54 protein-coding genes and 1 tRNA gene (1 of these 55 running past the window's edge) are annotated in these 47596 nt (G+C 71.5%); 24 read left to right on the plus strand and 31 right to left on the minus strand.

The genetic code is table 11. The features are described from left to right. The 3 genes from ACIBCT_RS20055 to ACIBCT_RS20065 form a co-directional block, all read right to left on the minus strand. Window positions 1-648 carry the 5' portion of a YidC/Oxa1 family membrane protein insertase gene (locus ACIBCT_RS20055; protein ID WP_399190512.1) on the minus strand. Its footprint begins 48 nt before the window's first position, so 648 of the gene's 696 nt are visible here — the first part of the coding sequence; its start codon is at window positions 646-648; its stop codon lies off the left edge, out of view. 298 nt (window positions 649-946) lie between these two features. Continuing rightward, window positions 947-1213 (minus strand): DUF6412 domain-containing protein, encoded by a 267-nt coding sequence (locus ACIBCT_RS20060; protein WP_399190514.1) that lies wholly within the window; start codon window positions 1211-1213, stop codon window positions 947-949. Next, window positions 1210-1377 carry a hypothetical protein gene (locus ACIBCT_RS20065; RefSeq protein WP_399190516.1) on the minus strand — a complete coding sequence of 56 codons (168 nt, stop codon included), beginning with the start codon at window positions 1375-1377 and terminating at the stop codon, window positions 1210-1212. Before ACIBCT_RS20065 ends, ACIBCT_RS20060 begins: the two co-directional genes overlap by 4 nt. 116 nt (window positions 1378-1493) lie before the next feature. Here ACIBCT_RS20065 and ACIBCT_RS20070 point away from each other — a divergent pair, with 116 nt between their 5' ends. Further along, window positions 1494-2189 (plus strand): response regulator transcription factor, encoded by a 696-nt coding sequence (locus ACIBCT_RS20070; RefSeq protein ID WP_399190518.1) that lies wholly within the window; start codon window positions 1494-1496, stop codon window positions 2187-2189. After that, a complete protein-coding gene (locus tag ACIBCT_RS20075) occupies window positions 2186-3313 on the plus strand; it encodes a sensor histidine kinase (protein WP_399190520.1) in 1128 nt (375 codons plus the stop codon). The genes ACIBCT_RS20070 and ACIBCT_RS20075 overlap by 4 nt, the downstream gene beginning before the upstream one ends. 15 nt (window positions 3314-3328) lie before the next feature. On the opposite strand, the gene ACIBCT_RS20080 is transcribed toward ACIBCT_RS20075, so the two are convergent. Beyond that, window positions 3329-4096 carry a hypothetical protein gene (locus ACIBCT_RS20080; RefSeq protein ID WP_399190522.1) on the minus strand — a complete coding sequence of 256 codons (768 nt, stop codon included), beginning with the start codon at window positions 4094-4096 and terminating at the stop codon, window positions 3329-3331. 229 nt (window positions 4097-4325) lie between these two features. On the opposite strand from ACIBCT_RS20080, the gene ACIBCT_RS20085 reads away from it, so the two are divergent. The 3 genes from ACIBCT_RS20085 (at window position 4326) to ACIBCT_RS20095 (ending at window position 7040) form a co-directional block, all read left to right on the plus strand. Beyond that, window positions 4326-4679, plus strand: a complete 354-nt coding sequence (locus ACIBCT_RS20085; RefSeq protein ID WP_399190524.1) for an STAS domain-containing protein — start codon at window positions 4326-4328, stop codon at window positions 4677-4679. A gap of 48 nt (window positions 4680-4727) precedes the next feature. Then, window positions 4728-5408, plus strand: a complete 681-nt coding sequence (locus ACIBCT_RS20090; RefSeq protein ID WP_399190526.1) for a glycosyltransferase family 2 protein — start codon at window positions 4728-4730, stop codon at window positions 5406-5408. A gap of 171 nt (window positions 5409-5579) precedes the next feature. Next, window positions 5580-7040: a hypothetical protein gene (locus ACIBCT_RS20095; protein ID WP_399190528.1), complete on the plus strand. Its 1461-nt coding sequence runs from the start codon at window positions 5580-5582 to the stop codon at window positions 7038-7040. On the opposite strand, the gene ACIBCT_RS20100 is transcribed toward ACIBCT_RS20095, so the two are convergent. Continuing rightward, complete coding sequence (locus ACIBCT_RS20100) at window positions 6922-9213, minus strand: hypothetical protein (RefSeq protein WP_399190530.1); 2292 nt, start codon at window positions 9211-9213, stop codon at window positions 6922-6924. The genes ACIBCT_RS20095 and ACIBCT_RS20100 overlap by 119 nt on opposite strands. Before the next feature lie 65 nt (window positions 9214-9278). On the opposite strand from ACIBCT_RS20100, the gene ACIBCT_RS20105 reads away from it, so the two are divergent. The 3 genes from ACIBCT_RS20105 to serS all read left to right on the plus strand — a co-directional run bounded on the left by ACIBCT_RS20105 (window position 9279) and on the right by serS (window position 13222). Beyond that, complete coding sequence (locus ACIBCT_RS20105; RefSeq protein ID WP_399190532.1) at window positions 9279-10745, plus strand: glycosyltransferase 87 family protein; 1467 nt, start codon at window positions 9279-9281, stop codon at window positions 10743-10745. 102 nt (window positions 10746-10847) lie between these two features. Beyond that, window positions 10848-11768, plus strand: a complete 921-nt coding sequence (gene pheA / locus ACIBCT_RS20110; RefSeq protein ID WP_399190534.1) for a prephenate dehydratase — start codon at window positions 10848-10850, stop codon at window positions 11766-11768. A 191-nt stretch (window positions 11769-11959) separates the two neighbouring features. Continuing rightward, on the plus strand, window positions 11960-13222 hold the full coding sequence (gene serS, locus ACIBCT_RS20115; RefSeq protein WP_399190536.1) for a serine--tRNA ligase: 1263 nt from the start codon (window positions 11960-11962) through the stop codon (window positions 13220-13222). Between the two features lie 218 nt (window positions 13223-13440). On the opposite strand, the gene ACIBCT_RS20120 is transcribed toward serS, so the two are convergent. Further along, window positions 13441-13986, minus strand: coding sequence for a TetR family transcriptional regulator (locus ACIBCT_RS20120; protein WP_399190538.1), 546 nt, complete (start codon window positions 13984-13986; stop codon window positions 13441-13443). Between the two features lie 106 nt (window positions 13987-14092). On the opposite strand from ACIBCT_RS20120, the gene ACIBCT_RS20125 reads away from it, so the two are divergent. Further along, window positions 14093-15235, plus strand: coding sequence for an FAD-dependent oxidoreductase (locus ACIBCT_RS20125; protein ID WP_399190540.1), 1143 nt, complete (start codon window positions 14093-14095; stop codon window positions 15233-15235). A 421-nt stretch (window positions 15236-15656) separates the two neighbouring features. Here ACIBCT_RS20125 and ACIBCT_RS20130 read toward each other — a convergent pair whose 3' ends face one another. Next, window positions 15657-15860, minus strand: coding sequence for a cold-shock protein (locus ACIBCT_RS20130; protein WP_012886943.1), 204 nt, complete (start codon window positions 15858-15860; stop codon window positions 15657-15659). A 236-nt stretch (window positions 15861-16096) separates the two neighbouring features. Between ACIBCT_RS20130 and ACIBCT_RS20135 the strand changes: the two genes are divergently transcribed. Then, window positions 16097-16897, plus strand: coding sequence for an HAD family hydrolase (locus ACIBCT_RS20135; RefSeq protein ID WP_399190542.1), 801 nt, complete (start codon window positions 16097-16099; stop codon window positions 16895-16897). A gap of 86 nt (window positions 16898-16983) precedes the next feature. Here the strand turns inward: ACIBCT_RS20135 and ACIBCT_RS20140 are convergent, their stop codons facing one another. Continuing rightward, window positions 16984-17502 carry a bacterial proteasome activator family protein gene (locus ACIBCT_RS20140; RefSeq protein ID WP_399190544.1) on the minus strand — a complete coding sequence of 173 codons (519 nt, stop codon included), beginning with the start codon at window positions 17500-17502 and terminating at the stop codon, window positions 16984-16986. Between the two features lie 4 nt (window positions 17503-17506). Next, the gene (locus ACIBCT_RS20145; protein ID WP_399190546.1) at window positions 17507-18463 is read right to left on the minus strand and encodes an NAD(P)H-quinone oxidoreductase; all 957 of its coding nucleotides are present in this window, start codon (window positions 18461-18463) and stop codon (window positions 17507-17509) included. Window positions 18464-18579: 116 nt separating this feature from the next. On the opposite strand from ACIBCT_RS20145, the gene ACIBCT_RS20150 reads away from it, so the two are divergent. The 3 genes from ACIBCT_RS20150 to ACIBCT_RS20160 all read left to right on the plus strand — a co-directional run bounded on the left by ACIBCT_RS20150 (window position 18580) and on the right by ACIBCT_RS20160 (window position 22602). Further along, entirely contained in the window at window positions 18580-21081 is a 2502-nt protein-coding gene (locus ACIBCT_RS20150; RefSeq protein WP_399190548.1) for an AAA family ATPase, read from the plus strand. 119 nt (window positions 21082-21200) lie between these two features. Then, window positions 21201-21289: transfer RNA gene (locus ACIBCT_RS20155), tRNA-Ser, on the plus strand. Between the two features lie 581 nt (window positions 21290-21870). Next, a complete protein-coding gene (locus ACIBCT_RS20160) occupies window positions 21871-22602 on the plus strand; it encodes a GAF and ANTAR domain-containing protein (protein WP_399190550.1) in 732 nt (243 codons plus the stop codon). Window positions 22603-22951: 349 nt separating this feature from the next. Here the strand turns inward: ACIBCT_RS20160 and ACIBCT_RS20165 are convergent, their stop codons facing one another. Beyond that, on the minus strand, window positions 22952-23407 hold the full coding sequence (locus ACIBCT_RS20165) for an STAS domain-containing protein (protein WP_399190552.1): 456 nt from the start codon (window positions 23405-23407) through the stop codon (window positions 22952-22954). A gap of 198 nt (window positions 23408-23605) precedes the next feature. Between ACIBCT_RS20165 and ACIBCT_RS20170 the strand changes: the two genes are divergently transcribed. Then, window positions 23606-24349 carry an ANTAR domain-containing protein gene (locus ACIBCT_RS20170; RefSeq protein WP_399190554.1) on the plus strand — a complete coding sequence of 248 codons (744 nt, stop codon included), beginning with the start codon at window positions 23606-23608 and terminating at the stop codon, window positions 24347-24349. A 299-nt stretch (window positions 24350-24648) separates the two neighbouring features. On the opposite strand, the gene ACIBCT_RS20175 is transcribed toward ACIBCT_RS20170, so the two are convergent. From ACIBCT_RS20175 to ACIBCT_RS20215, 9 genes are all read right to left on the minus strand, one after another. After that, entirely contained in the window at window positions 24649-24978 is a 330-nt protein-coding gene (locus tag ACIBCT_RS20175) for a hypothetical protein (RefSeq protein ID WP_399190556.1), read from the minus strand. Then, window positions 24975-25346: a hypothetical protein gene (locus ACIBCT_RS20180; RefSeq protein ID WP_399190558.1), complete on the minus strand. Its 372-nt coding sequence runs from the start codon at window positions 25344-25346 to the stop codon at window positions 24975-24977. Before ACIBCT_RS20180 ends, ACIBCT_RS20175 begins: the two co-directional genes overlap by 4 nt. Then, window positions 25330-25779 (minus strand): hypothetical protein, encoded by a 450-nt coding sequence (locus tag ACIBCT_RS20185; RefSeq protein WP_399190560.1) that lies wholly within the window; start codon window positions 25777-25779, stop codon window positions 25330-25332. Before ACIBCT_RS20185 ends, ACIBCT_RS20180 begins: the two co-directional genes overlap by 17 nt. Then, a complete protein-coding gene (locus tag ACIBCT_RS20190; protein ID WP_399190562.1) occupies window positions 25776-26360 on the minus strand; it encodes a hypothetical protein in 585 nt (194 codons plus the stop codon). The genes ACIBCT_RS20185 and ACIBCT_RS20190 overlap by 4 nt, the downstream gene beginning before the upstream one ends. 244 nt (window positions 26361-26604) lie before the next feature. Then, entirely contained in the window at window positions 26605-27783 is a 1179-nt protein-coding gene (locus ACIBCT_RS20195; RefSeq protein ID WP_399190564.1) for a helix-turn-helix domain-containing protein, read from the minus strand. Next, window positions 27764-28435 carry an HAD family hydrolase gene (locus tag ACIBCT_RS20200; RefSeq protein ID WP_399190566.1) on the minus strand — a complete coding sequence of 224 codons (672 nt, stop codon included), beginning with the start codon at window positions 28433-28435 and terminating at the stop codon, window positions 27764-27766. Before ACIBCT_RS20200 ends, ACIBCT_RS20195 begins: the two co-directional genes overlap by 20 nt. 196 nt (window positions 28436-28631) lie before the next feature. Continuing rightward, window positions 28632-29093 carry a hypothetical protein gene (locus ACIBCT_RS20205; protein WP_399190568.1) on the minus strand — a complete coding sequence of 154 codons (462 nt, stop codon included), beginning with the start codon at window positions 29091-29093 and terminating at the stop codon, window positions 28632-28634. 379 nt (window positions 29094-29472) lie between these two features. Next, complete coding sequence (locus tag ACIBCT_RS20210; protein ID WP_399190570.1) at window positions 29473-30033, minus strand: hypothetical protein; 561 nt, start codon at window positions 30031-30033, stop codon at window positions 29473-29475. 183 nt (window positions 30034-30216) lie between these two features. After that, window positions 30217-30792 (minus strand): hypothetical protein, encoded by a 576-nt coding sequence (locus ACIBCT_RS20215; RefSeq protein ID WP_399190572.1) that lies wholly within the window; start codon window positions 30790-30792, stop codon window positions 30217-30219. Window positions 30793-30999: 207 nt separating this feature from the next. On the opposite strand from ACIBCT_RS20215, the gene ACIBCT_RS20220 reads away from it, so the two are divergent. Further along, window positions 31000-31152, plus strand: a complete 153-nt coding sequence (locus tag ACIBCT_RS20220; protein WP_399190574.1) for a hypothetical protein — start codon at window positions 31000-31002, stop codon at window positions 31150-31152. Window positions 31153-31272: 120 nt separating this feature from the next. On the opposite strand, the gene ACIBCT_RS20225 is transcribed toward ACIBCT_RS20220, so the two are convergent. Continuing rightward, the gene (locus ACIBCT_RS20225) at window positions 31273-31725 is read right to left on the minus strand and encodes a GNAT family N-acetyltransferase (RefSeq protein WP_399190576.1); all 453 of its coding nucleotides are present in this window, start codon (window positions 31723-31725) and stop codon (window positions 31273-31275) included. 63 nt (window positions 31726-31788) lie between these two features. Between ACIBCT_RS20225 and ACIBCT_RS20230 the strand changes: the two genes are divergently transcribed. Beyond that, entirely contained in the window at window positions 31789-32676 is an 888-nt protein-coding gene (locus tag ACIBCT_RS20230; RefSeq protein WP_399190578.1) for a DUF2268 domain-containing protein, read from the plus strand. Between the two features lie 63 nt (window positions 32677-32739). Then, window positions 32740-33498: a MerR family transcriptional regulator gene (locus tag ACIBCT_RS20235; RefSeq protein ID WP_399190580.1), complete on the plus strand. Its 759-nt coding sequence runs from the start codon at window positions 32740-32742 to the stop codon at window positions 33496-33498. Between the two features lie 200 nt (window positions 33499-33698). Here the strand turns inward: ACIBCT_RS20235 and ACIBCT_RS20240 are convergent, their stop codons facing one another. The 4 genes from ACIBCT_RS20240 to ACIBCT_RS20255 form a co-directional block, all read right to left on the minus strand. After that, window positions 33699-34691, minus strand: coding sequence for an SMP-30/gluconolactonase/LRE family protein (locus ACIBCT_RS20240; protein WP_399190582.1), 993 nt, complete (start codon window positions 34689-34691; stop codon window positions 33699-33701). 240 nt (window positions 34692-34931) lie between these two features. Then, window positions 34932-35564 carry a LysE family translocator gene (locus ACIBCT_RS20245; protein ID WP_399190584.1) on the minus strand — a complete coding sequence of 211 codons (633 nt, stop codon included), beginning with the start codon at window positions 35562-35564 and terminating at the stop codon, window positions 34932-34934. 204 nt (window positions 35565-35768) lie between these two features. Then, complete coding sequence (locus ACIBCT_RS20250; RefSeq protein ID WP_399190586.1) at window positions 35769-36518, minus strand: SDR family NAD(P)-dependent oxidoreductase; 750 nt, start codon at window positions 36516-36518, stop codon at window positions 35769-35771. 362 nt (window positions 36519-36880) lie between these two features. After that, window positions 36881-37630: a TetR/AcrR family transcriptional regulator gene (locus tag ACIBCT_RS20255; RefSeq protein WP_399190588.1), complete on the minus strand. Its 750-nt coding sequence runs from the start codon at window positions 37628-37630 to the stop codon at window positions 36881-36883. A gap of 117 nt (window positions 37631-37747) precedes the next feature. Between ACIBCT_RS20255 and ACIBCT_RS20260 the strand changes: the two genes are divergently transcribed. The 5 genes from ACIBCT_RS20260 (at window position 37748) to ACIBCT_RS20280 (ending at window position 40928) form a co-directional block, all read left to right on the plus strand. Further along, window positions 37748-38683 (plus strand): ATP-binding cassette domain-containing protein, encoded by a 936-nt coding sequence (locus ACIBCT_RS20260; protein WP_399190590.1) that lies wholly within the window; start codon window positions 37748-37750, stop codon window positions 38681-38683. A gap of 24 nt (window positions 38684-38707) precedes the next feature. Continuing rightward, on the plus strand, window positions 38708-39493 hold the full coding sequence (locus ACIBCT_RS20265; protein WP_399190592.1) for an ABC transporter permease: 786 nt from the start codon (window positions 38708-38710) through the stop codon (window positions 39491-39493). 170 nt (window positions 39494-39663) lie between these two features. Then, the gene (locus ACIBCT_RS20270; RefSeq protein WP_399190594.1) at window positions 39664-39957 is read left to right on the plus strand and encodes an ArsR/SmtB family transcription factor; all 294 of its coding nucleotides are present in this window, start codon (window positions 39664-39666) and stop codon (window positions 39955-39957) included. Continuing rightward, a complete protein-coding gene (locus ACIBCT_RS20275) occupies window positions 39954-40340 on the plus strand; it encodes a VOC family protein (protein WP_399190596.1) in 387 nt (128 codons plus the stop codon). The genes ACIBCT_RS20270 and ACIBCT_RS20275 overlap by 4 nt, the downstream gene beginning before the upstream one ends. Before the next feature lie 375 nt (window positions 40341-40715). After that, window positions 40716-40928 carry a hypothetical protein gene (locus tag ACIBCT_RS20280; RefSeq protein WP_399190598.1) on the plus strand — a complete coding sequence of 71 codons (213 nt, stop codon included), beginning with the start codon at window positions 40716-40718 and terminating at the stop codon, window positions 40926-40928. A gap of 80 nt (window positions 40929-41008) precedes the next feature. Here ACIBCT_RS20280 and ACIBCT_RS20285 read toward each other — a convergent pair whose 3' ends face one another. The 6 genes from ACIBCT_RS20285 to ACIBCT_RS20310 all read right to left on the minus strand — a co-directional run bounded on the left by ACIBCT_RS20285 (window position 41009) and on the right by ACIBCT_RS20310 (window position 44631). Next, on the minus strand, window positions 41009-41287 hold the full coding sequence (locus ACIBCT_RS20285) for a cell division protein SepF (RefSeq protein ID WP_344891985.1): 279 nt from the start codon (window positions 41285-41287) through the stop codon (window positions 41009-41011). Between the two features lie 186 nt (window positions 41288-41473). Further along, window positions 41474-42364, minus strand: a complete 891-nt coding sequence (locus ACIBCT_RS20290) for a protein phosphatase 2C domain-containing protein (RefSeq protein WP_399190600.1) — start codon at window positions 42362-42364, stop codon at window positions 41474-41476. Between the two features lie 121 nt (window positions 42365-42485). After that, a complete protein-coding gene (locus ACIBCT_RS20295; protein WP_399190602.1) occupies window positions 42486-42722 on the minus strand; it encodes a hypothetical protein in 237 nt (78 codons plus the stop codon). A gap of 88 nt (window positions 42723-42810) precedes the next feature. Next, entirely contained in the window at window positions 42811-43197 is a 387-nt protein-coding gene (locus ACIBCT_RS20300) for a hypothetical protein (RefSeq protein ID WP_399190604.1), read from the minus strand. A gap of 3 nt (window positions 43198-43200) precedes the next feature. After that, window positions 43201-43623: a hypothetical protein gene (locus tag ACIBCT_RS20305; protein ID WP_399190606.1), complete on the minus strand. Its 423-nt coding sequence runs from the start codon at window positions 43621-43623 to the stop codon at window positions 43201-43203. 261 nt (window positions 43624-43884) lie between these two features. Continuing rightward, window positions 43885-44631 carry a hypothetical protein gene (locus tag ACIBCT_RS20310; RefSeq protein WP_399190608.1) on the minus strand — a complete coding sequence of 249 codons (747 nt, stop codon included), beginning with the start codon at window positions 44629-44631 and terminating at the stop codon, window positions 43885-43887. A 216-nt stretch (window positions 44632-44847) separates the two neighbouring features. Between ACIBCT_RS20310 and ACIBCT_RS20315 the strand changes: the two genes are divergently transcribed. Together ACIBCT_RS20315 and ACIBCT_RS20320 are read left to right on the plus strand one after the other, a co-directional pair. Then, the gene (locus ACIBCT_RS20315) at window positions 44848-45423 is read left to right on the plus strand and encodes a cadmium resistance transporter (protein ID WP_399190610.1); all 576 of its coding nucleotides are present in this window, start codon (window positions 44848-44850) and stop codon (window positions 45421-45423) included. A 52-nt stretch (window positions 45424-45475) separates the two neighbouring features. Beyond that, window positions 45476-46300: a PrsW family glutamic-type intramembrane protease gene (locus ACIBCT_RS20320; protein ID WP_399190612.1), complete on the plus strand. Its 825-nt coding sequence runs from the start codon at window positions 45476-45478 to the stop codon at window positions 46298-46300. Window positions 46301-46454: 154 nt separating this feature from the next. On the opposite strand, the gene ACIBCT_RS20325 is transcribed toward ACIBCT_RS20320, so the two are convergent. Beyond that, a complete protein-coding gene (locus tag ACIBCT_RS20325; protein ID WP_399190614.1) occupies window positions 46455-47327 on the minus strand; it encodes a TIGR03943 family putative permease subunit in 873 nt (290 codons plus the stop codon). Window positions 47328-47596 lie beyond the last annotated feature (269 nt).

A 47596-nucleotide genomic window follows, 5' to 3' on the forward strand; every position in this document is an offset into this window, starting at 1 on the left:
CGTCCACGCCGTGCTGACCAGCAGGTAGATCCCGGCCGCGAGCGGCAGCACCATCGCGGCGAGGACGGTTCCGTACGGGAGCAGGGGCATCAGCCGGCGCAGTGCCGCGGGCTGGACGTCCGGGCTCATCGTGCGCCGGATCCTCCGGGAGGTGATCCACGCCACGGCCACGAGCAGCACGAACAGGCCGGCGAAGACCAGGGTCGGGCCGCTGAGCAGCCCGAAACCGGCCACCGTACCGGCGAACTGCTGCCCGAGCGGCACCCCGAGAAGCCCGTGGGTGAGCAGCGCGTTGGCCTGCCCGGCGATCGTCGAGGAGATGAAGACCTGGTAGGTGACCAGCAGGAAGGGCGCCTGGGCCAGGGACGGCAGGCAGCCGGCGAGCGGGGAGGTGCCCTCCTTGGCGTAGAGGGCGGACAGTTCCCTGCGGAGCCGCTCGGGGTCGCGCTCGTGGCGCTTCCTGAGCCGCTGCACCTGCGGTGCGAGGCGGGTCCGGGCCCGCTCCCCCCGCGCCTGCATGACGCTCAGCGGCAGCAGCAGGAGGCGGACGAGGACGGTGAACACGATGATCGCCAGAGGGGTGGAACCCAGCGGCTCGGCGAGCGAGGCGATCAGACCGGCGGTGAACCCGATGACGGGGTCGAACATGACGGAACCCTTCTGAGCGGAGTGGAGACGGCACAGAAGGCGCCCGCGAGCCACGGGGGATCTTTCCGGTACGCGTGCGCGCAGCGCGCCGACGGGGCACGCTCACGGCGCGGTGCTCACATGAGAACGACGGTTCCCGTACGAGACCGGCGGTGCACGTACGAGGACGGTGACGCCCACATGGGGACGACGGCGCTCATGCGACGGCGCTCATACGACGGCGCTCATACGACGGCGACGGCTCGTGCGAGAACGACGGCTCGCGCGGGATCACACGCGTATGCGGAAGGAAGAGGGGTCACGCGGGCGCCGGGCCCGCCGAGGGCGCACGGGGCCGGGGCCTGCCGGCCGCGTCGGGGTCGAGCTGCCGGACGAACATCGTCCGCCTCGCCCGGTCGCGCCGGGACAGCAGCGACCGTGGCCCCGCGTCGGAGGAGACGGGCGCGGGGCGCAGTGCCCAGGCGAGCAGGAGCACGCCCAGCCCGACCACGGCGGCCGCCGCCGGCGCACCGCCTCCGTCGAGCATCCAGACGGCCAGCGTCTGGAGGGCGAGCAGCAGGTTCACCTCGTGAACCTGGCCACCACCGTGACCATGGCGACGACGGCCAGGGCCACCAGCGCCAGCACGAGCGCGAGCTTCAGCAACCCGAACAGGGCGGGCAGCACGAACCCGAACACCACGTAGAGCGCGAGCAGGACGCCCAGAACCGCCATCACGATACGACCCATGCGCTCCACCGTACGTCGGCCGAGCAGGCCGTGAGCGGCTTGATCATAACGATCGGGGCGCGCCTGGACCGGCGGCGGGATCGAGGACCGGTCCCGGCGGGCCTACCGTGGTGGCCATGAGCGCGCGGATTCTGGTGGTCGACGACGATCCGATGGTGGCCGAGGTCGTGGCCCGCTATCTGGAACGTGACGGTCACACGGTCGAGTGCGTCGGCGACGGTGCCGAGGCGCTCAGGCGCGCGCTGGCGGACCCTCCCGACCTGATGGTGCTCGACCTGATGCTCCCCGGGCTGGACGGCCTGCAGGTGTGCAGGAAGCTCAGGGAGCGCCGGCCGGTGCCGGTGATCATGCTGACCGCGCTGGGCGAGGAGATGGACCGGGTCGTCGGCCTGGAGACCGGCGCCGACGACTACGTGACCAAGCCCTTCAGCCCCCGGGAGCTGGCTCTGCGCGTGCAGTCCGTCCTGCGCCGGGCCCGCGGCGCCTCGCTGCCGGCCGGTACCGGGGTGCTCAGGGACGGCGACCTGACCGTCGACGTGGGCGCCCACGAGGTGAGGTTCCGCGGCGAGGAGATCATGCTGACCGCCCGCGAGTTCGACCTGCTGGCCCACCTGATGCGCAACCCCCGGCAGGCCTTCAGCCGTTCCGCCCTGCTCGACCAGGTCTGGGGCTGGTCCTTCGGTGACTCCTCCACGGTGACCGTCCACGTCCGCCGGCTCCGCGAGAAGATCGAACCCGACCCGACCGTGCCGCGGCGGATCGTCACCGTCTGGGGCGTCGGCTACCGCTACGAGCCGCTGGCGGAGTCATGATCAACGAGATGGCGCTGATCGTCGCGGTCACCGCCGGGCTCGGCCTGCTGGTCGCGCTGGCGGGACTGGGCGCGATGTGGCTGCTGCGCGAACGGTCGATCGGCGCCATGCTCACGGTGGTCGCGGTGGTGACCGTCGTGGCGACGCTGGGCGGCGTGGTCGCCATCACCCTGAAAATGATCATCGAGGGTACGCCGAGGGACATCGTGCTCAGCGTGGTCGCGGTGGGCGGCCTGGTCGGGCTGGGCGTCGCGACGGTGCTGGCCCGGCGGGTGGTGGCGGCCAGCCGCAGGCTCGTCGACGCGGTGCACGCGGTACCGGCCTCGGGGGAGTTCACGCCGCCCACCGGCCTGCCCGCCGAGCTCGGCACCATCGCCGTGAGCCTGGACCGCGCCTACCGGCGGCTGCGCCTGGCAGGCGAGCGGGAGCGGGCCCTGGAGAGCGCCCGCCGCGAGCTGGTCGCCTGGGTGAGCCACGACCTGCGCACCCCCCTGGCGGGCATGCGGGCCATGGCCGAGGCCCTGGAGGACGGGGTGGTCTCCGACCCCGGGACGACCGGCCGCTACCACCGACAGATCCGCCTGGAGGTGGACCGGCTGTCGGGCATGGTGGACGACCTGTTCGAGCTGTCCCGGATCCACGCCGGGGCGCTGCGCCTGTCACGCGGCAGGATCGGCCTCGGCGACCTGGTCGCCGACGCCCTGGCCGGGGTGGAGGAGCTGGCCAGGGCCAAGGGGGTACGGCTGACCGGCGAGGTCGACCCGGTGATCCCGGTCCAGGCCGACGCGGCCGAGCTCTCCCGGGCGCTGCGCAACCTGGTGGTCAACGCGATCAGGCACACGCCCGGGGACGGCACCGTCGTGGTCCGCGCCTCGGCCGGGGACGGGGTCGCCCGGCTGTCCGTCACCGACTGCTGCGGCGGCATACCCGCGGACGACCTGCCCCGCGTCTTCGACGTGGCCTTCCGCGGCGAGGCGGCCCGTACCCCCACCGCCGACGGCACCGGGGCGGGGCTCGGCCTGGCGATCGCGCGCGGCATCGTCGAGGCCCACGAGGGAGAGATCGGTGTCGTCAACTCCGGCCCGGGCTGCCGTTTCGAGATCAGGCTGCCCCTGTCGGCGTGAACGTTGCGGTCGTCCTCACGTCCCGCCGGAACCGAAGCCGGTGTCGCTCGCGTCGCCGGACCCGGGACCGTCCACCCCACCGGATCCGCCTCCGGCCTCGGAGCCCGGCCCGCTCCCGAGACCGGACCCGGCCTCGCCGCTCCCGAAGCCGGACCCGGACCCGGCGGACCCGGGCCCGGACACGGACCCGTTCCCGGAGCCCGACCCCGACCCGTTCGTGGACCCCGGCCCCGATCCGAGGCCGAGGGCACCTCGGTCGCCGGTGGCCCCGGATCCGGCCGCGGATCCGGTCCCGTTGGCGGCCGGTGCGGACGTGACCTCGCCGTCGGGCCGTACGGAGACCATGAGGGTCATCTGCGCGCACTCGCCGTCGGTGTCCGGCTCGACGTGCTGGCAGGAGGTCAGCCTTCTGGTGGTGCCGAGGGACTCCACCATCGCCCGGAACGTCGGGCACGGCCACCGCCACATGCAGCTGCGGCAGCGCAGGATCGGATGGGCCGCGTCGCTGGTGATGCCGCCCGCGTCCCGTGGCTGGTGCAGGTCGAGCAGCCGGACGCCCAGCGTGGCGAAGTCCAGGAGCTCCTCGCGGGCCCCTTCGAGGAAGTCGAGGTCCTCGACGGACAGACGGGTCCTGATCGGCACGTGTCCCTCGTGGTTCACCAGGCTGCGCAGCGAACTCGCCGCATCGCGCCACGAGGTGGCCTTGCCGGTACGTGTGATCATGGACTCCAGGTGCTCCTGGAGCCGCTGCCGCTGGAGGTCCTCGGGTAGGTCGGTGTTCATGGGTGGTTCGAGCCCGTTTCTCGTGACTCAACGGCCACCGCTGCGGTAGCGCAGCGGCGATCGGGAGGTGGCGGGTCCCCTCCCTGTTTCCGGCCAAGCCGGTGTCGCGCAGTGTCAAGCTTCGCGCACTCAGGGTTTCCGTGCGGCGGAAACGGGGGACAAAGGGCGGACGACTCGGGTTGTTCAAGAGAACGTGACCCGTGGCTCTCGCGCCGCTAGTGTGCCCGCTGTGGAGCTAAAAGTCTCAAGTCGATCTCATGCCGGGCACACCGTCGTGACCATCATTGGCGAAATCGACCTATATACCGCGCCTCGCCTGCAGGCCGAGTTCACCCGGCTGCTTGGCCAGAACCAGACCATGCTCGTGGTCCTCGACATGTCCGCCGTGGAGTTCTGCGACTCCACCGGCATGAACGTGCTCCTCTCGGCGCTCAAGCGGCTGCGTGAGCGCGGCGGCACGCTGGAGGTGGCGGCGCCCCGCCCTGCCGTGCGTAAGATCCTTCAGGTCACCGGACTGGACTCGGTCTTCGTCGTGCACGAGACCATGCCGGAGAAGCTGCTGAGTTCCGAATCCCAGGGATGACGCCCCGCCCGCGGCCGAGGCCCGGGATCTGCACGCTGGAGGTGCTCGATGACCGGCACGGCGGCGATCATCCCCGCCAAGGACGAGGCCGACCGGATCGGGGCCACGGTGGCCGCGGCCCTGGCGCTGCCCGGCGTCGACCTCGTCGTGGTCGTGGACGACGGCTCGGCCGACCGGACGGGGAGGATCGCCAAGGCGGCCGGGGCCCGGGTCGTGCGGCACAGCCGCAACCGGGGCAAGGCCGCCGCCATGGAGAGCGGTGCCGAGGCCGTCCGCCTGCTCGACGGCCCGCAGCCCCGGCACCTGCTCTTCCTCGACGCCGACCTGGGGGAGACCGCCCGTACGGCCGCGCCGTTGATCGAGCCCGTCGCCTCGGGAGAGGCCGACATGACGATCGCCGTGTTCGTCACGCGCGTGAAGCTCGGCGGGCACGGGTTCGTGGTGAAACTGGCCCGGCAGGGGGTCGAGCGCGCCACCGGCTGGACGCCGGCCCAGCCGCTCAACGGCCAGCGCTGCCTGACCAGGGCGGCCTTCGAGGCGGCCCGGCCGCTGGCCCGCGGTTTCGGCGTGGAGACGGGGCTCACGATCGACCTGCTGCGCAAGGGCTTCCGGGTGCGTGAGGTCCAGGTGGAGATGGCCCACCGGGCCACCGGCACCGACTGGAGGGCCCAGCTCCACCGGGCCAGGCAGTTCCGCGACGTCGCCCGCGCCCTGCTGGCCCGCCGCTGACCCTGTCCCGGCCCTGCGCCGCCTCCCGGCATCCGCGGTCGATCACGCGGCCGTCACGGTGTCCCGTCGCCGCTCGGCGTGCCGTCGCGTGATCGGTGGCGCGGGCGGACCCCGCGGTCGCGGCCGGAGGCGGCACGCCCGGCACCGCTCGGGATGTGGTGGAATTTGCCGGTGACCCGGGACGCGTCGGTCGTCGACGAGAGGCGGAGTCCCGCCGGCGACGCGCCGCGCGGGCCGGACGTCGCCGCGTTCGGCCTCCTGGCGCTCTCGGTGGCGATCACGGTCTCGATCGGCCTGCTGGGCCCGTCCGCGATGGTCCCCGGGCTGCCCGGCCCCTCCTGGCAGCCCCCGTACGCGCTGGACGCCCGTCCCGGCCCCCACCTGGTCATCGCCATGGGCCTCGCCGCGATCGTGCTGGGCGGGCTCGGTCTCGCCGGCGCGCTCCGGTCCCGGTGGAGTCCTCCCGCGCGCCTGCTGCTCGTGGCCGGTTGCGCCGCGGCGGGCCTGATCGCCCTCCTGCCGCCCTCCGGGTCGGCCGACCACCTCAACTACGCCGCCTACGGCCGCCTGGCCGTGCTCGGCCACGACCCCTACGCGATCGCCCCCTCGGCCGTGCCCGGTGACCCGGTCACCGGCGCGGTCGAGGAGTGGGCCGGGGTGACCAGCGTCTACGGCCCGGTGGCCACCGCCGTGCAGGCGCTGGCGAGCCTGGTGGGCGGCGACTCGGTCAGGCTGACGGTCTTCGCCATGGCCGTGGTCAACGCCGCGGCGTTCATCGGCACGGCGCTGCTGCTGCACCGGTTCGCCGCCGGGGACGAGCGCCTGCGGAGACGGGCCGCGCTGCTCTGGGCGGCCAACCCGTTGCTGCTCTACCACCTGGCCGCCGGGATGCACGTCGACACCCTCGCCATCGCCTGCATGGTCGCCGCGCTCGTGGTGCGCGGGGCCGCCTCCGGGGTGCTGCTGGGGGTGGGCATCGGGGTCAAGCTCAACGCCGGGCTGGTGGCGCTCGGCCCGGCGTGGGAGCTGCGCCGCTCTCCCGGCCGGCTCGCCGTGGTGGCCGGGACCGCGACGGTGACCGTGCTTGCCGTCTACGCCGTCGCCGGGCCGCACGTGCTGGACCAGGTGAGTGCCGCGAGCAGAAGGGTCTCCCTGGCCACCCCCTGGCAGCTGGTCAAGACCGGCCTTCAGGAGGTGTTCGGGCCGGGCGCGTACTCGGCCTGGATCCAGGCCGGTTCCCTGGCCCTGATGGTCTTCCTGGCCTGGCTGCTGCTGCGGGTCATGCCCTCCGGGGACGCGCCCGCGGTCGCCGCCGCGGTGGTGGTCGCCTGGCTGTTCGCCGCCCCGTACGCGCTGCCCTGGTACGACGGGCTGGCCTTCGCGCTGCTGGCGATGGTCTCCTGGCCCGCGCTGGAGGGCTTCATGGTGGCCAGGGTCACGGTGCTCTCGCTGGGCTACCTCCCGGCCAGGGAGGCGCTGCGGCCCGAGGACCTGCTCTGGCTGAAGACCCTGGTCAGGGAGCGGGTGGTGCCGTGGACGCTGCTGGCCGTGACGGCCGCCCTGGCGTACTGGGCGGTGCGGAGCGCACGGCGCGCACCGAGGCGGCCAGTGTCAGCGGAACCGCGACCGTGAGCGCCATCGCCGGGATCGCGATGCCCGAGTCGTTCATCAGGAACCCGATCAGCGCGCACGTCAGCGCCCCGATCAGCCCGGCGCGCAGCGCGGGCGCCTGCGCGTAGGCCCGGCCCAGGGCCGAGGCCCCCCACCGCGACGGGCGGTCCAGCACCAGGAACAGGAACGCCAGCGCGACCAGGGTGAGCAGCGAGAGCGACCAGTTGCCGACCGTGACCCCGATCATCGCCGAGAACTTCCGGCCGACCACGGTCCACGCCTGCCCGTCCAGCACCTGCTGGACGAAGGCGCCCAGGTGGGTACGGCTCGCCGGGGGCCTGCTCCAGTCGGCCACCGCGATGGCACCGACCAGCAGGCCGCCCGCCAGACCGGCCAGGCCCAGCCGGACCGGTGAGAGCCGGCCACCGGCCAGCAGGATCAAAAAGACCGTGACCCCCACCAGGAACGCCGGGACCCCGCCGAAGTCGGCACCCCAGGCCGGCCAGCCGTCGGCGAACACCGCGAGCCCCCCGTACGCCGCGCAGACCGCGAGCGCGAGGCCGCGCCGGCCCCGCGAGATCAGCCACTGGCCGACCCCGGCCAGGGCCAGGATCGTCCCGGCCGAGTAGACGGCGAAGGCGATGTTGCCGAAGCCGTAGAAGCGCCCGCCGGTGACCGGCTCGTAGCCGGTGACCGCGTTCACCTGCAGCGCCGAGCCGGTCATCACGTCGGCCAGCAGCGTCACCGACGTGACGCCGGCGACCACGGTGAGCGGGCCCAGCGGATGTGCCCGCCAGGGCCGGGCGAACGCCACCGCGGTGATCGCGCAGGCGAGTCCGAGGATCGTCGCGATCACCGAGACCATCGGGACGGGCAGGGTCCACCACGGGACGAGCTGCGCCAGGAAGGTGGAGACCGGGACGGCCCCGCTGACCACGGCGACGACCTGGACGGCCCTCAGGGCCCGCGCCCCGCCCCGGCCGCGCCGGATCGCCAGGGCGGCCAGCAGGTAGAACAGGATCTGCACCGTCACGAGCACCGCGAAGAAGGGCCCCCGCACCGTGACGAGCACCTGGCTCGCCAGGTCGTCGTCGGCCAGCTTCCCGGCCGTGGCCGTGACCGGTTCCCCGCTCGGCCCGATGCCCTGCCAGGTCCGGCCCACGACCCCGTCCGGGGTCGGCAGGCCCAGCAGCCCGATCGCGGTGGCGGTCAGGTCGGTGTTGGTGACCAGCCCGTCCTGCCGGGTGGAGGCCGCGCCGAGGTACCCGCGGGGGTAGGGCGTGCCAGCGGGGGACGGGCCGTGGGCGATCGCCACGTGCAGGTGCGGCGCGGGTGAGGTGTCGGCCAGGCCGGCGACCAGGACCGTGGTGCCCGCGGGTCCGGCGTCCGCCGCGCCCGGCCGTGGCAGGCGGTCGAGGACCTGGCCCACCACGCGGTCGGCCCCGGCAACCGCCTCCCGCCTGACCCGGTCCGTCATCGCGCCGGGGATCGCGTCCCGCGTGGCGTCCGGGGAGGTGCCCGGTGCGGGCCCGCCGCCGGTCCAGGCCCGGGTGAGGTCACCGGCCTCCACCACGACCAGCCCGTACGGGGACAGGTCGCCGAGTCCCGCCACGTCGGCCGCGTACCGCGCGACCCTTCCCGACGCGTCGGCGGCGCCCAGGGCGGCTCCCGGCCCGGCCGCGGCCACCTTCAGCCCGGCCTCCGTCACGGTCCGCCCGAGCCGCCCGGGGACGGCGCGGAAGGCGGTGGTGGCGTTGAAGGCGGACAGGGCGGCCCAGCCCGGCACGCTCGCCCCGCCGCCGGGTGTGGCCTGCGGGACGGGCGGGGCGGCGCAGCCCGCGCCGGGCGCCCCGGCCCGCTGGCCCGCCGAGACGGTCAGCCAGCCCGCCGCCGGGCAGGTGATCGCCCGCTCCGGCGGGGGGACCGCCCGGGTGGACATGGACGCGGACCCGCCCTCGCCGGCGAGCCGCCACAGGTTCGGGGTCCTGGCCGGATCGAGGTCGCTCCAGAGCAGGCCCGGCACCCCGACGATCACGACCCGGCCGGCGGGGGCCCGGGACGCCGAGGCGGCCTCCGGGGCACCGGCACCGGCGAGCACCGGGACGGCCAGGAGCGCGCAGACCAGGACGAACAGCGGCGCGAGCGGCGCGGGGACGATCCCCGCGGGCCCGCGGCCGTGCTGCGTCGAAACCATCGGGTTCCCCCTGTCCGTACCCGCCGGGCGGCCGTTTTCCCGGCCCCACGGTAACCTGCCTGGTCGTGAGGACTGGCGAGACGACCGCGACCCGACGGAGCCCGTGGGCGCGGTGGTCGTCGTACCTGCTCGCGCTGCTGCTCGTCGCCGTGGCGGTGGCCCCGCTGGTGCTCCACTGGCTGGGCAACGTGGACGACCAGCGCCTGGTCGACCTGGATGTGTACCGTACCGGCGGAGAGGCCGTGCTGCAGGGGCGGCCCGTCTACGACTTCGTGACGCCCGCGCCGCAACTGCTGCCGTTCACCTACCCGCCGGTGGCCGCGCTGCTGGCCACGCCGCTGGCGGCGATCTCGTGGCCGACGGCGCAGTGGGCGTGGACGGCGCTGATCTTCCTGACCCTCGCGGTCACCGTCGCGCTCTCCTTCCGCGCGGTGCTCGACGGCGGCGCCGGGTCCGCGGGGAACGCCGGGAGCGCCGGGAGCGCCGGGTCCGCGGGGAACGCCGGGTCCGCCGCGTCCTCCGGGAGTGCCGATGCCGTCGGGAGGGACGATCCGGCGCGGGCGGCCGTGCCCGGTGCCCCGGGCGGGTGGCGCGCCGTGGGCCGGTTCCGGTGGCCGCTGCTGTTCGCCGCGCTGATGATCGGCTGCACCTACCTGATGCCGATCAGGGACCAGGTGCGCTTCGGCCAGGTGGACATCCTGCTCGTCGCGCTCTGCCTGGCCGACTGCACGGTCCGGCGGCCGGTGTGGCCGCGCGGCATGCTGATCGGCCTGGCCGTCGCGGTCAAGCTCACCCCGGGCGTCTTCCTCGTCTACCTTCTCGTCACCGCCCTGGGGCCGGGCGGAAGGCGTGAGCAGCGAGAGACCTTCCTGACGGCCGCGCTCACCGCCGCGCTGCTGACCCTGCTGCCGTTCCTGGTGATCCCGTCGGACGCCGCCGACTTCTGGTTCCGCGCGCTGCTCGACCCCGAGCGGCTCGGCGCCAACGCCGCGACCACCAACCAGTCGATGCGCGGCATGCTCATCCGGCTCTACCTGCCCGACACCCTGACGACCCTCCTGTGGATCGCGCTGGTGGCCGTGGTCGCCTGGTACGGCTTCCGGTACGCCCGCAGGGCCCTGCTCGACGGCCACCCGGTGACCGGGGCCGCCCTGGTGGGCCTGATGGCCGTGCTGCTCTCGCCGGTCGCCTGGATCCACCACCTGGCCTGGGTGGTCGTGGTGATCGGCGCCCTGGCCGGCGACGGGCGCGACCCGGTCAGGACCAGGGTGGCCGCGGGGGTCTGGCTCTACTACGTGCTGCCGATCCCCTGGTGGGGGGTGACGATCAAGGCGGCCGGGATCCCGGTGCTCAGCCCGGTGCTGGGGAAGATCGTCCAGAACGGGTTCGGGCTGGGCGCGCTGGCCCTGGTCTGGCTGCTCGGGGTGTGGCTGCCCCGGCGACGAGAGGCGTTCCGGGCCGTCACGCCGGGCGGCCATGAGAACGGGCCCGCCCGGAAAGCGGGTCCGTCCCCGGGGAAGACCACCCTCTGAGACGGGGCGGCCACATGGCGGGACGGCCCACGCGGCCGAGGGAATGATCCGAGTATGTAATCCTGCGCGCATCTTCCGGTGGGTCCCGGCTAACCTGGGGACATGCCGAAACTCGCTTACCTGGGACCGGAGGGGACCTTCACCGAGGAGGCCCTGCGCATCCTGGCGCCCGGGGCCGAGCGCCTGCCCAGCACGAACGTCCCCGCGGCCCTGGAGGCCGTCCGGCGCGGCCAGGCCGACGGAGCCGTCGTTCCGCTGGAGAACTCGCTCGAGGGCGCCATCACCACGACCCTGGACGAGCTCGCCCGGGGCGAGTCGTTGCTGATCAACGCCGAGCTGCTGCTGCCCGTCGAGTTCTCGCTCCTGGCGCGCCCCGGCACCGAGATCGCCCACATCAAGAGGGTCTTCACCCACCCGGCGGCCATCACCCAGTGCCGCAACTTCATCGCCCGCGAGCTGCCCGACGCGGTGGTGGTCGCCGCGCCGTCGACCGCGGCCGCGGCGCAGGAGGTCGCGCTCCCCGGCTCGCCGTACGACGCGGCCATCGCCGCGCGGATCGCCGGTGAGCACTACGGCCTGGTCGAGCTGGCCGGTGGGATCGGCGACCGTCCCGACACCGTGACCCGGTTCGTCCAGGTCTCCCGTCCCGGGCCGCTGCCCGAGCCGACCGGTGCGGACCGGACGTCCCTGGTCGCCTTTCTGGCCGACGACCACCCGGGCGCGCTGCTGGAGATGCTGACCGAGTTCTCCGTCCGCGGCGTCAACCTCTCCCGCATCGAGTCGCGGCCGACCGGCGACGGCATCGGACGCTATTTCTTCCACTTCGACTTCGAGGGGCACGTCGCCGACGCCCGCGTCGGCGAGGCCGTCTCCGGCCTGCACCGGATCTGCTCCCGGGTGCGCTTCCTGGGCAGCTACCCGCGTGCCGACGCCCTGTCCCCGCAGATCAAGCGCGGCACCCGGGACGACGACTTCGCCGAGGCCGCGAGCTGGCTGGACAGGATCCGCACCGGCCGGGTCTGACCCGGGCCCGATCGCCTGTTCCGAGCCTGTTCCGAGCCTGTCGCCGGGCCCGGGATCCCCGGTCCCGGGCCGGTCCGAGAGGCGGCCCAGGTACGCTCCCCGCCGTCCCGCGCCGTCTTCGGACGGGTCCGGGACGGCGCACGGATCAATCCGGGCGCGGAGCGCGGCCGTCCATCGGTAGCCTTATGCGTGTGATTGACCTGCGTACCCTTCGTGAGGATCCCGACCGGCTACGGGCGTCGCAGCGTGCCCGCGGTGAGGACGACTCTGTCGTCGAAACGCTGCTCGACCTCGACGAGCGCCGCCGTGGCGCGCTGAGCCGCTTCGAGACGCTCCGCGCCGAGCAGAAGACCGTCGGCAAGTCGGTCTCCCGTGCCTCCGGCGAGGAGAAGGCGGCCCTGCTGGAGCGGGCGAAGGATCTCTCCTCGCAGGTCAAGTCGGCCGAGGCCGAGGCCGAGAAGCTCGGCGTCGAGCTCGACGAGCTGCTCTACACGGTGCCCAACCTGGTCGAGGAGGGCGCTCCGGCGGGCGGCGAGGACGACTACGTCGTGCTGGAGCAGGTCGGTGAGAAGCCGTCCTTCGACTTCGAGCCCAGGGACCACCTGGCGCTGGGCGAGCTGCTCGGCGCGATCGACATGGAACGCGGCGCCAAGGTCTCGGGATCGCGGTTCTTCTTCCTGAGGGGCGTCGGCGCCCGGCTCCAGCTCGGGCTGCTCAACATGGCCATGCAGCAGGCGATCGAGGCGGGCTTCGTCCCGATGATCACGCCGGTGCTGGTCAAGCCGGAGTCGATGAAGGGCACCGGTTTCCTCGGGGCGCACGCCTCGGAGGTCTACCACCTGCCCGGCGACGACCTGTTCCTGGTCGGCACGAGCGAGGTGCCGATGGCGGCCTACCACGCCGACGAGATCCTCGACGACTCCGCGCTGCCGTACCGCTACGCGGGATGGTCCTCGTGTTTCCGCCGCGAGGCCGGGTCGTACGGCAAGGACACCCGGGGCATCATCCGGGTCCACCAGTTCGACAAGGTGGAGATGTTCTCCTACGTCCGTCCCGAGGACGCCTACGACGAGCACCGGCGCCTGCTCGACTGGGAGAAGGAGATGCTGGCCAAGGTCGAGCTGCCCTACCGCGTGATCGACACCGCGGCCGGAGACCTCGGCACGTCGGCCGCGCGGAAGTTCGACTGCGAGGCGTGGGTGCCCAGCCAGAACCGCTACCTCGAACTCACCTCGACCTCCAACTGCACCGACTTCCAGGCCCGCAGGCTCGGCGTCCGGTTCCGTGAGGCTGGGGGCAAGCCCCGGCACGTGGCCACCCTGAACGGCACGCTGGCCACCACCCGGTGGATCGTCGCCATCCTGGAGAACCACCAGCGGGCGGACGGCTCGGTCGTGCTCCCCGAGGCGCTGCGTCCCTACGTCGGCCTCGACGTGCTCGAACCCGTCAGGTAGCCGGTTCCGAGGCACCCCCGTTCACCACGTCACCACGTCACCACGTCACCACTTCACCGCGAGGACCCCGCCCACGGCGGGGTCCTCGCGCGTTCCCCCGCCGTCCCCACCGCCCCCCGTCCCCGCCGGCCGCCTCGCCGCCGCCCGGCCCACCGGGACGGACGCCGTCATGCCGAGACCGGCGACGACCCGGCCGGGGAAGCCCGCCGGGGCCCGGGTCACTCCGTGAGGTAGCGCTGCAGGGTGGGGCCGAGCCAGTCGACGATCTCCTCGCGGGACATCCCGGCCACCGGTGGCAGGCGGAGGATGTAGCGGCACAGGGCCATGCCGAGGACCTGCGTGGCGGCCAGCCCGGCCCGTACGGGGGCCTGGGCCGGGTCGGCGATGAGGCGGGCGGTCAGGGAGCCGAGCTGGGTGGCGAAGATGCCGCGCATGCGCTCGGCGACGGCCTCGTCGGTGACACCGGTGCGGAGCAGGATCATCATGCCCTCGTCCTCCTCCCAGCGGTCGAGGAAGTGGGTGATCAGCGCCCTGCCCACGGTGTGGCGGGGGACGGCCGTCAGGTCCGGGAACCTGAGGTCGACGTCGGCGGCGGCGGCGAAGAGCCCGTCCTTGCTGCCGTAGTAGCGCATGACCATGGACGGGTCGATGCCCGCGTCCGCGGCGATGGCCCGGATGGTCGCGCGCTGGTAGCCGTCCGAGGCGAAGCGCTCGCGTGCCGCGGTCAGGATCGCCGCCTTGGTGTCGTCCGAGGTTCTCCGCACGTCACCGACTGTAGGCCAACACGTGTTGACATGGCCAGCCCGAAGGCGCACAGTTATGCCAACACCCGTTGACCAACAAGCGTTGGCATACGAGAGGGAGAACGACATGCTTCCCGTCACCACGGACGTTCTCGTCATCGGCGCGGGCCCGACCGGCCTGGTCGTCGCCGCAGCCCTCGCCGCGCACGGGATCGGCGTCACCGTCGTCGACGACCAGGCGGCCGGTGACAACACCTCCCGCGCCGCCGTCATCCACGCCAGGACCCTGGAGGTCCTGGAGGGCATCGGCGTCTCCGGGCGGCTGACCCCCCTGGGCATCCACGCGCCGCGCTTCACCATCAGGGACCGCGACAGGACGCTCGTGCCGGTCGAGTTCGACAGGCTCCCCACCCGCTACCCGTACACGCTGATGATCTCCCAGGCCGTCACCGAGCGGATCCTGCTGGAACGCCTCGTCGAGCTGGGCGGCCACGTCGCCAGGCCGTACCGGCTGGAGAGCCTCGTCCAGGACACCGACGGGGTGACCGCGAGGCTGTCCGGCGGCGCGGTCGTCACCGCGAAGTACCTGGTCGGCGCGGACGGCATGCGCAGCACGGTCCGCGAGCAGGCGGGGATCGCCTTCGAGGGCAAGGAGTACCGGGAGTCGTTCAGCCTGGCGGACGTGCGGCTCACCGGCGGCGTCCCCGACGACGAGGTGGTGCTGTTCTTCTCACCCGCCGGGCTGGTCGTGGTCGCGCCGCTGCCCGACGGCAGCCACCGGATCGTCTCCACGGTCGACGAGGCGCCCGAGCACCCCGACGTGGCCTTCGTCCAGGGCCTGCTGGACGGCCGGGGCCCGAAGAGGGAGCGGGCCGTGGTGAACGAGGTCGTCTGGGGGTCGCGCTTCCGGGTCCACCACCGCGTGGCCCGCACCTTCCGCGCCGGACGGGTCCTGCTCGCCGGTGACGCCGCGCACGTGCACAGCCCGGCCGGAGGGCAGGGGATGAACACCGGCATCCAGGACGCCGTCGTGCTCGGGGAGGCGCTCCTGGTCGCGCTCAAGGGCGATCAGGGGGCACTGGACCGCTACGCGGACGCCCGCCGCCCCGTGGCCCTGCAGGTGGCCACCTTCGCCGGGCTGCTCTCCCGGCTGGCCAACGTCGACAGGCGCCTGCGGCCGTTCAGGAACGTCGTCCTGGGGACGCTGGCGCGCGTCCCCGCCTTCCGCCGCCGGCTCGCCTGGCGGCTCTCCGGCCTTGTCTACCGGTGAGGGGGCCCAACCCGAGGGGGTGGGCGGTTCCCGGGGCCGGATCCTTCACGGGCGGCCGTTTCCGGTGAGGATCGCGTCCACCGCGTGAAGGACCCCGCGCGAAGTCCCGCGCGGGGTCCTTCGCCGGTGTGATTCGACCCCGATGAAGGGCCCGCCGGCCGGTGAGAACCTCACCCGCCGGTAAGGTTCCCGGTCCTTGTCCGCGGATGGGAATCACCCTCCGGTAAGGGCCGCCGGGTGCCCGAACCGGTCACGCGGACATCCAAGGACCGAACGGACGTGACAGCCGACCGGTGACGGCCCCAACAAAGGCGACGTCTGGCACGTTCCATATCGCCCCGGACGTGGAGCACGGACATGAAGAAGGCGGGGTTCGCGTGAAGCGAACCCCGCCTTCCGGTTCAACCAAGAGGTCTATGCGTCAGACGGCGCGGACCTGCGAGGCCTGCGGGCCCTTCTGGCCCTGGGTGATCTCGAACTCGACCCGCTGGCCGTCTTCGAGGCTACGGTAGCCGTTGCCCTGGATCTCGGAGAAGTGCACGAACACGTCCGGTGCACCGCCGTCCGGTGCGATGAAGCCGAAGCCCTTTTCAGCGTTGAACCACTTGACGGTTCCCTGAGCCATTAAAGCTCTCCCTCAGGATTTGAAACTTCGGGATTCACACCTCATGAACCCCATGTGTCGTACAGCGGGCCCCGGGTGGTTCAGTAAAACTGGTTTTCACAACGGGATTCAGCTAATACAACGCCATCACATCTAACACTATCCGGCCCGGCCGTGTTCCCGCCACGAGGAAGATTCCTTCGACGGGATCCCGGGGGCCGACAGACCGCCCATCACAGTGCAGACTGGGACGTGTTATGCAAAGCCCCAGGCTGGTCGCCACCGACCTCGACGGCACCGTGCTGCGCTCGGACGGCACCGTCTCCTCCCGTACGGTCGCCGCTTTTTCGCTTGTGGAGAACGCCGGGGCCACCCTGGTCTTCGTGACCGGCAGGCCGCCCCGCTGGATGCACCCGGTCGCCGGGGCCGTACGCCACCGCGGCCTGGCCATCTGCGCCAACGGCGCCCTGGTCTACGACCTGCACACCGAGCGCATCGTCGACTCCCACCTCATCCACCCCGACGTGCTCGAGGAGGTCGTCCGGCGCCTGCGGGAGAAGGTGCCCGACCTCTCCTTCTCCGTGGAGTACGAGAGCGGGTTCGCCCACGAGTCGGACTTCCTCCTCGGAGGATGGGACAGCAGGGAGGTCGCCGGGCTCCAGGTCGGCACGAACACCCTCACCTCGCGGCCCTGCGCCAAACTGCTGGCCCTGCACCCCACGATGGATCCGGACATCCTCCACGCGGCCGTCCACGGCCTGGTCGGCGATCTCGTCACCGCCACCCACTCCAGCGGGCGGGCGCTGGTCGAGATGAGCGCGCACGGCGTGACGAAGGCCACGGCGCTGGCCCACCTCGCGACGACCCGCGACATCGGGTCGCACGAGGTGATCGCCTTCGGCGACATGCCCAACGACCTTCCGATGCTCCGCTGGGCCGGTACCGCGTACGCCGTCGCCAACGCCCACCCCGAGGTGCTGGCATCGGTCGATCACGTGACCGGGACCAACAACGAGGACGGGGTCGCCGAGGTGCTGGAGAAGCTCTACGCCTCTTGAGGGGCCCGGTGCCCGTCACGGGTACCGGGCCGGAGCCGCTACGGGCAGGGAGCCGCTACAGGCAGGGCGCTACGGGCAGGGACCCGCTACAGGTAGGGGCCCGAGGTGGCCGAACCGCCCTCCTGCTGCTGCTGGAGGGACGACATGCCCCCGGGCAGTGCCCTGCGCATGTTCTCCAGCTGGGCACGGGCCGCCATCTGCTGGGCGAAGAGCGTGGTCTGGATGCCGTGGAACAACCCCTCCAGCCAGCCGACCAGCTGCGCGTGCGCGACCCGGAGCTCCGCCTCGCTGGGCGGGGTGCCGTTGACGTCCTCGGTGAACGGCAGCGACAGCCGCTCCAGCTCGTCGACGAGCTCCGGCGCGAGCCCGTCCTCGAGTTCCTTGATGGAGCTCTCGTGGATCTCCTTGAGCCGCTTGCGGCTGGCCTCGTCCAGGGGAGCCGCCCGCACCTCCTCCAGGAGCTGACGGATCATGCTTCCGATGCGCATCACCTTCGCGGGCTGCTCGACCAGGTCCGCGATCGACCGGCTCTCGCCGTCCGCCTCGGACTGGGAGCCCTGGGGACCCACGACCACGATGTGCGGGGTGTTCTCCTCAGCGTTCATAGCCTCAACTTACTAGCAGGATTTTCCCGATGTGTTCTCCGGTCTCCAGGATCCGGTGCGCCTCGGCCGCGTCGCTCATCGGCACCCGGGCGTGCACGACCGGCCGGATCGCCCCCGCGTCGACCAGCGGCCAGACGTTCTGCACCACCCCGCGCACGATCGCCCCCTTCTCGTCGACCGGACGGGCACGCAGCGTGGTGGCGTGCACCGAGGCCCGCTTCGCCAGCAGGGCCCCCAGGTTCAGCTCGCCCTTCGCGCCGCCCTGCAGCCCGATCACGACCAGCCGCCCGCCCGTCTCCAGCGCCTTGACGTTGCCCGCGAGGTAGGCGCCGCCCATGATGTCGAGGATCACGTCGGCCCTTACCCTCTCGGAGAAGTCCTCCCGCCGGTAGTCGATCCCCTCGTCGGCCCCGAGCTCCAGGCAGCGGGCGATCTTCTCGGGAGATCCGGCGGTGACGACCACGCGGGAGCCGAACGCCTTGGCCAGCTGCACCGCCATGGTGCCGATCCCGCTGGCGCCCCCGTGGACCAGGAGGGTCTCCCCCTTGCGCAGGCGCGCGGTCATGAAGACGTTGGACCACACCGTGCACGCCACCTCGGGCAGGCCGGCCGCCTCGTCCAGGCCGACGCCCTCGGGCACCCGCATGACCTGCTGCCAGGGCACGGCCACCCGCTCGGCGTACCCGCCGCCGCTGAGCAGCGCGCACACCCGGTCACCCGGGGCGAACCCCTCGACGTCGCGCCCCACCGCGCCGACCACACCGGAACACTCCAGCCCCGGGTACGGCGACGCGCCGGGCGGCGGATCGTAGGCGCCCTGTCTCTGCAGCGTGTCGGCCCTGTTGACGGCCGAGGCGGTCACCTCGATCAGGACGTCACCGGGCCCGACGGCCGGGTCGGGGACCTGCCGCCAGGCCAGGACTTCCGGTCCGCCGGGTTTATCGATCACGATGGCGCGCATGGAACAAAGGTATCCGCTGAGCTTCAACTTGGTGGTTGCTCGCGTTGACAAGAACACAGGGCGTTAACCTGCTATGTGTTTGCTGCCCTTTTATGCCCATCCCGAGGGGGAACACGGTGGCAAGACACGATCGTGAGGAATCTCTCGAGGAACAGCTCGCCTGGCTCGACGCCATCAAGGAGCAGGAGGAGGCGCCCGCCCTGGCGGTGACGTCCACCACGGTGGACGACGCCGTCATCTCGCCGTACCCCAAGGATCCTTGGAGCCTGGTCCCGACCGAGCCCGACACGACCTCCTCGCCGTTGTTCCGCGCGGCCGTCGACTCGGCCCACCCGGCCGCGGGTACGCCCGAGGTCGTGGCCGAACCGCCGGTCGAGGACGCCGACGCGGCCGAGTGGCTGGAGGCCTCCGAGACGGCGAGTTCCTTCACCGTGCCCGCGCCAGCCTCCGGCAGGCAGGACGACGGCTTCCTCGCCCCGCTCAAGCCGCTGCCGCGCCAGGAGCCCGACGAGCCCGGCGACTTCACCGAGCCGCACATCCGCACCCCGTTCGCGGCGCCCGCCCAGGAGCCGTCCCGCGGTCTCTTCGAACAGCCCCGGCGTCCGGCCGAGCAGGTCGAGCCCTTCACCCCCGCCGTGCCCCCGGGCGGATCCTTCGATCCCGAGCCCGCACGGCCCGCCGCCCCTGAGACCGAGCGGTTCGCCTTCGGCGGCAAGGACCCGGCGGACGCGGACACCGGAAGGTTCTCCTTCGGCCGTACCGAGGCGGAGCGTACGAGCTCCACCCCGGGGAGCGCGGACCGTCCCGCCGGTACCGGCCTTCCGGTCACCGGATCCGAGTCCGACCGGCCCGGCCGTCCCTCCGACGACGACCGGCCCGCCTCCGGCACGGCCGACGGTGGCCGTACCGTGACGGGGACGCCCAGGGAGGACCGTTTCGTCGCGGGTGCCCCGGCGGCCGAGCGCTTCCCCGCGACCGGTGCCGAGCACGACCGCGACCGGACGATCTTCGAATCCGCGTCGGGCGCGGCGAAGGAGGCACCCGAGCGTTTCCCGTCCTCCCCGTCCGCCGCCTCCCCGTCCATCCCCGACCGCGGCTCCGAGCGCGGGCCGGACCGCGGGACGGACCGTGGCTCCGATCGCGGCTCCGACCGTGGCTCTGATCGCGGCTCTGATCGCGGCGAGTCGTTCCGGGCGCCGGAGTCCTTCGGCACGGACCGGGCCGAGGCCCCGACCTCGCCGGAGCGTCCCCTCTCCGGTTCGTCGGGCGCGGAGCGTGCCGGTGCCGCGCCCGCCTCGTCCCCCTCCGCGTTCTCCGCCTTCGCACCCGGCCAGGACGCGCCGGCGGCGACGGAACGGGAGAACGTCCCGCCCACGGAGCGGGAGAACCCGTTCCGCACCGAACGGGAGACCCCCTTCGCGCCGACGAGGGAGACCCCCTTCGCGACCGAGCGCGAGACCTCTTTCGCACCCGAGCGTGAGACACCCTTCGCGTCCGAGCGCAAGACCCCCTTCGCACCCGAGCGTGAGAACCCCTTCGCGCCGGGAGGGGAGAACCCCTTCGCCCCGGGCACGGAGCCGGTCGAGCCGGCCCGCGAGCCCTACCAGCCGCGCCGCCGCCAGACGGCTCCGGCACCGGCCTTCGGCGCTCCCGCCAGGCAGCACACCCCCGGAACCGGCCCCCGGCAGTCGGCCGACAGCCTGGACCCGGAGTCCCTGCTCAGGGGACGCCGCAACGGCCCCTCCGGAGGCTGGCGGAAGCTGATCTTCAAGGCGTCCGCCGGGCTGATCAAGCCCGGTGAGTCCCCCGAGGTCCGCCGGCGCAGGGAACTGGTCGCGCGCGCCCGTACCCCGGTGGCCACCGGCCACCACCGCGTCGCCGTGCTCAGCCTCAAGGGCGGTGTCGGCAAGACCACCACGACGGTCGGCCTCGGCGCCACCCTCGCCCAGGTCCGCGGCGACCGGGTCATCGCGGTCGACGCCAACCCCGACCGGGGCACGCTGTCGGACAAGGTGGAACTGGAGACCTCCGCCACGGTCCGCGACCTGCTCAACGAGCGCCAGCAGATCAAGAGGTACGTCGACATAAGGGCCTTCACCTCGCAGGCCCCGTCACGCCTGGAGATCCTCGCCTCCGACCGTGACCCGTCGGTGTCGGAGGCGTTCAGCGCGTCCGACTACCAGTCGGTCTCCCAGGTCCTGGAGAACTTCTACTCGATCTGCATCACCGACTGCGGCACCGGCCTGCTCCACTCGGCCATGTCCGGTGTGCTGGGCCTGGCCGACCAGCTCGTCCTGGTCAGCTCCCCGTCCGTGGACGGCGCCCGCGCCGCATCGGCGACCCTCGACTGGCTGGAGGCCCACCACTACGAGGAGCTCGTACGCTCGGCCACCGTGGTGCTGTGCAGCGTCCGCCCGCGCTCGAAGTCGACCGTCGACCTCGACCGCCTGGAAGCCCACTTCGCGGCCCGCTGCCGGGCGGTCATCCGCGTTCCCTACGACCCGCACCTGGAGGAGGGGGCGGAGATCGACCTGGAGAGGCTCCAGGCCGCCACCCGCGACTCCTACCTCCGCCTGGCCGCCTCGGTCGGTGACGGTTTCGCCGGTCCCCAGCCCTGACCCGCACCCGGCGGCCGCCCCGTGCCCGAAAGGACGCGAGGCGCCCGCCGGGTCCCGGGCACCCCCGGGCCAATGAGAGACTAGGGTGCAATCTGACACGTTCTCCGGACGTGTCACCAGGAGAGCTCGCCTAGTGGACGATGGCGGCGGTCTTGAAAACCGCTAGGCCGGGTGACCGGTCTCGTGGGTTCGAATCCCACGCTCTCCGCTGAGCACGTAGAACGCCCGCTGTTCGCATCGGCGATCTTCGCCAGAGGATCGCCAATGTGGACGGCTCCGCGCGGCCAGGATCACGACCATGCGTCCCGCGCGCTCGTCGACCCGCTGCCGGATCTCCAGCGGCCCCCTCGCTTCCGCCGAGGCCATGAAGGCCGGCTGTGTCAGATCCGCGATCGGCATGAGCTCACGGGGCGCGGGCACCACCTCGTCGAGGGTGGCGTGCACGCGGGGAGCGGTGAAGGCGTCCAGCTCACCCAGGAGGCGAGGGATCCGCAGCGGCTCCGGCCGCCAGGTCCGTCCCTCCGGCAGCGCGTCAAGACCATCGGGTGTCGGACGTGGAGGCAAGGAGGAGGCGATCGGGTCGCGATACGTCAGGCGTCGACCTTCACGGACATGACGGAAGGAGGCCGCGTCTCCGGGCCCGGACCCCGCCTACCCGCCCTACCGGCGTGAGCACCACCACCGGCGTGTAAAGCTGGGAAGGTCACCGTGGGCACCTTGTACCCGTCGTCTGGACGTCTCGTCACCGGTGATCGTTGGGGTGTAACCCCGGGAATTCGCAGGCACGTCATGTCGTCGCCGCTCATCACCACCTCCGATCCCTCCTGGCCGGACCCGCTGTTGTCGCTGTTGTTGTCGACGCAGACCTTCGAGACGTTCTTGCACGAGCTGGCCGTGCTGACCGTCGAGGCCCTGCCGCAGGGCAGCATGTGCGGTATCACCGTCGCCCGCGCCTCGCATGCGGCGACCATCGCCGGCAGCGACGATCTCACCCTGGCCGTCGATGAGATCCAGTACCGCACCGGTCAGGGGCCGTGCCTGGACAGCCTGGCCGGCGGTGAGGTCTGCTACGTCGCCGACACCTCCGCCGAGTCGCGCTGGCCGGCCTTCTGCGCCGAGGCCTTCGCGCACGGGGTGCGCAGCTGCCTGTCGATCCCGATGCCGTTGGCGCTGCCGGAGCCGACCACGGTCAGGGGCGTCTACAACCTCTACAACCTTGGTCCCGACGCCTTCGACGAGGCCGCCCAGGCCCGGATGCACGTCCTGGCCGCCAATGCCGCCGGTGCGGTCTCCCTGGCGGTGCGCATCGCAGGCCAGGCGCGATCGAACGAGGACCTGCACGCCACGCTGGCCTCGCGCAGCGTCATCGACCAGGCGATCGGCATCGTGATGGAGCAGGGCTGCCCGCCCGATGACGCCTTCGCCCTGCTCAGCCGCGCCTCGCAGAACCGCAACCTCAAGATCCGCGTCCTGGCGGCCGAGATCGTCGCCACCGTCGGCGGCCAGGCCCCCCGACCTTGACACCTTCGACCTGCCCGGGTGACTCATCGCGCCCTGGCGTTTCTGCCTCTGCGTTCGGGGCGATCGTCCATGACCCCCGGGCCCCGATCCCCTGTCGGCAGGAGGGGCACGGGCGCAGGGCGCTGACCGCGGTGGACGGCGCAAGAGCCGGTCTTCGGTGCCGCCGGGGTCGCGGTAGGAGACGATGGCGGGACCTTGGGCAGCCGGGTGCCGGGGTTTCAATGGTTGCCGTCGAAGCGGGTCCCTCACGGGTTCCGGTCGCTGTCGCCGCGATGCGGGCAGTACAGCCGTTCGTCGTAGACCCCTGCCCATCGACCTGACGTCACAGCCGGGTGCGGGCAGAGGGCACCTACGGCATCTCGCCGGTCCCGCCCCGCCGGGCCAGGTCGCCCTCTGCCCGCTTCAGGACGCCTACCGCCTCTCGGAGGCTTTCTGCCACCTCGAAGTAATCCCTCATGCCGGTCAGGTCGAAAAGACGCCGGGGACTGCTGCCCGGGGCGAGGATCACGATCAGACGTCCCCCGCGCTCGCCGACCCGCCTGCGGATCTCCACCAGCAGTCCCACCCCTGCCGAGGCGATGAAGGTCAACTGCGTCAGATCCACGATCACCATGGGTTCATGGGGCGCGGACACCACCTTGTCGAGGATGGCGCGCACGCGGGGGGCGGTGGAGACGTCCAGCTCGCCCAGGAGGCGAAGAATCCGCAGCGACTCCAGCCGCCAGGTCCGTACCTCCAGCAGCGCGTCAAAATCATCGGTCGTCGGGCGCGGCGACAGGGAGGAGATGAACGGGTCGGAAGACATTAGGCGTTGACCTTCGCGGGCATGGCGGAAGGAGGCCGCGTCTCTGGACCGACCTCAACCATACCCACCCCATCGGCGTGAGCACCATCACCGGCGTGCAAAGCTGGGGAAGTCACCGCAGGCACTTCGCACACGTCGGCCAGACGTCTCGTCGCCGGTGACCGGTGGGGCGCAGCCCCAGAAAATCGCGGGCGAGCCATGTCTTCGCCGTTGACCTCCCCCTCGGGTCCCACCTGGTCGGACGGGTTGCTGTCGCTGCTGGTGGCGACCGACACCTTCGAGGGATTCCTGCACGAGTTGACCGTGGCCACCGTGGCCGCGCTGCCCGAGGGCAGCATGTGCGGCCTCACCGTCGTGCGAGGCGAGCGCGCCGTGACGATCGCCAGCAGCGACGATCTCACCTTGGCCGTCGATCAGATCCAGTACCGCACCGGCGAGGGCCCGTGCCTGGACACCCTGTCCAGCGGGCAGGCCAACCACATCACCGACACCTCCACCGAGCCGCGCTGGCGCTCGTTCTGCACCGAGGCATTCGTCCACGGCGTGCGCAGCTGCCTGTCGCTGCCGCTGATGGGCCCCAGCGGCCAGGTGGGCGGCTACAACCTCTACAACCCCCGCCCCGACGCCTTCGACGACGACGCCCTGGCGCGGATGAGAGTGTTCGCCGACACCGCCGCCGGCGCCGTCGCGCTGAGCCTGCGCATGGCCGACCAGTCCAAGCTGAACGCCGACCTGCGCGCCACCCTTGCCTCACGCAGCGTCATCGACCAGGCGATCGGCATCGTGATGGCCCAGCAGCGCTGCTCGGCCGAAGACGCCTTCGCCCTGCTCAGCCGCGCCTCCCAGAACCGCAACCTCAAGGTCCACGACCTGGCGGCCGAGATCGTCGCCACCGTCGGCGGCCGGACCCCCGGCCCCGACACCTTCCAACCGCACGAGTGACGAGCAGATCGTGCCGGTTCACGCTCGAAGGCGACGCCGGCGGTGATTCCTCAGCCGGCCCTGCACCGGCCACCGCGTCGAGCCTCGGCCGTCCGCCGGAACTCACGCACCGCACCCGGGTCCCGTCGGGAACGAAACGGCCATAGGAATTGCGCGGTGCCCTCGCCACCCCTGACGAGGGCACCGCACTCATCCCGCGGGCGGCCCTCCTGGCGGCGACCCGGCCGGCTGCGCGCCTCCGCCTGCGAGAGTGGAAGGCGTGACGGTACGGGAGGCCGGTCGCCGCACCGCCACGCTGCTCATGGAGCCGTCCTCGGCTCGGTGCGGTGCTCGCCGAGCAGTTCGGCGATCCGGCGTGCGACCCGTGCCGGGTCGTCGGCCGGGGCGTGGTCGACGGCTTCCTCGGTGAAGGAGGGGCCCCAGGAGAAGACGGTCCCGGCGCGGTCGGCCCACACGGTCAGCTCGTCGCTGACCACGAGGCGCGGCTGCCCGCCGTCGTAGGTGATCGCCGGACAGGTCCGGTAGGCGTGCAGCTCGGTGCGGAGCCGCTGCAGGACGGTGACGGCGGTGGGCCGCCAGGTGGCCGCGCTCAGCCGGTCGGCCACCGGCGTGCCGTTGGGCGGGATCACAGCCGAGCTCCTTCCCGCGAGGGGTGACGTGGCCCCGGGACTCGTGCCGGCCGGCCCGGGGGCAGGCCGGCCGAGGGGGTGAGTCCCGGGGCCACCGGAAGTGGCGGACCCGGGCGATCGGCCACAACGGGCGTGGGCGGCCGATCGCCTTGAGGCCGGGTCCGCCACAGGTCAAGGTTCACCTGCTGCATCAGGTCCCACAGTTCACCGGCGTCGGTGGCGTGGACGATGCGGCAGCGGGCCGGGTCGGTGAGTTCCCACGCCTCGAAGCGCTGGTTGTGCAGGCTCCAGAAGACCAGCCAGGTCGGCGCGTGCTCCTGTACCTGCCGGGCGGCTCGCGCCGCCAGGGCGTCATCGCGGGACGACATGGTCGGCTGTGAGGACGTCGGCGAGCAGCGGCAGTTCGCTGCCCAGCACGTCGGTGAGCGGGCGGGAACGCAGGATCCGGTGGTCGCGGACGAGCCGGTCGACCGCGGCGGCCATCGTCGCCTCCGCGACGGATACCGGCCTGCCCCGGTAGGAGGGTTTCGGGGAGGTCCACCGGATCTCCTGGCCGTCGGTGAAGGCGATCAGCCCGTAGTAGATCGACACCGCGGCCCGGCCGGAGGCGAGCTCGTGGACGTCGGCCGAGATGTCGTGACGGGCCAGCTCGATGGCCAGCTCTTCGGCGCGGCGCAGGGCGGCGAACCGCTGTGCCGCGGCCTGGGCGATGGTCGAGGGCGCGGCGGCGTCCGCGTGGGAAGCATGACCGCCGCCGCGCCTGCTCATGGAGGTGCCGTCTGGGGACAGGGTCGCGTTCATGCCGCGGCTCCCTGCCGGGAGGGCTCGTACCGTCGGGGCGGGATGCTGTCCGGGAGGTGGCTCCGGCCGAGGGCGACGGCGTGCCCAGGCCGGAGGGGCTGGTGCCGGTGCTCGGGCGGGAGCGGCAACAGGGTGAGCGGCGGCCGGTCGAGTGGCTCCCCGGGGCGCGGGGGCGGAGTGCCGGCGCCGGTCGGGTGGAGCGTGAGGGCCGCGGCGCGGGCCCGTCGCCGGGCGAGGGCCAGGCGGAGCGCACGGTCGGCGCGTGTCTCGACCGGCCGGTGCGGGCGTACGCCGCCGGGAGCGGCCGGGCGGCGGAGGTCGGTGCGGCCGACGGACCGGGTGCGCGACGGTGCCGCCTCGGGCTCGGCCCGGCGAGGAGCGGGAACGAGCGTCGGCCGCGCGGTGACCTCGCGGACGGGCCCGAACGTCGGCAGGGCCCGGCCGAGGCCGAGCCGGCGGCGCGCGTCGAGGCGCTCGTCCATCAGCTCGGCGGACGGCTGGAGGTACTCGTGATCGGCGGCCTGGCCGGGGCAGCCGTGCGCGTAGGGAGCGTGCCCGCAGACGGCGCACCCCATCGGCATGGGCGGCGCGTCGGCGAAGCAGCTACATGCTGTAGTCCGGTCGAGAACCGGAGCACTATGGTGAATCACGGGTCAGGACTCGCTTCCTGATCAAGGAGCCCGTACGGTGTGTCAGCACTTGCGGGCTCCGCTTTTGCGCATGGCGACGGACTGTCACCGCTCGCCTACGCTCTGGCTCGGACGGTCCCATGGTGCTTCGCGGAGAATCAGTGAAGTGCCACACCTTGTGTCACTGGAGTGGTTGTCAGATCACGCCGACCCATTCGGCGAAACCGACCAGGGTTTCGCTGCCGGCGCGGTGCAGGCGTAGCAGCGTCTCGGCATCCTCGCGAACCCACGGATGCTCTCGGGTGTGCTGCGGCGCGATTCGGCGGGCCGTCCTCAACGATTCGAACGCCGCGTCCTTCAGGCCGGCCCACAGCTGCGCTCTGGCCAGGTCGATAAAGAAGCCGCTGCGGCGTTCGGCCGGCATGCTCAGAGGCGGCGACCAGGTGGCGCCCAAGGTGAGGGCGAGGTGGAGGTGACGGTCTCCGAGGCCCAATGCGACGGATATCTCGTGGACGCGGACCGAGCAAGGGCCGAACGCGGTGCCGTAGTAGATGTCCTCGGGAATCAGATCGCCGAGTCGCCGTGCCTCGCCCAGGTGGGTCACGGCAGCGTCGGCGTCGGCTGCTCGCGCCGCGACGACGGCCGCTCGCATGTGCAGGGCCCCCAGGACGCCAAGGCGTGAGCGCTCCGCCTTTTCCGGCAGGCGGTCAATCGCCGACTCGATGGCACGCAGACCCGCCTGGTACGCATGGGCGGCGAAGAAAATCTCGGTACGAACATACGCTGTCGAGGCGCTCAGAAGAGGGTCCTCTGCGGTGGCCGAGGCTTGACGCATCAACTCGATCAGCCGGGCCGACAAATCCAGGTAGCCGTATTTGTAAGCGACCGCGTCAGAAGCTCGGTAAGCGGCGACGAGTAGCGTTGCGAACTTGTCAGGATCAGCCGCCGTGTGAGCCCCGCGGATGAGTTCGCCGAGTAGCTCGGGAAGGTTCTGTGACAGCAGTACATATTGAGCACTCAGACGTTTCTGAACTGCGTCGGCAACAGACGCGCGGAGCGCGGGCAAGGGACGCACCGGTCCCTTGTCGGGGACGTCGTAGGCGGCTATGACCTCGCGTAGGGCAGGGATCGCGTCATGGACGCGGCTGTCGAGGCGACCAGAATCCCCCAGTAGGCGCGATGGATCAACACCCAGGGCTGCGGCGATGGCGTCCAGCATGTGATCGCTGGGTACGCGCGTGCCTTGCTCGATCTTTCGGAGCATGCTGATGGAGACGTTGGCCGCCCGAGCGAGATCGGCCTGATACATGCGGCGCGCGCTGCGAATCGCAGCGATGCGCTCTCCGACGCTGCTTCTAAGAGCTGGGCGAGCCATCTCTGCGCTTACTTCCGGCTAGTAGCGGAGGGAGTTGCGTAATGCTGTCGATCTGCCAGTCCGCTGCATCCAGGGTGGTCATGTCGTTTCCCCACAAGTGCCCCCAGGGGCCGCGTCGAATTAGACATGTGCGTAGACCGAATGCTTTCGCGGGAATGATGTCGTTCGCAGGGTGGTCACCTACGTACACGGTTTCATGAGCAGGTGCGTCGGCAAGCCGAAGAACTTTCTCAAAGAACTCGGGAGCAGGTTTCGCGACGCCCCATTCCTCCGAGGTGACAATGATGTCGGCAGGAATCGACAGCGCTCTCAGAAGATCGCCGGCTCTGCGCGTCTGGTTCCCCGCGACACAGACGCGAAGTCCCGCGTCACGCAGGGCCTGCAGCCCCTGCCGCACGTCGGGGTACAGATCGGTCTCATCGAGGTGCTCACCGCGGCCGGCCTCTTCGCGAGCCTGGCGCTCCGCGCGCAGGTCGATACCGGGCCGAAGGATGCGGATCGCCTCTGCGTTGTCCATGCCAAGCGCTGTCACCGCGCCGACCAGGGCGGACATGGTGTGGCGAGGAACATTCAACCAGTCTGCCCAAGACCCCCAGTAGCGGTCATCACGAACCAACGTCTCACCTATGTCGAACACCACAGTCGCGACCACACTCCGGAGAGTAAATCAGCGGGGCGGCGTCCGCCTGGGATGGGCGACATGTCGCAGGGAGACCGGCCTCCTGCCAGAACCGATCTCGCTGGAAGTCTTTCGCCCAGCTCGCGAGCCGTAGGATCCGAGATCGAACCGATGTGCAAGCAGGACGCCAGGAGTTCGAACCGCTCACTTTCCCGGTGCTCTCCATCGATCAGCGGCTCGTGGACGCAGGGACGACCCCTTTCCGCGAATGCCGGACGGCGACACCCCGATCGATCAGGATCGCCGCGCCGACGAGCACGGTCACCACTCCCGACAGCTCGGCGAACGCCGCCATGACGTACTCGCCGTCCGGATCGCCGACCCCGTCAGGTGAGCCGTTGAGCCAACGTGACGCGGCCATCGCCTGCGACAGGACCAGGGCTCCGAACGCGACGGTGACCCCTCCCAGGACGAAGCCCGGAGGTGCCGGGCGGCGCCGCCTGCTGAAAAAGCTGACCCTCCAGGCTCCGATCACCAGTGAGACCGGGACCGTGAGAAACCAGCCGATCTCCAGGCTCACGATCGCATCCAGGCGCAGATGCTCGAATCCGTCGCCCCGTGGGGAGTGCAGGAGCGGGATCATCACGGTCCCGCCGAGGAGCCCGATGGCGAGGAAGCGGAGGAACCACATGATCGACATGGTCTCGGACGGCCTAGGGAGCGGGTCAAGAGGGGGAAGGAAGAAACTTCCGCCGGCGGGAAAGGGCTGATCTGCGACACGAGCCGCGCTGATCGGGGATCGAGAAGCTGTGGGCAGGGGTCCCGGAACCTCTTCGATGCATGATCGATCGTACGGTCCGCGCATCACCGGTCCTGCGGTCGGTGATCTCGGCGTCTCCACGGACGCGGTGCGTGGACCCTGGGCGTCACGTCCGCTCCAGGCCCGCCGGGTGGATCACCTGACGGGCCTTCGTCGTGGTGGGGCCACGGTGTTTCGGGCCCCGTATCCTTCGATCCGGCCGTCCCGGCCCGGCCTCGCCAGGGTCCGGCCGGCCGGTACGGCGGGGAGATCAGCCCGTGAACGACACGGTGGCGAACCGGTACCAGGTCTTGCCGTTCTCGTCCCCGTAGTGGGCGCGACCGGTCATGACCTTGCCGTCATCCGCCAGCCAGGTGTGGCTGCTCTCCGTGTACGCACCGGTGCTGTCCCCGTTGATCAGCATCACCTGCCGTCCCTGCCAGTACAGCGCGGCGGTGCGGTACCTCGTGTCGCCGTTCTCGTCGTCGTCGTGCCACCTGCCGACGATCACCTGGTTGTTGGGGGCGCTGAAGTCGGACCTGGCCTCCCACTGACGGCGGGTCCAGTCTCCGGAATGCACCTCGACCTGCTCTTCGTTGATCAGAATCCGGCTGCAGTGGTAGGTGGTCTGCCTGCTCTCGTCGCCGTAGTGCGAGCGGCCGGTCATCACCATGTTCGGCGGGCAGGTGAACTGGGCGCCGTCCTCCCAGACGGTCTCGTTGTAGGTGCGTTCCGTCCTGATCGTCGCCGCCGAGGCGGGGGAGGCCATGGTGGTGGCCGACAGGACGGCGGCCACGGCGGCGACGGACAGGGCTTTGCCGTACGTTCTCATCGTCTTCTTTTCCTTTCGAAGTGTGCTCACGCGCGGGGCGGCGAGGATCGAAGAGAGTCCGGCCGTTCCCCGGGGTGTCGAAGGACGAGAGCCGCGTCGGGAACGGCCTGGCCTGGCCGGTTGTACCGCCCGGCGTGATGGTCAGGGGATCGCCGCCGTTCGATGCCGGCGGCGGCCGGTGGGTCAGCCCGTGACGGTTACGGTGGCGAACCGGTAGTAGGTCGTGCCGTTCTCGTCCCCGGTGTGCTTGCGGCCGGTCATGACGGTGTTGCCCACGGCCTGCCAGATGTGACCGCTCTCCTTGTACGGAACGCTGATGTCCCCGTTGGCCAGCAGCACCTGCTTGCCCCGCCAGGACATGGTGGCGGTGCGGTACTTCGTGTCGCCGTTCTCGTCGCCTTCGTGCCACCTGCCGACGACCGCCTGGTGGTCGGGGGCGCTGAAGTCGGACCTGTTCTCCTTCTGAGGACGGGTCCAGTCGCTCATGTACACCCTGGCCTGCTCACCCTCGATGAGGATGAAGCTGCAGTAGTAGGTGGTGCGGCCTCCCTCGTCGCCGTAGTGCGAGCGGCCGGTGAGCACCATGTTCGTCGGGCAGGTGAACGACGCCTCGAAGTCCTCCCATACGCTCCCGCTGTGGGCGGGCACGATCTCGATCTTCACGGCCGCGGCGGACGCGGGTGCGGGAGCCGCCACGCCCATGGCCGCCAGGGCGGTCAGGGCGGCCGCCGCGGCGGACAAGGTCTTCTTCTTCCTCATATGCGTGTCTCCTGCGATGCGTTTTCGCTTACCTGGCGGAGCATCACAGGGCTCACTGGCGATCCACTTGTGTCTCGGTTGGAACGACGGCGGGGCGTGTCCGCGATCGCCGGCACGCGTCGTGAGCCGTGTCCGTTGCGCCGTGGACGATCTCCTCGAAGGGGGCGCCGCGACGCGGAGTGGACGGCCACGACGGTCGGCCACGGTGTGCCCGCGGATCGGGCGGACATGCTGCTCGGCATGTTCCACGCGGCACGCCGCGGGGAGTTCTCCACCACCGGACCGGACCTGGAGGACCTTCTCCGGCGCCCGGCCACGCCGGTCCGTTCGGTGCTGGAGGGGCACATCGCCCGGCCGTGAGCCCTCCCCGACAAGGCGGCCACATCGCTCCCGTCTCCGCATGGGCGGACGCGACGGATGCGACGGCCGGGCCCGTTCGTGCACGGACGGCCGGGATCCGGCCGGTACGCGAGCAGGACGTCAGGAGGGAACAGGCGTCAGGTCCAGCACCCCGACCGTCTCGCCCTCGCTCTTCTCCCCGGTGAGCCGGAACCCGAGCCTCCGGTAGAAGCCCTCGGGGCCGTCCTCTCCCGGCTCCCACGTGACGTACATCCTCGTGCCGCCGCGGTGCCTGATCTCGGTGGCCACCGACTCGACGGCGAAGCGGCCGACGCCGCGTCCCTGCGCGTCGGAGGCCACGTTGAGGCGCCACAGGCCGGACCGGAAGTCCACGCCCTCACCGTCCCAGTCGATGTCCAGGAAGGCCATGAGGAAGCCCACGGGACGGTCGCCGTCGAGGACGAGGCGCGGCCAGGCCGTCGTGGGGTGGACGTAGGCATCGGCCAGCGACCTCACCACCGGTGAGACGAAGCGCTCCTGGTCGGGGCGGACCTTCACCGCGACGGTACGCGGCGTCGGCCAGGTGCGCGGCACCCGCCCGGTCGTGTCGCCCGTTCGGTTGACCCTGCCGTTACGTCACCCTTTAGCGTCGGGCGCATGACCATCACCGTTCTCGACACCTACTCCGCCATGAAGCGGATCCTGCGGGCCCCGGCCGCGGATCGTGTCGCCCTGCTGTGCTCGATGCTGGAGCCCGTCAGGGGCATGTACCGCTACTTCCCCGGGGACGTCGACCTGGCGGCGATGCACCGGATGGCGTCCGGATTGCCCCTCGACCGCGACGAGGAGCGCTGCCTCGACGCGCTCGAGACGCTGGCGGCGGCCGGGGCGTGGGAGCGGATGCAGCGTGCCCTCGACGACGCCCTCGCCCTGCAGTCGGCGGCGACGCCGGGGCTGGAGGTCCCGGACATCACCGTGCTGTTCGTGCTCGGCGATCCCGAGGACGCCCACTTCATGGGCCCCTGCCTGGGAGTCACCGGGAACGGCGGGTTCTCGGGCTACATCATGATCACGTTGTGGCCCTTCCCGGAGAACGTGGAACGGCTGGAGGCCACCGCCGTGCACGAGCTCAACCACAACCTGCGCTACGGCCCCGGTGGGGTCGTGTGGAACCCGATGACCGTCACGGTCGGCGAGCACGTGGTCTCGGAGGGCCTGGCCGACGCGTTCGCCCGCGGGATCTACGGCGACGAGCTCGGCCACACCCGCATCGGCGTGCCGCACCTGCGCGACGAGGCGGTCTTCGACAAGGTGGTGTCCGGACTCGGCGTGACCGGCATGGAGAACTTCACGGCCTGGGTGCACGGCGACGCCAGCGCGGAGCGCTTCGGCGCCACCCCGGTGGGCCTGCCGACCGGGGCCGGATACGCCGTCGGCAACAGGCTGGTCGACACCTACCTGGCGGTGACGGGGCGGACGGCGGCACAGGCCCTGCACGCCGACAGCTCGGAGATCATCACCACGGCGCTCCGTCACAGGGGCTGACCGGCGGCCGGACGCGGAGATGGGGGACACTCGATCGGCAGACCGTGACGAGGAGAGCGGACGATGGAGTGGATGATCCACGAGCTGGCGGTCAGGGCGGGCGTCACGCGCCGTACCCTGCGTCACTACGACCGCATCGGGCTTCTGCCCCCCTCCCGGGTGGGCGAGAACGGGTACCGGTTCTACGGTCCCGGAGCGGTCGCCCGGCTGCAGCGGATCCTGCTGATGCGCAGGCTGGGCCTGGGCCTGCCGGCCATCGCCGAGGTGCTGGCCGAGGAGGTGGACGAGCGTGACGGGCTGCGGGCGCACATCGCCGCGCTGGAGGGCGAGCGGGACCGGATCGAGCGGCAGATCAGGGCGGCGCGCCACACCCTTGAGGCCATGCTGGCCGGTACCGAGCCGGGCGCGGACGTGATGCTCGCCGGGTTCAACGACCTCTACCGGGACGAGGTCGTCTCGCGCTGGGGCGAGCACGCCTTCCAGGCGAGCAACGACTGGTGGCACGGCAAGAGCCTCGACGAGCAGCTGGCCTGGAAACGGTCCGGCGACGACCTCGTGGCCGCGTGGGTCGCCGCGTGGAAGGCCGGGGCCCGTCCGGCGTCGGAACGCGCGCAGTCGATGGCCGCCCGGCACGTGGAGTGGCTGAGCGAGATCCCCGGCACCCCCACGGCCGAGGGGGACCGGGAGCGGTCGATCGAGATGGTCCGGTGCCTGGGTCACATGTACGTCGACGATCCCCGCTTCGCCGCCATGTACGACGGCGTCGAGGGGGCGGCGTTCGTCCGCGACGCGCTGCACGAGTACGCGCGGACACGGATGTAATCCTCACCTCGACGGAGACGGACGGCGCCGCGTCACGAGCCGGACCCGGGAAAGCAGAAGAGGCCCCGGTGGCTCCGGAGCCTCTTCGGCGCATGAACGGTCATGCGGTTCGGGAGTCAGGGCTCACCGGGTCGGAACTCCCGGTGGCCCGACGGCGGTGCCTCCGTGTTGCTGCGGTCCACGCGACACCCTGCCGGCGACTACGGCGTCGGCAGCCAGCGCAGCGTGAACGGGAGGTTCGGCTGCTGACCGGTCTGGAGCCGCGGGATCTGACCCTCGGCCACGTAGATCCCGTGCCGGGCCCTCACCACGGAGCTGGGCTGGTCGAGGGTGGCGTCCACCGCCTTCACGGTGCGGGCGCGCACGTCGACCACGCTCAGCGGCCCCGGGTTCTCCGTGACCAGCAGCCGGTTGCGGTCGAGCATCCGGATGCCGTCCGGGGTGACGAATCGCCTGCCCAGGTCGATGACCTCGGCCGGAAGCGCCGATCCGTCGGCGGCGATGCCGACCTTGATCAGCTCTCCGCTGCTGTAGTTGGTCGTGTAGAACGAGCGCGCGCCGTCGAAGGCGATGCCGTTGATCTGCAGTCCGGCTCCGTTCGTGAGGGCGGGGTCCTTCGACCACACCGACAGCGTGCCCCCGGTCGCCCTCCTCGGGCTGGGCGTCGTCAGCTTGAGGATGCGACCGGGCGGCTGCGGGGTGGCCGTCGGGTTGGTCGTGTCGGTGATGTAGACGGCGTTCCTCGCCAGGGTGATGTCGGCGCAGACGCCACCGTCCGGCAGGGTGTACGCGGCCTTCAGGGCCCCGGACGACAGGTCGAACGCCTGCAGGAGGGTGGGGGTCTGGAACGACAGGTCGATCCCGCACGCCCACAGGACGCCGCGGTCGTCGTCGGCGAGCACCCCGGCGGTCCCGAGGTTCACGTCGGCCGGGACGAACGTCCGGGCGGTGGTGGATCCGGCGGGGAACCGGACGATCTCGCCGGTCACGATGCTGGCGGCGAACACCGTGCCCTCCCGCGTCGCCGCGACGCTCTCGGGGTGGAAGTCGTCACCGGGGACGACGAGGTCGGCCGGCCGGTGCCACGAGGCGGTCGTGTCCAGGTCGTGCCGCTGGTCGGCCAGGGCCGCGGGAGCCGAACCGACGGCGACCGCGGCACCCAGGCACAGGGTGAGGATGAGATTGCGAGACAAGGGCTTCGTGCCCCTTTCTGAAGGCGATGGCGGTGCCATCCGGTACCGCCCGGAGTTGATCATAAGTATTCAAACGACTCCGGAAAGGGGCTTTCGGGCAGACCGGGTGAAGACGGCGCCCGCGTCGGCGAGCGGCCGTCCGGCCGGTGAGGAACCGGCGGAGGGCGGCGCATGCGGCGGGCTCCGGTCCGCCCGCGTCGAGTTCGATCAGCGCCGCCTCGCCGTCCGCGGCCGGTCCGATCAGGACTGCTGCGTCGCCAGCCGCAGACCGAATCCGATCACGATGACGCCCGTGAGCCGGTCCAGGCCACGCTTGATCGACGGCCTGCGCAACCAGTCGCGCACCAGGCCGGCGAACCCGATGAGCAGGACGCTCCACACCAGCCCCTCGGCCACGTGGACGCTCGCCAGCAGGACGCCCATCGCGGCGTGGGGCACGTCGTCCGGGATGAACTGGGGGAGCATCGCGACGTAGAAGGCGCCCACCTTCGGGTTGAGCGCGTTGGTCAGCAGGCCGCGGCGGAATGCCTGCCACCACCCGTCGGCCCGGGGCTCGGGTGCGGCCGCGTCGCCGGCATGACCTCTGCGGCTCTGCCAGAGCATCTGGCCCCCCATCCACAGCAGGTAGGCGACACCCGCCCAGCGCAGCGTCTCGTAGGCGAGGCGGGAGGTCGCGAGGAGGGCGGACAGGCCGGCGGCCGTCAGAAGACCCCACAGGAGCGTGCCGGCCTGGATGCCGAGCACCACGGCCCAGGCCGACCTCCTGCCGGCGAGAAGCGAGGTGCGCAGGATCAGGGCCGTGTCCAGACCGGGCGTGATCGTGAGCAGTCCCACTATCAGGGCGAACGAGAGAACAGACCCCTGTACGTCCATGGACGTCACCATAGTGATCGCCGCGAGAGCCGACGAGGCCGACCTCTCGATGTCCTCCACACCGAACCGGACCGAAATGCGTCGAACCGCGCTGAACCTCGCTGGGCCGGGTCGAACCGCACTGAGCCCCTCCGAATCACGCCGGACCTCGCCGCAGCGTGCCGGACCCCGTCGTGGGCCGGTGCCCGGTGAGGCGTCCGGGGCTCAGGCGAGGTAGCCGCCGTCGATGTCCAGCACGGCGCCGGTGATGAAGGAGGCGCCGGGACCCGCGAGGAAGGCGATGCCCGCGGCGACCTCTTCGGGACGGCCGTAGCGTCCCATGGCGTTGGCGGCGCGCTGGGCGTCGGAGTAGGGGCCGTCGGCGGGATTCATGTCCGTCTCGATCGAACCGGGCTGGACGACGTTGACCGTGATCCCGCGGGGTGCCAGGTCGCGGGCGGCGGCCTTGCTGTAGGCGGTGACCGCGGCCTTGGCCGCGGCGTAGTCGGCGACGCCCTGGTAACCGGCGCGGGCGGCCAGCACCGAGCCGACGGTGATGATGCGGCCGTCGGCGCGCAGGACCGTGGCGGCGGCACGGATCGTGGCCAGTACGCCACCGGCGTTGACGGTGAACTGCCGGTCGAGGGCGCGGTGGTCGGTGGAGGGGTCGTCGATCAGGCCACCGGCGGGAGTGCCGGCGTTGTTCACCAGGATGTCGAGGTGCCCGAAGTCGGCGACGACGTCGCCGATCAGAGCGGCGACCTGGTCGACGTCCCCCTGGTCGGCACGGTAGGCGCCGGTACGGACCCCGGTGGCCTTGAGGTCGCCGGCGATCCGCTGCGCCCTGTCGGCCGAACCGAGGTAGCTGATGGCGACGTCGGCGCCGGCCTCGGCGAGGGCGTGGGCGGTGGCGGCACCGATGCCGCGTGATCCACCGGTGACGAGGGCGACTTTTCCGGTGAGGGGTCCGGGCATGACTGCTCCGTTCTGGTCGGCGAGCGCGACCTTCGGAAACGCGGTCCGATGAAGGGACGCGGTCCGGTGAAGGGTCGCGGATCGGTGAAGGGACGCGCTCCGGTGAAGGGACGCGCTCCGGTACGGGGACGCGCTCCGGCACCGGGGACGCGGCCCGGTGAGCGCGCGGATCGGGGAGAGGACGCAGCCCAGTAAAAGGCGTGCGCCCGGCGGCACATACCCCTACGAGCCCTTGAACTCCCGCGTACTTCCCGGTGACCACCCGCCGTGGGCCCGCGCGGGAGGCGTGACGCTCACGGGGCGGTGACGCCGTGCGGCTTCACCGCCGCTCCGATCCCTCCCGAATTCAGGTGGCCCCTGTGTCACGGCCGCCCGGCGGTCCTGTGCTCGATGAACGCGGCCACCCCGTCGAGGTAGAGGCCCAGCGCGAACGCCCTCTCGGTCTCCTCGTCGTAGTGAACCTCGCCCGCGAAGATCCCGGAGGCGATCGCCCTGCTCAGCGCGGGGAAGCGCCGCGCGTCCACCACGCGGGCGAGTGCCGCGCCGTACTGGCGGCCGAAGGCCTCGGGGTTCTCCGTGTAGCCCGCGGACAGGTCGATGCTCAGCCGGAGCTCGCCGTGCAGGAAGGTCAGCAGGCCCATCACGATCCCGACCTTGTCCTCCTCCTCCAGGCCGGTGCCGCCGAGCGCGTGCAGCGCGCGGTCGAACCACCAGAGGTTGTTCGGTCCCATCGGCGGCGCGCTGATCGGGATCTGCGCGGCCCAGGGGTGCCGGCGCAGCACCGTCAGCGCGCCCTTGACCCACAGGGTCAGCCCGGTCCGCCAGTCCACGTCGTCCGGCAGGTCCGGGGGGTCGTCCAGGGCCGCGTCCGCCATCAGCAGGAGCAACTCGTCCTTGCTCTTCACGTAGCGGTACAGCGCCATCGTGGAGTTGCCGAGCTGGGCGGCGATCCTGGACATCGACACCGCGGCCAGCCCTTCGGCGTCCGCCACCTCGACCGCGGCCCGGGTGATGTCGGCGATCGTGAGGGACGGCCTGCGCCCCCGCCGTACCGTCTCGCGCAGCCCCCACAGCAGGGTCACCTCGGCGGACAGTTCGATGTCGTCGGTCATCCGGTCCCTCTCGTCACGAGCACGGAAACAGTCTAGGAACACCCTTCCACTCTCCTATGCGTATGGTCTACGCTTTTAGGCGTATGAGATACGCAATACCGTCATCGTACCCGAGGAGTGAGAGTGATCGTCGAGGCGACCGGCCTGCACAAGGCCTTCGGATCCACCAAGGTCCTGAACGGGGTGGACCTGCACGTCGAGGAGGGCACGGTCTTCGCGCTGCTGGGCCCGAACGGCGCGGGGAAGACCACCGCCGTCCGCATCCTGACCACGCTCCTGCGGCCCGACCTGGGCAGCGTGCGGATCGCCGGGTACGACGTCGTGCGCGAGGCGACCGGGGTGCGCGGCGTCATCAGCCTGACCGGCCAGTCCGCCGCCGTGGACGATGAGCAGACCGGCCGGGAGAACCTGGTCATGATCGGCCGGTTGATGCACCTGGGCGCCCCCGCCGCCCGCCGCCGCGCCACGGAGCTCCTGGAGCGGTTCGAGCTGGTGGACGCCATGAACCGGCGGGTCAAGACCTACTCCGGCGGCATGCGCCGCCGGCTGGACCTGGCGATGAGCCTGGTCTCCCAGCCGAAGGTGATCTTCCTCGACGAGCCGACCACCGGTCTCGACCCGTCCAGCCGGACGACGATGTGGGACGCCATCAAGGACATGGTCGCGTCGGGGACGACGATCGTCCTCACCACGCAGTACCTGGAGGAGGCGGACCGGCTGGCCGACCGGATCGTGCTGATCAACGGTGGCAAGGTCGTCGCGTCCGGTACGGCCGACGCGCTGAAGTCCCAGGTGGGCGGGGACCGGCTCGACCTGCGGTTCGCCGCGGAGGCCGACGCGGCCCGTGCCGCCGCGCTGTTCGACGTGCCGCGCGGCACCGACCCGCTCGTGCTGGGCGTCCCGTCCGACGGCGGTGCCGAGCACCTGTACCGGGTGCTGGACGACCTGCGGATCGCGGGCGTGCCGCCCGTCACGGTGTCCTCCCACCGGCCGACGCTGGACGACGTCTTCCTCTCCCTGACCGCCACCGGCCGGACCCCCGCCCAGGTCTGACCGGCTCCCGAAAGGACCACCACCATGACCGTCACCACCGTGCACGGCGGCACCCGCAACGCCGTGAGCGACTCCCTGACCATGATCGGCCGTAGTGTCCGGCTCAGCCGCCGCAACGTCGACACGCTGATCATGTCGATCGTCCTGCCGCTGCTGATGATGGCGCTGTTCGTCAACGTCTTCGGCGGGGCCATCAACACCGGCACCGAGTACATCAACTACGTCGTGCCCGGCATCATCCTGCTGTGCACCGGTTACGGGGCCTCGGCCACCGCGATGTCCGTCGCGCACGACATGACCAGCGGCATGGTCGACCGGCTGCGCTCGCTGCCGATCCGCAGCTCGGCCGTCCTGACCGGGCACGTCGTCGCCAGCGTCGCGCGGAACCTGCTGTCCACCACCGTGGTCGTCGGCGCCGCCGTCGTGATGGGCTTCCGCCCCGACGCGACGGTCGCCGACTGGGCGATGGCGGCCGGCCTGCTCCTGCTCTACGTGCTCGCGCTGTCCTGGCTGGCGGCGGGGCTCGGCGTGATCGCCAAATCCGTCGAGTCGGCCAGCACGCTGAGCTTCCTCATGCTGTTCCTGCCCTATCTCAGCAGCGCGTTCGTGCCGACGCACACCATGCCGTCGTTCCTGCACGCGGTGAGCGAGAACCAGCCGATCACCCCGGTGATCGAGACCGTCCGGGGCCTGCTGACCGGGACCCCGATCGGCGGCACCGGCCAGATCGCGCTCGCCTGGTGCGTCGGCCTGCTGGTCTGCTCGTTCACCTTCGCCGTCTGGCTGTTCCGCCGCCGTACCCACGGCTGAGGACGTGGTCCGCGCGAGGACCGGATGGCCGTCACGTCGCCGGGACGCGTCCCGGAGGTCGTCCTCGGCCTCATCGCGGGGCCGTTCCTCCCGCCGGGCTCGACGAACACGACAGGCAAGTTTCCACTTGCCTCTTGTTAGGCAAGTGGTGACTTGCCTATGCTGGGGGTGTGGCGGAAGACCTTTTCAAGGCGCTGTCCGATCCCACCCGCCGGCACATCCTCGACGAGCTGGTGGAACGGGACGGCCAGACTCTCTTCGAGATCTGCACACGGCTGGTGAGCAGGCACGGCCTGAGCCTGACCCGTCAGGCGATCAGTCAGCACCTGGCGGTACTGGAATCCGCAGGCCTGGTCCGTTCGCGACGCCAGGGCCGCTACAAGTTCCACGACCTGAACACCGAACCGCTTGAGCACATCGTGAACCGGTGGCTCAGGCCGGGCACACCGGAAGGCACCTCATGAGGATCCATCTGTCCAGCGTCTTCGTCGACGACCAGGACAAGGCCCTGCGCTTCTACACCGACGTACTGGGCTTCGTGAAGAAGACCGAGGTCCCGCTGGGCGAGCACCGGTGGCTGACCGTCGTCTCACCGGACGACCCCGACGGGACCGAACTGGTGCTGGAGCCCGACGAGCACCCCGCGGTGAGGCCGTTCAAGACGGCGCTGGTCGAGGACGGCATCCCGGTCACCTCCTTCGCCGTGGACGACGTGCACGCCGAGTTCGAACGGCTGCGCGGGCTCGGGGTGCGCTTCACCCAGGAGCCGCTGGACATGGGCCCGGTCACCACCGCGGTCCTGGACGACACCTGCGGCAACCTCATCCAGATCGCGCACCACAAGTAGGCGTCCGTGCCTCCGCGTCCCGTCCACGGGGGCCGGACCCACGGGGGTACGAGAAAGGTAGGGCTCCAGGTTCTCCGGCCGATGGCAGGAGATGGGGACTAACCGCGTCGCCGACCGGATCGACCGTACCCTCCGGGGTCGGGCCGGTTCCTCCCGGCAGAGTGTGGCCCGAAGGGGAACGCGCGTTCGGCACATAGCGGAAGCCGTCTCCCCTCCCGGTCCGGGCCGGACAGCTGCGGAAATGCCCCGAACACGGTCGCCTGCCCGGATGGTTCCCCGAGTTGAACAGGGCCGCTCCAGGTAGTCGTATGAGTGCCCACAGCAATGGGGAGGCGACCCGCAGCGGGCCGCCCTCGTCCGAAGGAGAAGACCGCGATGAACCGCACCACGATCGCCGCCGGGTTGATCGCTCTCGGCGCCGTCCTGGCCGCGCCGCTGCTGGCCGCCGGTCCGGCTCACGCGACGACGTCCCCCTGCGACCCCTGGGACGGGCTGGGGATCGGGATCGGGGACGGAACGGGAAGCGGGATCGGGGACGGGGTGGGGAGCGGGATGTTCCTCGACTACGGCAACATCGGCATCCTCTAGGGGCGATCGCACCGCTCCGAACGCCGTCGGCCTCGCCCTTTTCCCGGGTGAGGCGGGCGGCGTCGCCGTCGGGGCGCCCGCTACGGCGTCCCGGTGACGTCCGGGGGCGGGGCCGCCGACGGCTCGGGGGCCGGCGGTCGCCGAGCCATCCCGCGGGGCATCAGCAGGAACACCTTGGGCGACAGGCGGTCCATGTCCCCGCCCCTGCCGAACACCAGGCCGGCGGCGAAGTCGACGAACTGCTTGGCCTCACCGTCCGGCACTCCGGTCAGGTCCATCACCACGGGCACACCGGTGCGGAAGTAGTGCCCGACGTGGAGCACCTCGTTGTAGTCCTGGGGACACAGCGTCTTGAACACCGCATCAGTCTCCACCGTCCGCGCCGTCCGTCAAGACCTCTCCCGCCGGACAGGCCGGGACGCTTCGAGGCCGGGACGGTTCAGAGCCGGGATGGTTCGAACGGGCCGGGACGGTTCGGACGACCGGGGCGGTTCGAGCAGGCCCGGATGGTTCGAGCGGGCCGGGACGCCCGCGCGGGCCGACGGTCAGCCGAACAGGCAGTAGGCGGCCGTCGCGTCGTCGTGGACCTTCGTCCGGGGCCAGCGGGACCCCAGGGGGTCGGTGCGTTCGGCCTCGCGGACGCGGTGGATCAGCTCGCCGGGACCGGGCCCCTCCAGGATGTCGAGGACCTCGCGCCAGGTGGCCAGGCCGAACCGGTCCACCAGCCGGGAGGCGCCGTCGCTCAGCAGGGCGATCGCGCGTACCCGGTCGGCAGGGAGCGTGCCGGTGAGCGCCCGCTCGGCGGTGAGCGGATCGACGGCGGCGACCCAGAAGCCGCCCTCGCGGTTGCGGTGGCCGCGCATGGTCTCCACGTACTCGCGGTGCGCGGTGACGTGGTCGGGGCTTCCGTGGGCGAGCGTGTCCAGGACCGACCGGTGCGTCCTGCCGACCAGCGCCTCCCGGTCGTCGCAGACGACCGTCGGCTCGGCCTCGCCGACCAGGTCCAGGAGGAGCACGGAGTCGGCCAGGACGAGGTACTCCAGCTCGTCACCGGTACGGCGGACCATGACCACCGTGGCCGACGGCGAACCGGGGTGGGTCAGGTCGCAGACGAAGTCGTGGAGGGAGGCGACGGCCTTGATGCCGTTTCCCAGGATCTCCGTGAGCGTTCCGTTGTCCTGGACCATGCCCGCCAGAAGGGTCGAGCCGAGGGAACGGACGTACCAGCCGACGCCGTGGATGCACCCGGAGCCCGATCCGTCCGGGGTGCCGGCGCCGTCGAGGAGCACGAAGACCTCGGGTGTCGTGCCGACGAAGTCCTCGTTCCGCCGGCCTGGAGCGGCCTCGGTGGCGAAGGTGATGCGCATCGGGTCGGTGCTCCTCGTGCTGGACGGCCTGATCCGGGTGGACTTGAGGGAGATGCGTGTTTCCCTCACCAGGTTCCCCCGTCGGGAGCGGCGTACTCCCTCCGCCTCCCCCCGCCTCCCTCCGCGCGAGGACGCCGCTGTCGCGCGGGAGGACCGGTGCGGGGCCGGTGCGGCGGGGCGGGAACCGCGGTCAGTACGAGGGTTCGGAAATGGACTCGGCCCGGTAGACGTCCATCGGCCCCTCATCGTCCTCGTCCACCCCCACCTTTCTCAGCAGCAATGTCCGGCTGCCGATTTTCAGCGAGCGTTCGCCGTTGATCTCCGTGGACGCGAAGACGGTGACGACGTGGCCGTGCATATCGCGTACCTGGTCGTATTCCGATTGATCAGGAATGTCTAACTTGATGCGCCTGGTCTCGAATGTCACTCTTCCAGTGTGAAGCCGCCGGGCCGGGAATCACCCTGCGGACGTGATGTTTCCATCGTTTTCCCGAAGAAATCACGATCATCGACCGTCAGGGCAGCGGATCGATCTCGATGTGCCGGTCGTACTGGACGAGTTCCGACCCGCGGTCGGTGAGGATGGGCCACCTGGTGGCCCGGGCGCACCAGACCACGTGCCCGGCCGTGACGTCGCGCGATCCGTCGAGGATCTCCGCGATGTCCCCGACCTTCCCGTGGGTGAAGTCGTCGATCCTCACGCCGGGGGTGGTGACGAGTTCGAACAGCTCGACCTGGGTGGAGATGGGGGAGATGGACAGCACGGCCGCGAGGCTGGTCGCCGGGACGCATATCCCGCCGCCGCGGAAGAGGCACATGGCGGCGACGCTCCTGGAGTACTCGGTCTTCGCCACCGCGATGTCGACCAGGGCGCTCACGTCGAGCACTCGACCGGGAAGCATGGTTCAGCCCCTCCGGAAGCCACGGACGCCGATCTGGTCCCACTCCCTCTCGGAGAGCGGATCGACCCCGAGAGAGCCGGCCGCCCTGTCGAGGTCCTCGCGGTGCAGGTTCCACCGGTGCATCAACGTGATCACGTGGGGCTTGTTGCCGATCTCCCGCTGGACGGCGGCGTGGATCACGTCGGCGACCCGGCTTCCGGTCAGCCGTGCCTTACGGGAAAGTGCCTCATAATCTGCTTTATCCAACTCTATGGTGATAGAGGTTTCGGAGGCCGCCGTGCCGTTCGCCTTCCGTTCCTCACCGAGCCGGAGATGGGCCAGCCAGAGCGGGATCGGACCGGATTCCTGTCCGGTCGCCGCACGATCATTCGCCGATGGTCTTTCCGATCCTGTGCCGTCTCGCCAGGCCGGCATGGAGTGGGCCATGCGTTCGACAGTAGCCGTGAATCGCCGATCATGACAGCACTTCTCCGTGACTTCGACGGCCGGTACGGCAAGGCTTCCCGTCGCTTTTCCCCGGCCTTTCCGGGACCGGCCCTTCACCTTCCGCCTTTTCCCGGCCTCGCCACGTCCTGTGATCCGTCCCGGCGTTCCGGAGGCGGTCGTGCCCGTCCGCCGGCCCGGACACGGACACGGACACGGACATGGACACGGACATGGACACGGACACGGACATGGACGGGACCGTCATCGCGGGAACCCCATGGGCCGGCCGGGGACCCCCTGGCCGGGATCGAGCGGGGGCGCGGACGTGGGTGCGGACGTGGTTCCCGAGGTGGGCCCGGAGGTGGGCCCGGAGGTGGGCACGGTCCCGGGATCCTGGGGGGCGGAGGTGGGCACGGTCCCCGGATCCTGAGGAGGGGTGGTGGACGTGGTCCCGGGGTCCGGGAGGGCGGTGCCGCAGAATCCGGCGGTCCGCCGCTCCGCGGCGAGCTGGTCGACCGGTTTGCGGTACTCCTCGCGTTCCTGCCGCGGCGGTTCGTATCGCCAGGAGTCGCCCTCGAAGACGAAGCCGAACTCCGTGGTGCCACCGGCCCTGGTGGCCTGGACCAGGGCGGTGTCACCGGTGACCGCCACGGACGCGATGGTGAACGGGGAGTCGGCCACGATCGGCGGGCAGAGCGTGAACAGCCGCACGTACTCCTCCCGGGAGATCAGCTGCTGCGCCCCCGCGGTCCACAGGTCCCAGAAGTCACCGTAGGAGCCGCTGCCGTAGGCGTCGAGCGCGGGCTGCACGGCCTGGCGGACCGAGGTCTCCGAGTGGTCGGCGCCCTGCGCCGAAGGCCGGGCCGGGGGTGAGGAGGGAGGGTTGAGCACCATGAACATGGTCACGACGGCTCCGATGGCCACGCCGAGGGCCAGAACGAGTATCACGGCCAGTCCCCGCCCCGTCTCGCCCCGGGAGGGCTTGCCGTACTGCGGCGAAAAGCCCACGTGCGGTCTCCGGGGGCGGGTGAGAGCGGATGAAAGTGATCATAACGCCCGTGGCGTGAGGGTGGCCACGGCGCCGTCCGGTCACAGGGCAACATACCCGGTCACCGATCGGCGAGGAGGACGGCACGTCTGATCCCCGGAGACCGGGCCGCGCGGGGTGTCCGGCCCTCGGGGGCGACGGGACCCGGTCGCCGGGACAGGCGACATAATGCGCCCGTGATCTCAACGATCGGTACGGCCGTCGCCGTCTTCGCGGGCACCAACGTGGACGACCTCGTCATCCTGACGGTGCTCTTCCTGGCGTCCCGGGCGGGCGGCGTCCCCCGTCCCGCGCAGATCGTCACCGGTCAGTACGCGGGCATCGCGGCCCTGGTGGCCGTCTCGGCCGCGGCCGCGCTCGGGCTGGCGGTCGTACCGGACCGCTGGGTGGGGCTGCTCGGCCTGGTGCCGTTCGGCCTGGGGGTGCGCGGGCTGGTCAGGGCCGCGCGGAGCGACGGGGACGAGGCGCCCCGGGTCGCCTCCGGGGTGATCTCGATCGCGGGGGTGACCATCGCCAACGGGGCCGACAACATCTCCGTCTACACCCCGCTGTTCCGTACGATCGGGACGACGGCGACCGCCGTCACGATCGCCGTGTTCGCGGTGCTCGTGGCGGTCTGGTGCGCGGCGGCCTCCTGGCTCGGGTCGCACGAGAGGGTCATCGCGCTGGTGGAGCGGTGGGGCAGGTGGCTGGTGCCCGTGGTGTTCATGGCCATCGGCGCGTTCATCGTCGCGGAGTCGGTATTTAGATAAACATGGACAATTCGCCCGAATCCAGGGTATATGGATCGGGGAACTACCTGTCATGCGAGACCACTTACGCTTCTACCGTCATCGATGGTTCAAGGCGTGGATCGCCATGATCGTTCTTTCCTTCTCGCTCATCGCCGTGATGCAGGCCGCCGGGAACGAGGCGTTGCTCCCCGCGGCGTTCTTCTACGGGGCCGCGGCCGGGCCCGTCGCCCTCCTGCTCGCCACCCACGACCGGACCCGGATCGGCGTCAGCCTGCCGGCCATGACGCTGATGGGGATGTTCCTGTTCGGCGGGGGCGTCGCCCTCCTGCTCGGTGGCTGCCTCGACTCGCTGTTCATCTCCCCGAAGAACGACGTCTCGATCCTGCGGGTCGGGTGGATCGAGGAGTCCGCCAAGCTCGTCCCGCCCCTCGCGGTCGCCCTCACCGGCCGCCACCTGACCAAGGCCGCCGGGGTCGCCCTCGGCCTGTCCTGCGCGACCGGATTCGCGATCATGGAGTCGATGGCCTACGCCTGGAAGAACGTCGCGGGCGAGGGCGGGGTGGTCGGTGCGGGCACGATCCTCTTCCTGCGCGGCCTGACCACCCCGTTCAGCCACCTCGTCTGGACCGGCCTGATCTGCGCGGTGGCGTTCGGGACCTGGCAGGCGCGCGGGCGCGTCGTGGTGACCCTTCCCGTCGTCGCCGCCTTCGTGACGGCGGCCGTGCTGCACTCGCTCAGCGACGGCCTGCTCGTCCTGGACATCCCCCGCCCGGCGCGGCTGCTCTTCCTCGTCGTCGCGGTGGTGAGCTACTGGCTCTTCCACCGGGCCACCCGCGACCTGAAACCGCCCGTGGTGCCACCGGATCCCCTCCCAAACCTGACCCGCACACCCTGACCCGCGCACCCTGACGCGAGCACCCTTACCCGTCCGCGCACCCGGAACCGTGCGCACGCCCGAGGCGCACGCCCACCGGACCCCGGCGCCGGGACCCGGCCCCGCCACCGGGCCCGCGCGTACGGCCGGGAGTCCCGCGGCGAGCCGGGCCGGTCTACTCGTACGGCTCGGCGGGGGCCTTCACCGGGGTGATGCTCTCCCCGGTCAGCTGCGGGTACACCACGCCGTTGGGCATGTCCCCGAACGTCTGCGGGATCCAGGTGCCCGTGACCGCGACCCAGGTGTCGGGCGGCGGCGCGTCCAGCCCCTTGACCGCGACCTTCAGCGGGAAGGCGTCCGCGGCGCAGCAGGCGATCTGCATGCGGGTGACGTACCACTGCCCCTTCTTCTTGGCCGGGGAGACGAAGCCGGTCAGCCTGACCTTGCGGCCGGTGAGGGACTTCTTGTCGTCGTCCCAGGCCCGGCCGATGAACTCGCCGACGGTCATGTCCACCGGGCCGGTGCCACCGGTCAGCGGGGTGAAGGAGCTCAGGGTCTGGTCGCGGGGCGGTGGGGTGTCCTCCCGGGAGGCGGCGAACGAGCCGAGCGCGGGCGGTGCGATCAGGAAGATCGCGAACACCGGCAGGCACAGCAGCCAGGCGACCCGGGGCCCGCCACCGGCGTGATCGTGCCCCCCGTGCGAGGCGTGCGGGCCGTCCTCCCCGTGCGAGCCGTCGCGGCCGTGCGGGCCGTGTTCCTCGTGCGAGCCGTCGCGGCCGTGTCCGGACGCAGGCTCCTCCGCCGCGCCCGGATCGCGCGAGAGGTGGCCGTGCCCGGCCGGCACGGGCTCCTCGGCGGTACGGTTCTCCGTCCGGGACGCCTGGAGCAACCCGGCGACCCCGAGGATCACCAGCACCGCTCCGGCACCGACCAGGAAGGGCTGGAAGCCCGGTTTGACGTAGTTGAGGTAGGTGGTGGAGAACGCCGAGATCCGCAGCACGGCGCAGCCCAGCAGGGTCAGGACCAGGTTCTGTGTCACACGGTTCATCGGGGGCCGCGGACTCCTTCCGGACTCGCGAACGCGGTGGACGGGACGGACGGGGTGAGGAAGGCGCCGGGCATGCCGGGCGCGGTGGGCGCGACGGTCTCCCGGGCGGTATGACCGGCGACCCACGAGCGGGAGGACGCAACTCTCCGCGCCGAGCCGGTCCGCGGGGACGCCGGGGGTGTCTCACAGGAGCCACCAGCCGAACAGGACGCTCACCCCGACGGCCAGGACGAAGGTGAGCGGGACGAACCTGAGCGCGAACGCCTTGC

Source organism: Streptosporangium sp. NPDC050855 (assembly GCF_044456585.1).
Classification (GTDB): Bacteria; Actinomycetota; Actinomycetes; order Streptosporangiales; family Streptosporangiaceae; genus Streptosporangium; species Streptosporangium longisporum.

Coding starts and splice junctions, on each gene's coding strand:
- ACIBCT_RS20090 (WP_399190526.1), top strand. CDS start 4,728: ATGACCGGCACGGCGGCGATCATCCCCGCCAAGGACGAGGCCGACCGG.
- ACIBCT_RS20205 (WP_399190568.1), bottom strand. CDS start 29,093: ATGTGGTTCCTCCGCTTCCTCGCCATCGGGCTCCTCGGCGGGACCGTG.
- ACIBCT_RS20305 (WP_399190606.1), bottom strand. CDS start 43,623: ATGGCCCACTCCATGCCGGCCTGGCGAGACGGCACAGGATCGGAAAGA.
- ACIBCT_RS20300 (WP_399190604.1), bottom strand. CDS start 43,197: ATGCTTCCCGGTCGAGTGCTCGACGTGAGCGCCCTGGTCGACATCGCG.
- ACIBCT_RS20320 (WP_399190612.1), top strand. CDS start 45,476: ATGCGAGACCACTTACGCTTCTACCGTCATCGATGGTTCAAGGCGTGG.
- ACIBCT_RS20280 (WP_399190598.1), top strand. CDS start 40,716: ATGAACCGCACCACGATCGCCGCCGGGTTGATCGCTCTCGGCGCCGTC.
- ACIBCT_RS20195 (WP_399190564.1), bottom strand. CDS start 27,783: ATGGCTCGCCCAGCTCTTAGAAGCAGCGTCGGAGAGCGCATCGCTGCG.
- ACIBCT_RS20165 (WP_399190552.1), bottom strand. CDS start 23,407: ATGTCTTCCGACCCGTTCATCTCCTCCCTGTCGCCGCGCCCGACGACC.
- ACIBCT_RS20245 (WP_399190584.1), bottom strand. CDS start 35,564: ATGGACGTACAGGGGTCTGTTCTCTCGTTCGCCCTGATAGTGGGACTG.
- ACIBCT_RS20230 (WP_399190578.1), top strand. CDS start 31,789: ATGACCATCACCGTTCTCGACACCTACTCCGCCATGAAGCGGATCCTG.
- ACIBCT_RS20215 (WP_399190572.1), bottom strand. CDS start 30,792: ATGAGGAAGAAGAAGACCTTGTCCGCCGCGGCGGCCGCCCTGACCGCC.
- ACIBCT_RS20170 (WP_399190554.1), top strand. CDS start 23,606: ATGTCTTCGCCGTTGACCTCCCCCTCGGGTCCCACCTGGTCGGACGGG.
- ACIBCT_RS20080 (WP_399190522.1), bottom strand. CDS start 4,096: ATGAACACCGACCTACCCGAGGACCTCCAGCGGCAGCGGCTCCAGGAG.
- pheA (WP_399190534.1), top strand. CDS start 10,848: ATGCCGAAACTCGCTTACCTGGGACCGGAGGGGACCTTCACCGAGGAG.
- ACIBCT_RS20235 (WP_399190580.1), top strand. CDS start 32,740: ATGGAGTGGATGATCCACGAGCTGGCGGTCAGGGCGGGCGTCACGCGC.
- ACIBCT_RS20185 (WP_399190560.1), bottom strand. CDS start 25,779: ATGAACGCGACCCTGTCCCCAGACGGCACCTCCATGAGCAGGCGCGGC.
- ACIBCT_RS20065 (WP_399190516.1), bottom strand. CDS start 1,377: ATGGGTCGTATCGTGATGGCGGTTCTGGGCGTCCTGCTCGCGCTCTAC.
- ACIBCT_RS20145 (WP_399190546.1), bottom strand. CDS start 18,463: ATGCGCGCCATCGTGATCGATAAACCCGGCGGACCGGAAGTCCTGGCC.
- ACIBCT_RS20255 (WP_399190588.1), bottom strand. CDS start 37,630: ATGACCGACGACATCGAACTGTCCGCCGAGGTGACCCTGCTGTGGGGG.
- ACIBCT_RS20140 (WP_399190544.1), bottom strand. CDS start 17,502: ATGAACGCTGAGGAGAACACCCCGCACATCGTGGTCGTGGGTCCCCAG.
- ACIBCT_RS20070 (WP_399190518.1), top strand. CDS start 1,494: ATGAGCGCGCGGATTCTGGTGGTCGACGACGATCCGATGGTGGCCGAG.
- ACIBCT_RS20135 (WP_399190542.1), top strand. CDS start 16,097: ATGCAAAGCCCCAGGCTGGTCGCCACCGACCTCGACGGCACCGTGCTG.
- ACIBCT_RS20210 (WP_399190570.1), bottom strand. CDS start 30,033: ATGAGAACGTACGGCAAAGCCCTGTCCGTCGCCGCCGTGGCCGCCGTC.
- ACIBCT_RS20190 (WP_399190562.1), bottom strand. CDS start 26,360: ATGCCGATGGGGTGCGCCGTCTGCGGGCACGCTCCCTACGCGCACGGC.
- ACIBCT_RS20250 (WP_399190586.1), bottom strand. CDS start 36,518: ATGCCCGGACCCCTCACCGGAAAAGTCGCCCTCGTCACCGGTGGATCA.
- ACIBCT_RS20180 (WP_399190558.1), bottom strand. CDS start 25,346: ATGTCGTCCCGCGATGACGCCCTGGCGGCGCGAGCCGCCCGGCAGGTA.
- ACIBCT_RS20100 (WP_399190530.1), bottom strand. CDS start 9,213: ATGGTTTCGACGCAGCACGGCCGCGGGCCCGCGGGGATCGTCCCCGCG.
- ACIBCT_RS20125 (WP_399190540.1), top strand. CDS start 14,093: ATGCTTCCCGTCACCACGGACGTTCTCGTCATCGGCGCGGGCCCGACC.
- ACIBCT_RS20325 (WP_399190614.1), bottom strand. CDS start 47,327: ATGAACCGTGTGACACAGAACCTGGTCCTGACCCTGCTGGGCTGCGCC.
- ACIBCT_RS20275 (WP_399190596.1), top strand. CDS start 39,954: ATGAGGATCCATCTGTCCAGCGTCTTCGTCGACGACCAGGACAAGGCC.
- ACIBCT_RS20160 (WP_399190550.1), top strand. CDS start 21,871: ATGTCGTCGCCGCTCATCACCACCTCCGATCCCTCCTGGCCGGACCCG.
- ACIBCT_RS20130 (WP_012886943.1), bottom strand. CDS start 15,860: ATGGCTCAGGGAACCGTCAAGTGGTTCAACGCTGAAAAGGGCTTCGGC.
- ACIBCT_RS20265 (WP_399190592.1), top strand. CDS start 38,708: ATGACCGTCACCACCGTGCACGGCGGCACCCGCAACGCCGTGAGCGAC.
- ACIBCT_RS20075 (WP_399190520.1), top strand. CDS start 2,186: ATGATCAACGAGATGGCGCTGATCGTCGCGGTCACCGCCGGGCTCGGC.